Here is a 48,972-nt window from a genome sequence, read left to right as displayed (position 1 = left end):
GTGAAAGGTGAAAGGTGAAAGGTGAAAGGTGAAAAGTGAAAGGTGAAAAGTGTTTTCGATCCCCGAGCTCTGTCGAGGGGTTGCAGGCAAGGAAAAGGTGAAAGGTACTTTCGGGTCCGAGCAAAATCAAGCCGCCAAAGGCGGGTTAAAGGTGAAAGGTTTTTCTCGATCCTCAGCAACGTCGAGGGGCAATCCCAGAGCCTGATGAGGGGTCGCCGATCGATTCTTGTCATTCCGAGCGGATGCGAGGAATCTTCCGCTTATTTTCCTATAAGGTAAATCCCTCGTCGCTGACGCTCCGTCGGGATGACGTAAATCACCTTTCACCACGTCTGCGGTCCGCAGCCAGCGGCGGGCGTAAGATGCCCGTTTTGCGAGCGGCAGATGGTTCGGATACTTTCGAGCCGGTTCCGCGCTCCCCGGACCTGAGAGGTCCCTTTTATGGGCGGCAGGCGGTTCGGCGGTTCGGGCGGTTCGGGCGGTTCGACGCTCCCTGTTTTGCAGACGACAGGCGGTTCTGTCGTTTTGTACCGTTCCGCGCTCCCCGGAGGTTAGTCTGCGGAAGATTCCTCGCATTCGCTCGGAATGACATTTCACCTTTCACCTTTCACTTTTCACCTTGTTTGCACTCCTCCGCCCGGGGTGGCTGCGGACTGCCGTTTCCGGCCGTTGGCCGGAAACGAATCCCAACACGAACGCCGCCGCCAGAGGGGTGAAAACAACTACCGATCCCCGAACAGCGTCGAGGGGTCGCAAGCCAAAACAAACAGCGGAAGATTCCTCGCATCCGTTCGGAATGACAGGAATCGATCGGCGACCCCTCGACAGAACTCGGGGATCGAATTACGCTCCGCTCCTCCCCACAACGAAAAAGCCGGAACGCGTTTGAAACGCGTTCCGGCTTTACTATGCGAATGCGATAAGTTACTCGCCCAGCGCAAAGCGCTTGTAGGCGATCACCGTGGCGTCCTTGTCGGCCTTGCGGATATACTCGGCGATGGTCTCTTTCTCGCCTACCACCGGCTGGTTGAGAAGCGTGTTCTCCTCGAAGAACTTGCGCATCTTGCCCTCGGCGATCTTTTCGAGGATGGCTTCGGGTTTGTTGGCGTTCTTTGGGTCCTGCTTCATGGCCTCGACGGCGATCTTGCGCTCGTGCTCGATCACCTCGGCGGGGCAGTCGGCCTCCGAGATCGAGACGGGAGCCATGGCCGTCGCCTGCATGGCAACGGTGTGGGCCACCTCGGCGGGAACCTCGCGGTTGAAGCCCAGGATCACGCCCAGCTTCTTGTTGAAATGCACATAGGCTGCGCAGTAGGGAGCTTCGATGCGGGCGTAGTAAGCCAGCTCGATCTTCTCGCCCGTCTGGCCCGATTTCTCGGTCACCATCTCCTCGACGGTGCGGCCCTCGGCGTTCTTCACGGCCAGGAGGGCATCGCGGTCGGCGGCGTCGGCCCGAACGGCAATGTCGAGCATGGCCTGGACCGAAGCGGCGTACTCCGCATTCTGAGCCACGAAATCGGTCTCGCAGGCCAGGCAGAGAATGTAAGCCTTCTGACCGACGATGCGGGTCATGACCACACCCTCGGTAGCCGTACGATCGGCACGCTTGGCCACGACCAGCTTGCCTTTCTCGCGGATAATGTCCTGAGCCCGGTCGTAATCGCCTTCGGCCTCGATGAGGGCTTTCTTGCAGTCCATCATGCCGGCACCGGTCATCTTGCGGAGCTTCATTACATCAGCAGCTTTGATTTCCATATTCTTTCTGTTTTTTGTCGTTATTATTCTGGAAGAGGTGTTGTGCAATTACTCTGCCTGGGCAGCAGCGGCGGGAGCGGTCTCGTCGACCACGACCTCGGCCACAACCTCCGAAGCCGGCTCCTCGAACGGAGTTTCGACAGCGGCGACGACCTCTTTCACGGCAGCCTCCTCGGCATCGACCGAAGCCCTCACGGCTTTCTTGATGCGGGGTTTGCCCTCCTTGCGGGGAGCGGCGTCGGCCGAAGCCTCGCCCTCCTGGGCCTCTTTCTCCTTTTCGAGCTTGCGCTCCTCGGTGCCCTCGGCGACGGCGGCGCACATGGCGTCCAGGACGACGGCGATCGACTTGGTGGCATCGTCATTTGCAGGGATAACGTAATCAATGTCGGTCGGATCACAACAAGTGTCTACCATTGCAAATACGGGGATGCTCAGTCGTTTGGCCTCGCGGACGGCGTTGGCCTCTTTCTGCACGTCGACGACGAACAGGGCGGCCGGCAGGCGCGTCAGGTCGGCGATCGAGCCGAGGTTCTTCTCCAGTTTGGCGCGCTGACGCGAAATCTGGAGTTTCTCGCGCTTGGAGAAATTGTCGAACGTGCCGTCGGTGGTCATCTTGTCGATGGTGGCCATTTTCTTGACGGCTTTACGTATGGTGGGGAAGTTTGTCAGCATACCGCCGGCCCAACGTTCGGTGACGTAAGGCATTCCGACGGCTGCCACCTTTTCGGCAACGATCTCCTTGGCTTGTTTCTTGGTGGCTACGAACAGCACGCGGCGACCGCTCTTGGCGATCTGCTTGATGGCTGCGGCGGCCTCATCGATCTTCATCACGGTCTTGTGCAGGTCGATGATGTGGATGCCGTTCTTCTCCATGAAGATGTAGGGAGCCATTTTGGGGTTCCACTTACGCTTCAGGTGCCCGAAATGGGCGCCGGCCTCCAGTAATGTATTAAAATCGGTACGTGACATTTTAATTCAATGTGTTTAAATTTCAATCCTCTTTTCTTCAACTTTCCGGGTAGCGGATCGTCCGGTCCCGAAAAGTTTTCCGCGGCGCGGCAACTCGGTGGTAGAACCACAATTAAAAATTAAGAATTATAAAATGAAAAATTCCCAATATAATATAAGGTAAATCCTCCGGGTTTGAAAACCGACGCCGTGCTTGCCGAAAATCCGGTCGCGGGCGAATTAACGCTTGCTGAACTGGAACTTGCGACGTGCTCCGGGCTGTCCGGGCTTCTTACGCTCAACCTCGCGGGGATCGCGCGTGAGGAATCCGGCCTTTTTGAGGGCGGGACGCATCTCGGCGTCGATCTCGCACAGTGCGCGTGCGATTCCCAGACGAGCGGCCGAAGCCTGTCCCGTGATACCGCCGCCATCGAGGTTGATGGCGATGTCGTAGTTCTCCACGGTGTTGGTAGCCAGCAGGGGCTGCTTGACCTGATACTGGAGAATTTCGAGCGGGAAATAGACTTCGAGTGCCTTGCGGTTGATTGTAATCTGACCCTTACCCGGCTTCACGTATACGCGAGCCACAGCTGCCTTGCGGCGACCTACGGTGTTTACAACTTCCATAACTCTTACTTAATCTCGTTTAATTTGACGGTCTTGGGGTTCTGTCCGGCGTGCGGATGCTCCGCGCCGGCATACACCTTGAGGTTGGCGAGCAGCCGGTCGCCCAGACGGGTCTTGGGCAGCATGCCCTTGACGGCTTTTTCGATGATGAACGTCGGCTTTTTGGCCAGGTAGTCGGCCGGGGTAGCGAAGCGCTGACCGCCGGGATAACCCGTGTGCCGCGTGTAGACCTTGTCGGTCATTTTGTTGCCCGTGAGCTTCACCTTTTCCGCGTTGATGACGATGACATAGTCACCGCAATCGACGTGGGGCGTGTAGCTGGGCTTGTTCTTGCCGCGCAGGATTTTGGCCACCTGCGATGCAAGACGTCCCAATACCTCGTTCGTCGCGTCGATCACCACCCACTCCTTGGTGACGGTCGCAGCGTTGGCCGAGATAGTCTTGTAGCTTAATGAATCCACTGTTTTACGTTTAATTTAACTTGTTTGTAATCCGTTCCCCGCACTTTACGGGTGCGCAAAGGTACGAAAAGTTTTCCACAACCAAAAACAAATGAAACGAAAAGTGCAAAAAACACCCCCGGAAAGCAAGGCTTATCCTTTGCGGCCTTGGTCAGGCCCGGGGGACCGCCTCTCGACTGTCGCTCGGGGATCGAAAACGTTTCCTGCAACAGATTCGCACCCGCCCCTCCCCCGAGCAGCGTCGAGGGGTCGCAGGCCCATTCGGAAATATGCTCGAACTGTTGCGGCCGGTCGGTCCTCAGAAACGGCGGACCGGGGATTTCCGTCCGTAGGCATCGACGCCCGTCGAACGCGCGGGGCGGGAGCGGGCAGCACGAAAATCGACCGGCAGGGTGTATTTCACGCGCACGATGCGACCATACTGACTCCCGGGCGTCCACGCCGGGGAGCTCCCCAGCGCGCGGATGACCTCCTGCGTGAAAGCGGCATGCGGCGACCGCAAAACCTCGATATGCGAAACAGTCCCGTCTTTTTCCACGATGAAAGAGACGACGACCCGCCCCGAAGCTCCGGCCCGGAGCGCTTCGGCGGGGTATTTCACCTCCCGATGGACCCACTGACGGAACGTATCGAGGTCGCCGCCCTGGAACGAGGGCATCTGCTCGACAAGCAGATAAGGTCCCTGCTGCGCTGACTCAGCCCGCGCCTCGGGGCCGAACGGCACCTCGAGCTGAACCCGGAACCGCACCGCCTCGCCCAACGCAACCGCAGGCGACCAGGCGGGCATATCCCGCAGCGCTTCCTTGATCGATTTATCGAGGCGGTCCTCTTCTCCGCCCATGATTTTCGTTTCGCTCACCGAACCGTCTTTCTCCACCACGAGCCGCACCACACGGCACTGCAACGCGTCGTCCGCCGCGGGATCGGCCGCCAGCACGCGCGCACGCACCCACTCCACCATATCCCCGGCGACGCATGCCGGCAGCGTGTCGGCACGGGTATAGATCGACACATCCTCGGCCCGCAGCAGCGGATCGGCCCCCGCGGCCGCCACGTTGTGCAGGCGCATGTCGAAACTCAGACGCATCTCGGCATCCGCGGCTTTGCCCCCGCGAACGGCGGGCTTCCAGTCGGGCGAACGTCCGATCAGTTTCATCACCTGCCGCCCCACCGCGTCGTGGCTCGTGCGGATCAGCCCCGCCTCGCTGATTTTGCCCTTGCGCGAGACACGCATCGAGACCTGCACCATCACCGGATCGCCCGGATCGAACTCCGAGACCGGGAACGTCAGCCGCCCGAGCACCCAGCGGCGGAAACCGGCCAGGCCGCCGTCGGGGAATTGCGGCTGCAAGCGGGCGGAATCGCATTCGTCGCTGACGAACCATTCGGCCCTTGCGGGCTGCGCGGCCATGAACCAGACCAGGCAGCAGAGAAAAGAGATGCGAAACATAAGCAAGCATTTAGGTAGTGCAATATAGCAAAATAAAACCATTTCTGCCATATTCGGGACAAAATAAAGGACCCGGGCGAAAACCCGGGTCCGAGAGAGGATTGAAGAGGCGCCGTAACTTTGCGACCCCTCGACTGCGCTCGGGGATCGTGGACGGATGATCTGCCCTGGTCATCGAGCATAGTCGAGATGCCGCATGGCAGGCGCCGTTGCGACTTTGCGGCTCCTACCCCAGGAACGAGAGCAGGATACCCGCGGCGACGGCCGAGCCGACCACGCCGGCCACGTTGGGACCCATGGCGTGCATCAAGAGGTAGTTCGACGGATCGGCCTTGACACCCTCGGTCTGCGACACGCGAGCGGCCATCGGGACGGCCGAGACGCCTGCCGAGCCGATCAGCGGGTTGATCCGGTTCTCCTCCTTGACGAAGAGGTTCATCAGCTTGGCCAGCAGCAAACCGCCCGCCGTACCCATCGCAAAGGCGACGACGCCCAGCACGAGGATACCCAGCGTGCGGAAATTGAGGAACGCCTCGGCCGTGGCCGTGGCACCCACCGTGAGACCCAGGAAGATCACCACGATGTTCATCAATTCGTTCTGCACGGTCTTCGACAGGCGGTCCACCACCCCGCACTCTTTCATCAGGTTGCCCAGCATCAGGCAGCCGATCAGCGGCGCTGCGCTCGGCAGCAGCAGCGAGATGATGACGGCGATGATGATCGGGAAGAGGATGCGTTCGAGTTTCGAGACCGGGCGCAGCGTCCGCATCTTGATGGCGCGCTCCTTTTTGGTGGTCAGCGCCCGCATGATGGGGGGCTGGATCACCGGCACGAGCGCCATGTAGGAGTAGGCGGCCACGGCGATCGGACCCAGCAGTTCGGGGGCCAGGAACGAGGTGAGGTAGATGGCCGTCGGGCCGTCGGCCCCGCCGATGATGCCGATCGAACCGGCCTGCGCGGGCTCGAATCCCAGGGCGTAGGCCCCGAGGAACGTGGCGAAAATGCCGATCTGGGCGGCGGCGCCCAACAGGAAACTCTTGGGGTTGGCGATCAGCGGTCCGAAATCGGTCATGGCGCCCACGCCGATGAAGATCAGACACGGATAGATACCCAGCTTGACACCCAGGTAGAGGTAGTCCAACAGGCCGCCCCGGGCCACGAAGATGTCCCAGTGGACATGCCCCCCGGCGAACAGCTCGGTGTGAAAGAGGTTCGCCCCCGGGAGGTTCGTAAGCAGCATGCCGAACGCGATGGTGAAGAGCAGCAGCGGTTCGAACTTGTGCCGGATAGCCAGGTAGAGCAGGAAAAACGCCACGCAGATCATCACCACGCTCCCCCAGCCCATCGCGGAGAAGAATCCCGCGATGCCCGTGGAGTCGATGAATTTCAGCAGGCTGTCTCCCACGAAATCGGAAGATGAGGTCAGCAGTTTCGACATGGGTCCTATTCGATGATTACGAGGTTATCGCCCTCCATGACCGTGGCGCCCTGCTGCACGAAGATCTCCTTGACGACACCCGAGCGGTCGGCGTCGATGTTGTTCTCCATCTTCATGGCTTCGAGCACCAGGAGCGTCTGACCCGTGGAGACCTTGTCGCCCACGGCCACTTTCACGCCCAGCACCGTGCCCGGCAGCGGGCACTTGACGGCGTAGCCCGACGTGGGAGCCGCCGGAGCGATCCGGGGCGAGGGAGCCGCCGTGACGGGGGTGATCTTGGCGCTGTCGGCCTCGCGGGGTGCGGGGGCCACCTGCGGCTTGGAGGCGGCGACGCCCTTGTCGCCCGCGATCTCCACCTCGTAGGGCGTGCCGTTGACCGTAACGTGCGCGACGGTCGAGTTTTCATTCACGTCGTCGATCCGCACGTCGTAATTCTGTCCGTTGATTTTCAGTGAGTAATCTTTCATTGTATGCAAATGCTTATTTTCTGTCGGGCAACTGGGTTAGGCCGTGGATCTTGGAGTTCCACGGCGAATAGGCGCGCTTGATGCTCATGATCGTCAGCACCTCCGATTCGCGGTCGTGCATCTCCCCGCGGTAGAGCCTGAGGGCCGTGGCGATGGCGGCGATCTCCTCCTCGTGGAGCTGCGCGGGAACGATGGTGCCGGGCTTGTCGGCGACCGGCTGGCGGCGCGTGAAGACGTAGCCGAAGAGCTTCATCACGAAAACCAGCAGCACCAGCACGAAGAACACCAGGCAGATGCTGATGAGCGCCACCCACAGCATCTCGGACCAGCTCCAATCGATTACCGATAATAGTCTCATAGCTTAGGGGTTAGAGAGGAATATTGGAGTGTTTCTTGGCCGGATTCTGCAAACGCTTGGTCGAGAGCGATTGCAGGGCGCGGATGATGCGGAAGCGCGTGTTGCGCGGCTCGATCACATCGTCGATGTAGCCGTAGCGGGCGGCGTTGTAGGGGTTGGAGAACTTGTCGTTGTACTCTTTCTCCTTTTCGGCGATGAATGCGGCGCGCTCGGCGGGCTTCTCGGCCAGCTCCTTGAGCTCCTTGCCGTAGAGCACCTCGACGGCGCCGCTGGCGCCCATCACGGCGATCTCGGCCGTGGGCCATGCGTAGTTGATGTCGCCGCGGATGTGCTTCGACGACATGACGATGTAGGCGCCGCCGTAGGCCTTGCGCAGCGTGACGGTCACTTTCGGAACCGTGGCCTCGCAGTAGGCGAACAGCAGCTTGGCGCCGTGGGTGATGACCCCGCCGTACTCCTGCGTGGTGCCCGGCAGGAAGCCCGGCACGTCGACGAGCGTCACGATCGGCAGGTTGAACGCATCGCAGAAGCGCACGAAGCGCGCGGCCTTGCGGCTGGCGTTGATGTCCAGGACGCCGGCCATGAACTTGGGCTGGTTGGCGATGATGCCCACCGACTGGCCGTTGAAGCGGGCGAAGCAGGTGATGATGTTCTTGGCGTAGCCGGCGGCCGATTCGAGGTAGTCGCCGTTGTCGACGATGGCGCGGATGACCTCGGCCATGTCGTAGGGCTTGTTGGCGCTGTCGGGGATGATGTCGTTCAGCGAGTCCTCCAGGCGGGTGATGCTGTCGGTGCAGACAGCCAGCGGAGCATCCTCCATGTTGTTCTGGGGCATGAACGAGATGAGCTTCCGGATCAGGGCGATACCCTCCTCCTCGGTGTCGACGGCGAACTGCGCCACGCCCGACTTGGTGGTGTGCATCACGGCGCCGCCCAGCTGCTCCTGCGTCACGTCTTCGCCGGTGACGGTCTTGACGACCTTGGGACCCGTGAGGAACATGTTGGAGGTCTCCTTTTTCATGATGATGAAATCGGTCAGCGCGGGCGAGTAGACCGCACCGCCGGCGCAGGGGCCGAAGATGGCCGAAATCTGCGGAATGACGCCCGACGACATGACGTTGCGCTGGAAGATGTTGGCATAGCCGGCCAGGGCGTTGACGCCCTCCTGGATGCGGGCGCCGCCCGAGTCGTTCATGCCGATGCACGGAGCGCCGTTGCGCAGGGCCATGTCCATGACCTTGCAGATCTTGTCCGACATGGAGAGCGACAGGGAGCCCGCCGTGACGGTGAAATCCTGTGCGAAGACGTAGACCAGCCGGCCGCCGATGGTGCCGTAGCCCGTGACCACGCCGTCGCCGAACGCATGGCTGCGGTCCATGCCGAAATCGTAGCAGCGGTGCGTGACGAACATGTCGAACTCCTCGAAGCTGCCCTCGTCCAGCAGCATCTGGATGCGTTCGCGGGCCGTGTATTTCCCTTTGGCGTGCTGTGCGTCGATGCGCTTCTGCCCGCCGCCCAGACGCGCGGTTTCGCGGTTGTCGATCAGTTTGTTGATCTTCTCCTGAATTTGGCTCATAATCTCGTTTTTGGAAGCGAACCGCTCCGCTGCGGCTTCGGGCCGCACGGGCGTTCGCGTTTTGCTATTTATTCTTGTTCTCGCACAGTTCGGTGAGGATGCCCTGCGTGGATTTGGGGTGGAGGAAAGCGATGGTCATGCCCTCGGCGCCCTTGCGCGGGGTCTTGTCTATGAGGCGGATGCCCTGCGCCTCGGCGTCGGTAAGCTGCTCCTCGATATTTTCGCACGCCAGGGCCATGTGGTGGATGCCCACGCCGCGGTTCTCGATGTACTTGGCGATGGTCGACTCCTCGCTGGTCGGCTCCAGCAGTTCGATCTTGGTCTGACCGAGCATGAAGAACGCCGTGCGGACTTTCTGATCGGCCACCTCCTCGATGGCGTAACATTTCAGCCCCAGCACGTTTTCCCAGTAGGGGATGGCTTCATCCAGGCTCTTCACTGCGACGCCGAGATGCTCGATATGAGATACTTTCATGACAAAAAATGAGTTTAAGTTAGATGAATATTTCGATTCGTTTATTCCGCTGTTATTTTGCGAACACAAAGATAGGCCATTCTTCGGGAATAGCAAAATTCGGCGGACATTTTTTTGAGGCGAAAGGGCAAAGGGGAAAAGTTAAAGGTGAAAAGTTAAAGGTGAAAGGTGAAAAGTGGGTAGACCCCTCGTCGCTGACGCTCCGTCGGGATGACGTAAATCACCTTTTACCTCGTCTGCGGTTCGCAGCCAGCGGCGGGCGTAAAACGCCCGTTTTGCGGGCGGCAGCTGGTCCGAGGCGCTTTCGAGCCGTTTCCGCGCTTCCCGCAGGTTCGGCAGGTATGTCGGGAGCGGTTCGCAGCCAGCGGCGGGCATAAGACGCCCGTTTTGAGGGCGGCAGCTGGTCCGAGGCGCTTTCGAGCCGTTTCCGCGCTTCCTGCAGGTTCGGCAGGTATGTCGGGAGCGGTTCGCAGCCAGCGGAGGTCTGCTCGAAGCCGAAGAGCTGAGTGCAGTCCTCCGCCCGGGGTGGCTGCGGACTGCCGCCGCCAGAGGCGGCGAGGAACAAGGCAATAAGCGCAATACGCTCCTTTGTTGGACTGCCGCCGGGCAGGGGCGAGGACAAGTTAATGCGTGCTCAGTTGCGGACTGCCGCCGCCGAGGGCAGAGAATTCTTTGCTCAGCCCGGCAACCACTCGACAAACTCAGGGATCGAAAAAACCTTTCACCTTTCACTTTTCACCTTGTTTACGGCGGCTTGACTTTGCTCACGCTCGGCATAGCCCGCTCTGCGGTCTCTGCCCTCGCTTACCCGCAAAGTTCACTTTTCACTTTTCACCTTTCACCTTTCACCTTTCACCTTTGCCTGCAACCCGCCATTCCGGGGGGGGGCAAAAAACAACCCCCGCTTTTTGGCGGGGGTTGTCGAACGATCCGTGCGCCGCCCGGGCGGGGCGCGTGTCGCGGGGAGTTCCCGAACAAGCGGTAAGCCCTTTCCGGCCGCGAGAGAAACGTCCCATGGAGCGGCGGGCACGGATGCTTGGCAGAGAGTCGGCAGGTAGAGAGACCGCGCCCTGTTACCGACCGTCCGGCCGCTGCACGACCTCTTTTCCTGGCTGTTGCAACGACCTCTTTCCCTGGCAGATGCACAATCTCTTTTCCAGGCCTTTGCAACGACCTATTTACCAGGCAGTTGCACTACCTCTTTTCCAGGCCTTTGCAACGACCTATTTACCAGGCAGTTGCACTACCTCTTTCCCTGGCTGTTGCACAACCTCTTTCCCTGGCCGCTGCACTACCTCTTTTCCCGGTCGCTGCGGGCGAGGTCGTCGAGCGCTGCCTTGCGGGAGCTGCGGCGGGTGGCCGGTTCGTCGATCCGGTCGGCCATTGCCCTGTCTGCCGAAGCCGAAGCCGAAGCCGTGGAGCCCGTCATCGGGACATCGAGCGCCGTGCCGACCGTGGCGTTGCGTGCGCGGGTGGAGCGGCGGCCCGTGGTGGCGCTGCCCTTGCCCGCCTCGAGGTCGTGCTGCCCCTGGCGGGCGGCGGCCTGCGTATTGGCCGAGGTGGGGCTGTTGCGGGTGCTGTCGTGGCCGGTGTGGGTGAAGACCTTGCCCGTCTGGTGCTCGTTGCGTTCGAACTGGACGCGCGACTGGGTGGGGTATTCGAGCTTCTCGAACTCCGCGACCGCGTTGGCGATGTCGCTCATCAGCATGTCAGCCATGTCGCGCGACATGCCCTGGCGCACCACGATGCGCATGACCACGACGTCCTCGATGTTCTTGGGCATGGTGTAGGCAGGAACCATCCAGCCGCTCTGCTGCAACTTGGCCTGCAGGTCGAAGAGCGTCCATTTGGCCGTCTTGTCGTACTCGGGGTCCATCATCCAGATGAAGAGCGGGTTGACGACCTCCTTGGAGTAGTTGCGGAAGCAGTGCATCTTGCCGATCTGCTCGTGGCAGTACATGGCCACGTCCATCGAGTTCTGCTGCACCTCGCGGTAGCCCTCGTAGCCCAGGCGGATGAAATTGTAGTACTGGCCCAGAATCTGCGCCGCGGGGCGCGAGAAATTCAGCCCCACCTGCGTGATGTTGGCGCCCAGGTAGTTGACCGAGAAGGACATCTCTTCCGGGAGGTACTGCTTGTCCTTCCACACGACCCAGCCCAGACCCGGGTAGACCAGTCCGTACTTGTGGCCCGAGGTGTTGATCGAGAGCACCCACTTGAGTCGGAAATCCCACTTTTTCTCCGGCCGGAGGAACGGCAGGATGAAGCCGCCCGAAGCGGCGTCGACATGGATCGGAATGTCGTAGCCGGTTTTGCGGTTGTAGCGGTCGAGCGCCTTGTCGAGCCCCTCGATGTCGTCGTCCAGACCGGTCCACGTCACGCCCGCGATGGGCACGATGCAGATGGTGTTCTCGTCGCACAGGTCGAGCGCCTGCTGGGGGTCGAGCGTGATGTGGTCGAGCGTGAGGGGCACGGTGCGCATTTCGATCTGCCACAACTGGCAGAATTTCTCCCACACGACCTGGAACCCGGCGCTCATCACCAGGTTGGGCTTGTCGAACGGCTTGCCGGCGGCCTGCCGGCGGTGGCGCCACCTCAGCCATGCGGCCACGCCGCCCAGCATGCAGGCCTCCGAAGAGCCGATTCCGAGCGCTCCGGTCTTCCACTCGGCCTCTTCGGGGGTGTTCCACAGGTTGGCGACGATGTTGATGCAGCGGCCGCACATGACGGCCACGCGCGGATACTCGGTCTCGTCGATGTAGTTCACGTCGATGGCTTCGTTCATCAGGCGCGTGGCGTAGTCGTCCATGTAGGTCGTCACGAACGTGGCCAGGTTCAGCCGCGGCTGGGTCTGGGGATAGGTTTCGTCCTTGACCAGCTGGTAGGCGATTTCGGGCGCGGTCTTGCCCTGGGGGATGACCTGCGTCGGCGCCGGACAGCGCATCGTCTGCGATCCGAACACGTCGGTCAGCGCGTCGCCGGTGTTGTGGTTGTGCTGTTTCATACGGAGTGAAATTGTTTTGGTTTTACTCCTCCGGGTCTTGCACATACCATGCCGGAGCCATTGCATCGCTACGGGCATGCGATCCCCCTAACGATGCAACGGAGATGATCAGCGCAGCCGCTCTAAGAGCAGTTCCACGGCTGCGCAGGTGCTGACCCGGATGCCGTCAGGCCAGCTCTCTTCCGAGTAGGGTCGCACCTGCCGCATCCGCGAGGGGCAGTAGCCCTCTTTTTCGGCCCAAGCGTCGTACTCAGCGTGGCGCATTCCCTCCAGAAAGAAGCGGCCCCAGCGGTCGGTGCGGGTGCGCAGCGTGTCGCCGCCGTGGACGAAAAAGACCGTCGCACCCTCGATGCCGCTCGGTGCAAAGCCCTCGAAAAAGGTCGATACGCCGCTGTCGTGCACCGTTCCGGCCATTGCCCACCGTCGGGGCATGAACTGCCGCAGTTTCGGCTGCGACGGACGGGCCCATATACGCCTGGGCGGAAGCTGCCGGCTCGTCGTATCGTCTGGCATGATTCCGCGGTCGTAGAATTTCAGATTGTAGACCACCGGACGGGGATTTTTCGACCAGTTCGCTATTGCTGGTTCCGGGGGTGTACATCGCGGATGGTGTCCGTCGACAAGCCAGTTGCGGCGCGGCACACGCTCGAAGCAAAAACGCCCCGCCGAGTCGACCTGCTGCCGGAGCGTATCGCGCCCCGCGATGAGCCACACCTCGGCCTGCCGCAACGTGGTTGCTTCAAACTCGGGCGAAGCGACATAGGTATACCCCCTGAGGATACGCGGTCCGACGCAGGCGGTGCTCGGGAGTACGGCGAGCATGAGCAAATATTTTCTAATAACCATAGGATCAGAAATCAATAATGTACATCTCAACACCCGGATCGATCGGAACGGTCCGTTTTACACCGCATAGTTCCGCAACGATTAAATCGGCTCCGGGAGAAAGGAATAGAAATCTATGTCCGTTATTATCGACGGGTCCCGGTTCCGGAAAATCAAGCGGAAATCTTGTAGATGACAAACCGACATTCGCATAGACGGCCGGAACACCTCCGCAATAAACATAGACGCTGATTACGTTTTCATACCGCCTGACGGTAACACTTTCTGCCGAAGATTTTACGGGCAGAACGTAAGGAACTGCAAACAAAAGCATCCATACGAGCAAGAAAACTTTTTTCATAACTGCTTAGTTTTAGTTAGACGCTTTTAATTTACAACATTATTTTAATATATCCGATATTTTTTAATTTTAATTACTTCATAAAACATTATTCCTACGTGCAGGGTTGTCAGAACAGGGGAGACGGTTGTCAAACGTGATGCAATATATTTTCAATCCCCGAGCACTAACAGAGGGTCGCAACGGGAACGAAAGTTGCAATTTTGCCGGGAATTCCGTACTTTTCGGGCGTCGAAACAACTGTTGACATGAAGAAAATCGTGGTTTTTACGGGTGCCGGCGTGAGCGCCGACAGCGGCTTGCAGACGTTCCGCGACGCGGACGGACTGTGGGCGTCGCACCGCATCGAAGAGGTCTGCACCCCCGAAGCGCTCCTGCGCGACCGGGCCAAGGTCGTGCGATTCTACAACGAGCGGCGGCGCGAGATGCGCGCCGCCGAGCCCAATGCCGCACACCGGGCCATCGCCAAGCTGGAGCGGGTCGCCGAGGTGACGGTCCTCACGCAGAATGTCGACGACCTGCACGAGCGGGCCGGATCGAGCCGGGTGGTCCACCTGCACGGGGAGCTCATCAAACTGCGCTCGGAGCGCGATCCGGAGCTGGTGGTCCCGATCGCGGGGTGGGAGCAGCCGCTCGACGCCCGGGCCCCGGACGGGGCGCTGCTGCGTCCGCACATCGTCTTCTTCGGCGAGGCGGTCCCGGCATTCGACCGGGCCGCGCGGATCGCCGCCGGGGCCGACATTTTCGTGGTCGTGGGCACCTCCCTGGCGGTCTATCCCGCCGCCTCGCTGGTGCGCTACGTGCGGCCCGAGGTGCCGGTCTGGGTGGTCGATCCGGGCCATCCCGACACGACGCTGATCCGCAATCCGCTGACCGTCATCCCCAAACGCGCCGCCGAGGGCGTGCCCGAGCTGGCCAGCATCCTGACGGAAATTAAAAATTGAGAATTAAAAATTAAAAATTATTTCGGTGCCCGACTGCTGCGGTTCGACTTTGCTCCAGCTCGGCATAGCCCGCGAGGTGCTCTCGGCACTCGCTCAACCATAAAGTTCACTTTTCACCTTTCACTTTTCACCTTGTTTTGCGGCGGCTCGACTTTGCTCCCGCTCGGCAAAACCCGCAAGCGGTCTTTGCCCTCGCTTACTCGCAAAGTTCACCTTGCCTGCGACCTCTCGACATTGCTCGGGGATCGAGAAAACTTTTCACCTTTTACCTTTCACCTTATAAAATGACTTTGTTCACCTTTATCGAAATCCTGGGCACGCTGGCATTCGCCATCAGCGGCATCCGCCTGGCTTCGGCCAAACGCTTCGACTGGTTCGGGGCCTACGTCGTGGGCTTCACCACGGCCATCGGCGGCGGGACGCTGCGCGACGTGATGCTGGGGCTGACCCCTTTCTGGATGATGGACGCCACCTACCTCGTGGTCACGGCCGTGGCGCTGGGGACCGTCGTGGGGCTGGGTCGCTACCTGATCCGGTTGCAGAACACCTTTTTCATCTTCGACGCCATCGGGCTGGGCTTGTTCACGGTGGTGGGGGTCGAGAAGACCCTCGACGCCGGGTTCCCGCTCTGGGTGGCCGTCATCATGGGCACGATCACCGGAGCCGCGGGGGGCGTGCTGCGCGACATGCTCATCAACGAGGTGCCGCTGATCTTCCGCAAGGAGATTTACGCCCTGGCCTGCGTCTTCGGCGGGCTGGTCTTCGGGGCGTGCCGGTGGGCGGGACTTGCGCCCGGTACGACGGAGGTCGTCACGGCCCTCGGGGTCATCGCCGTGCGCATCGTGGCCGTGCGCTTCCGGCTGCGGCTCCCCATCCTGCGCTGAGTGCCTCAGAGCGAGGTATATATGTCGATCAGCCGCTGTACCACTGCATATTCGGAGAAGAGCTCGGCCCGGCGGCGTTCGCGCTCCTGCATCGTGCGGCGCAGCGGTCCCTCGCCGGCGAGCTGCTCCAGCCGCTGCGCGATCCGTTCGATCTGCTCGGGATAGACGTAGAGCGCCGCCTCGGCGGCCGCTTCGCGGTTGAGGGGCGTGTCGCTCAGCAGCACCGGCAGTCCGGCTCGCATGGCCTCGACCACCGGCACGATCGACGCTTCGGCCTCGGCGTCGGGCAGGTAGGCGAAGACCCGCGCCAGCCGGAAGAGCGCCGGGAGGTCCTCGGGCGAAAGTTCGTAGATGAAATCCACGCGCCCGGCCAGGTGGCGGGCCCGGGCGTAACCCAGCAGAAAATCCGAATAGACCGTCCGGCGGCCGCAGACCACCACCCCCAGCCCGGCCTCCGACTGAGCCAGCGCTTCGAAGACCGCCTCGTGGTTGTGGCGCGGTTCGACGGTCCCCAACATCAGCACGAACCGCTTGGGCAGCATGTATTTACGCCGCACGGCCTCCAGTTCCGCATCAGGCGGTGCCTCCTGCGGCGCGCGGGCCGCCAGGGGCATCACGACCTCGATCTTGCGCGGGTCGATCGCCAGTTTGCGCGACAGCTCCTCGCGGGCGCCCCGGTTGAGGGTGATCAGCCGCCCGGCCGTTCGCAGCGCCCGGCGGTAGGCACTCAGGAGCACGAGCCGTTCGGGCAGCGTGTAGAGGTGGGGATAGCGCAGAAAATGGAGGTCCGGAACCGTCACCACCGTCTTCGTGCGCCCCGTGCGCAGCAGCAGCGGCAAGGCGGTCCGGTACCCGTGGCAATGGTAGAGGTCGATGCCGCTACCGATTTTCTCGTCAACGACATACTCGTGCTGCGGAGCGTATTTGGTGAGGACCTCCCTGAGCTGCCGCGTGTAGCCTGCGGCGGGTGTGGCGGGAACTTTGCTGAATCCGATTTTCATAACTGCAACTAAAATTTTTTCGTCTATGTGCCGAATATTTGTTATCTTCGCTGAAAATAACCCCATGAAACGAGCACTCCTCTTTTTGCTTCTCGCGCTGACCGCTCCCTTTGCCGGAGCCGGCGCGCAGACCGTCGCTCTCGGGGAAAAAGTACCCGAACTGCGTGTGAGCGAATGGATCGGCGGCCAGCAGCCAAAGCCTGCACAGCTTACCTGGATCGAATTTTTCCATGCGCAGAACCCCTCGTCGGTCACCTCGCTCGAAAGGCTGAAAGCACTCTCCAGCAAATTGGGCACCAAACTCCGCATAATCGTCCTCTCGCGCGAAAAAGGCGAGGAGACGCTCCGCGTGCTGACCCCCTACGTCTCGCCCCGCATCGGCGTCGGGATCGACCCCTCGGGCCGCACGTTCGCGGCGTTCGGGGTCCAATACGTGCCGTTCGGCGTGCTGACCGACGCCCGCAACCGGGCGCTGTGGCTGGGCAATTCGCTCCAACTCAAGGAAGAAACCATCCGGGACAACCTGCACTGATATGTCGTTCACCAAGATAAACCACTACGAAAAAGAGTATGCCGACACGCATCACGACACGGCGCTCAACGTCACGCAAGGCGTTGACCAACAGCCGATCGTGAACCCTTATTTCACGCGCCGCAAGAAGCGTGCACTCTCCACCGAAGCGTTCGTCGAGGGCATCCTCGCCGGCAACATCACCATCCTCTCGCAGGCCATCACGCTCGTCGAATCGTCCAACCCGGCGCACTACGCCCAGGCGCAGGAGATCATCGAGCGCTGCCTGCCCCACGCGGGCCGCTCGGTGCGCATCGGCATCACGGGCGTTCCGGGAGCCGGGAAATCGACCTTTATCGAGGCCATCGGCAACCGGGTCACGGGTTTAAGGCACAAGCTGGCGGTGCTGGCGATCGACCCCTCGTCGGAGCGCAGCGGCGGTTCGATCCTGGGCGACAAGACCCGCATGGAGAGCATCTGCCACAACCCCGACGTCTTCATCCGCCCCTCGCCCTCGGCCGGGTCGCTGGGCGGCGTGGCCCGCAAGACGCGCGAGACCGTCGTGCTGTGCGAAGCCGCCGGGTTCGACGTGATCTTCATCGAAACGGTGGGCGTCGGCCAGTCCGAGACGGCCGTGCACTCGATGGTCGACCTGTTCATGCTCTTGCAGATCGCGGGCGCGGGCGACGAGTTGCAGGGCATCAAGCGGGGGATCATGGAGATGGCCGACCTGATGGTCATCACCAAGGCCGACGGCGAAAACGTCCACCGCGCCGAACTGGCCCGCACGCAGTTCCAGGGTGCGCTGCGTCTCTTTCCGCTGCCCGAGTCGGGCTGGCGGCCCCGGGTCTACACCTCCTCGGCCCTGACCGGCGAGGGGCTCGAAGCGGTCTGGCAAGGGGTCGAGGAGTACCTCGAACACATCGAAAAGAACGGCTATTTCCGCCACAACCGCAACCGGCAGAACAAGTACTGGATGTACGAAACGATCGACGAGGTGCTGCGCAATTCGTTCTACCACGACCCGGCCGTCGAGGCCCGCGTCGCCGACTACGAGGCGCGGGTGCTGGGGGATCGGATCTCGTCGTTCATCGCCGCCAAGGAGCTGCTGGACATCTATTTCAAGGATGTCAGCAGGCAAGGTGAAAAGTGAAAAGTGAAAAGTGAAAAGTGAAAAGTGAAAGGTGAAAGGTGAAAGGTGGGTAGACACCTCGTCGCTGACGCTCCGTCGGGATGACGTAAATCACCTTTCACCTCGTCTGCGGTTCGCAGCCAGCGGCGGGCGTAAAACGCCCGTTTTATGGGCGGCAGCTGGTCCGAGGCGCTTTCGAGTCGGATGTGCGCTTCTAAAAGGTTCGGCGGTTTATGTCTTGCGGTTCGCAGCCAGCGGCGGGCGTAAGATGCCCGTTTTGAGGGCGGCGGATGGTTTGGATACTTTCGAGCCGGTTCCGCGCTCCCCGGAGGTTCGGCAGGTATGTCGGGAGCGGTTCGCAGCCAGCGGGCGGGCGTAAAACGCCCGTTTTGAGGGCAGCAGCTGGTCCGAGCGCTTTCGAGCCGGATGTGCGCTTCTAAAAGGTTCGTCGATTTAGGTTTTGCGGTTCGCAGCCAGCGGAGGTCTGCTCGGAGCCTATGCGGAGTGCAGTCCTCCGCCCGGGGTGGCTGCGGACTGCCGCCGCCAGAGGCAGCGAGTTCTTTGCGATGCCCAGCGACCCCTCGACAAACTCGGGGATCGAGAAAACCTTTCACCTTTCACCTTTCACCTTTCACTTTGCCTGCGCACTCCGACCATCCGGCCAACACCGATCCCGAACCGGACTTGCCCCGAAGCGAAAAAATCGCTATCTTTCCGACGTTTTTCGTGAACGGCAGCGACAGCGATGATCCAGACATTCCATATCTTCCTCCTTGTCATGGCCCTCGTGGGCCTGGGGGTCTTCGTGGCCCTGCATTTTTTCGAAGCGGGCTACGGCTATCTCTTCGACCGCCGCTACGGTCCTCCCGTCCCCAACCGCATCGGGTGGATCGTGATGGAGGCTCCGGTGTTCATCCTCATGGCGGTGCTGTGGGCCGCATCGGAGCGCATGTGGCAGGCGGGGCCGCTGGCGCTCTTCGTGCTCTTCGAGGCCCACTACCTCCAGCGGGCGTTCATCTTTCCGCTGCTCATGCGCGGCCGCTCGCAGATGCCGCTGGGGATCGTCGTGATGGGCATGGCGTTCAACACGCTGAACGCCCTGATGCAGGGCGGCTGGATTTTTTACGTCGCCCCCGCGGGCTACTACGACCACTGGTTCGCCCAGCCCCAAATCTACCTCGGAGGCGCGATTTTCCTGGCCGGCATGGCCATAAACCTCCACTCCGACCGCATTATCCGCAACCTCCGCCGTCCGGGCGACACGCGCCACTACATCCCCCGCGGCGGGATGTTCCGCTACGTTACGTCGGCCAACTATTTCGGCGAACTGCTGGAATGGGTGGGCTTCGCCGTGGCCTCGTGGTCGTGGGCCGGGGCGGTCTTCGCCTGGTGGACGTTCGCCAACCTCGCGCCCCGCGCCGCCTCGCTCCGCCGCCGCTACGAGCGGGAGTTCGGCGAGGAGTTCACCCGGCTCAAACGCAAACGCATCATCCCGTTTATCTACTGACCCCGATGAGTTCCCTCCTCTTCACACCGTATAAATTAGGCCCCGTCACGCTGCGCAACCGCACGGTGCGCTCGGCGGCGTTCGAGTCGATGGGCCGGCATTTCGGCCCCACCGAACAGCTCAAGGCCTACCACACGGCCGTAGCGCGCGGCGGCGTGGGCATGACCACGCTCGCCTATGCGGCCGTCTCGCGCAGCGGCCTGTCGTTCGACAAGCAGCTCTGGCTGCGGGCCGCCATCGTGCCCGGGCTGCGCGAGATCACCGACGCCGTACACCGCGAGGGCGCCGCCGCGTCGATCCAGATCGGCCACTGCGGCAACATGACCCACCGGTCCACGGCCGGGCAACTGCCTGTCGGCGCTTCGACGGGTTTCAACCTCTACGCCTACACCCCCGTGCGGGGGCTGCGACCGGGTGAAATCGGGCAGATCGCCCGCGATTTCGGACACGCCGTCCGCACGGCTCACGACGCGGGGTTCGACGCCGTGGAGGTCCACGCCGGTCACGGTTACCTCATCTCGCAGTTCCTCTCGCCCTACACCAACCGCCGGCGGGACGCATTCGGCGGATCGCTCGAAAACCGGATGCGCTTCCTCAGGATGTGCCTGGAGGAGGTGATGGAGGCCGCCGCGCAGACGGGGCTGGCGGTGCTCGTCAAACACAACATGTACGACGGTTTCCGGGGCGGCATCGAGATACCCGAGAGCATCGGGATCGCCCGCGAGATCGAACGCTTCGGCGTGCACGCGATCGTCCTCTCGGGCGGCTTCGTGTCGAAAGCCCCGATGGCCGTCATGCGGGGGCTGATCCCCCTCTACACGATGAGTTACTACTCCCCGTGGTGGCTGCGGCCCCTGATCCGCTGGTGCGGGCCGTGGATGATCCGCCAGTTCCCGTTCGAGGAGTGCTACTTTCTGGAGGACGCCCGGCGCTTCCGCGCCGAACTGAAAGGGCCGCTGGTCTACGTCGGGGGTCTTGTCAGCCGCGAGGGGATCGACCGGGCGCTGGACGCGGGGTTCGACCTGGTGCAGATGGGCCGGGCGCTGGTCAACGATCCGGCGTTCGTCGAGAAGCTCCGCGCGGGCGACGAGGCGACGCGCAGCGGGTGCGACCACCGCAACTACTGCATCGCCCGGATGTACTCCGTGGACATGAAATGCTGCAAACACTGCGACGACCTGCCGCGCAAAATCCGGCAGGAACTCGAACGCCTGCCCTGAGATGGAACGCAACGAAAACATACGCAGCGCGGCGACCGCGGAACCGCATGCAACCGCCCGCAAGCGGGGCGCCGTTCCGCAGGGCTCCGCCTGGGCGCTGGTGACGGGCGCCGGGTCGGGGATCGGACGCTGCTACGCCCTGCGGCTGGCCGCCCTGGGCTACAACCTCGCAATCGCCGGCGACCGCGCGGAACCGCTCGACGGGGTGCGCGAAGAACTTGCGGCGGCAGGCTGTCCGCGGGTGCAGGTCGTGGTCACGGACCTGGCGCGCATCGAGGCGGCGCAGGAGCTCTACGACGGGTTGTGCGGCGCGGGAATCGCCCCCGACGTGGTGGTCAACAACGCGGGTATCTTCTCGTTTTGCGACGTGCTCTCGACGCCGTCCGAACGCATCGAGCGGATCGTCCTGCTGCACGACATGACCACCACGCAGCTCTGCCGGCTCTACGCCGCGCAGATGATCGCCCGCGGGGTCCGGGGCCACATCCTCAACATGTCCTCCTATTCGCAGTGGATGCCCTTTCCGGGGCTGGCGCTCTACGGCGCGTCGAAAGCCTACCTGAGAACGTTCTCGGTGGCATTCGCCAAGGAGGTCGCCGACCGGGGCATTCGCGTCACGGCCAGCTGCCCGGCGGGCGTGGCCACCGACCTCTACGGGCTGACACCCCGCTGGCAGCGGATCGGACAGCGGCTGGGGGTGCTCATCTCGGCCGACTCGTGCGCCCGGCGCGGACTGCATGCCCTGTGGCGCGGGCGCCGCTCGGTGGTGCCCGACTGGTGGAACCGCGCGTGGATTCCCCTCTGCAAGCTGCTCCCGCTCCGGGCGATCCGTCCGTTGAGACGCTTCACCATGCGGTTTCAGAAATAACCGTTACATCCGTTACACCCCTGTAACGGTGTAACGGTGTAACGGTGTAATGCAACAAATGACAAAAAAATGGAAAATACGATCCGAAACATCGTCTTCGACCTCGGCGGGGTTCTCGTGGACCTCGACATCGACCGCTGCCGCGCGGCGTTCCTCTCGCTGGGCATGCCCCGCGTGGCCGAGCTGATCGACCCCTGCTACCCCGCCGAGATGATCGGCCGGCTCGAACGGGGCGACCTCACGTTCCACGAGGCGTGCGAGCAGATGCGGCGGCTGGACGACCGCCCGGAGGTCACCGACTCGCAGATCGCATGGGCCTACGGCGAATTTCTGCAAGGCATCCGGCCCTGGAAACTGCACGCGCTGGACGAGCTGCGCCGCCGGGGCATCCGCACCTGCGTCCTCTCGAACAACAACCCCTCGTCGATGGAGGTCATCCGCCGCCGGTTCACCGCCTGCGGGAAAACAATGGACGACTATTTCGACCGCATCTACCTCTCCTACGAGCTGCACGAACTGAAGCCTTCGCCCGCGATCTTCCACAAGATGCTCGCCGACAGCGGGATGGACCCCGACGAAACGCTCTTCATCGACGACGGCGAGCGGAACGTCGCCACGGCCCGCGAGCTGGGCTTTCAGGTCTACATGCCCTCCGAGGGCGAAGATTTCAGCCACCTGTTCGAATAACCCCCTGCAAAATGAAGAAAACCGCCCGCATCCTGCTCATCACGGCTGCCGTCCTGGTCGTCCTGCTCGTCGCCGCAGCCATCGCCCTGCCGCCCCTGGCCAGACGCTACATCGAGAAGCACGACCGCGAACTGCTGGGCCGCTCGATCCGCATCGAACGGCTGCGTTTCAACCTCTTCACGGGCCGCCTCCGCATCCACGACCTGCGGATCGGCGAGGCCGGCGACACGGCCGGGTTCTTCCGGCTCGACTCGTTCGACATGCGGCTGAGGCTGTGGCCGCTCCTCGGCCGCCGCGTTCACATCGCGCGGCTGCACCTCGCGGCCCCCGACCTGAAAATCTACCAGCGGGGCGCGTCGTTCAATTTCGACGACCTCCTCGCGCGGTTCGCCCCGGACACCACGGCGGTCCAGGCACCCGAAAAGCCGTCCGATCCGTGGGAGATCGGCATCTACGACATCGCCATCCGGCGCGGGCACATCTTCTACCGCGACCAGGCGCTCGGGGCCACCTGGGGGCTCAACGACCTGGGGCTGGCCATTCCGGGCGTCTATTTCTCGGGCGAAAAGACCGACGTGGGCGCCGTGCTGAACTTTGCCGAGGGCGGTTCGCTCGAGACGCGCGTGGCCTACGACATCGCCTCCTCGGAGTTCGACATCGGGCTGCGGCTGCGCGAACTGACGCTGGCGGGCATGCTCCCCTACGTCCGGCAGTCGCTCGACATCGCGGGCGTCGAGGGGCGGCTGTGGGCCGACCTGCACCTGCGCGGCGACCTGGAGCACCTCCTTTCGCTGCGCGCCGAGGGCACGGCCTCGCTGGCCGGGTTCGCCCTGCGCGACCGCCAGCAGCAGACCGTCGCGGGCATCGACACGCTGGGCGTGCAACTGGCCGAGGCGGACCTGGGCGCCCGGCGCTTTCGCTTCGACCGCATCTACGCCTCCGGGCTCTCGGCCCGCTACGAAATGACGCCCGAGGGCGACAACCTCTCGGCGCTGCTGCGCTCCCCTGCTGCCGCCGACACGCCTCCGACTCCTGCCGCCGCCGACTCGCCCGTCGGACCCGCTCCACAGCCTGCCGACGCCCCCGCCAGGCCCGCTCCGACGCTCCGGATCGCCGACCTGGAGATCGCCTCGGGAACCGTCGAGCTGCGGGATCGCACGCTCCACAAACCGTTCGAATACCGCATCTCGGACATCCGCATGCGCAGCCGCGATTTCGACCCCGCCGGCCACAACCGCCTGCGCATCGACGCCCGGATGCAGCAGACCGGCTCGGCACGGCTCAGCTGGGAGGGGTCGCTCGACGACATCTCGAACCAGAACATCACGCTCTGGCTCACCAACCTCGACCTGCGGGATTTCACCCCCTACTGCGAGCATTTCACGGCCTACCCCGTTGCGGGCGGCAACCTCACGTTCCGCTCGCAGAACGTCATCCGCAACCGCTACCTCGACGGCACCAACCACCTCGACGTCTTCGAGCCGAAAGTGGACCGCAAACTGCGCGACCTGAAACCCGAAATGCACATCCCGCTCAAACTGGGGCTCTACGTGCTGCGGGACAAGAAAGGCCACGTGAAGATGGACCTGCCTGTGAAAGGGAGCCTCGACACGCCGGAATTCTCCTACCGGAAGATCGTTTTGAAAGCAATCGGCAACGTGCTGCTGAAAGTGGTCACTGCGCCGTTCTCGTTCCTCTCGGGGCACGGCGGCGACCTGCGTTACATCGCCCTCGATCCCGCGCAATACGTCTTCACCTCGGAGCAGTACGCATCGTTCGACCGGATCGCCTCCATGTTGCGCGACAAGCCCGAGATGCACCTCGTCCTGCGCCAGCGCATCGACCTCGGGCGCGCCCTGCCCGCACAGACCGCCTCGGCCCTGCGCATGGCCTACGCCGCCCACCTGCGGGCCGCCGACTCGACCGCCGTGGCCGCGTCCGGAGCGCCCCGCATGACGATGCTCGAATACGAGAAGATGCAGCAGACCGACATCCGCACGCCCGCGGTCATGGCCTTTGCCGATTCGCTGCTCACGGCCCGCGGCCGCTCGCCTCAGGGCCTCTCGGCGGCCGACAAGGCGATGGCGCTCTACCGCGAGGAGGCCCTCGGCCAGCTGACCCGGCTGATGGAGGCCCGCGACCGGGTGCTTCGGGAGTACATGCGCACGACCCATCAGCTGACAGAACCCGCTTTCGTCGTCGAACGCCCCGACTCGGCGGCCCGGCTCGCCTACACGGGCCGCAACCGCTACACCCTCGCCCTCGAAATGGACGGCGAGACCGTAGAGATCGCCGACGATGGGCAGCAGGCGGAAGAGGGGTTGCAGAACCCGCAGCCGAACGATGGGCAGCAACCTGTACCGACAGCTGACGGGGCTCGAAACCCCCAGCCGGACAGCGGAGGCCAATCGCTCCCGAGCGAAAGGGCCGCAACGCAGGCTGCGGTCGCACTGCAAACCGGAACGCCCGAACCGGCCCCCGCAGAGGGATCGCTGCCGGCTGCCGCCTCGGCCGCAGAATAGTTCCGCCCCGGACCTTTTAGGCGCAAAAGTTTGGGGGAACGGAAAAAAGCGGTTATCTTTGCACCCCGGAACCGGCAGCGGTTCCCCCGGCCCGAGCGATCCGCCGATGACTATCAGGTCCGAATGGCGGCTCCCGGGGCCGGGAACGACGGGGTGTAGCGCAGTCCGGTAGCGCACTTGGTTTGGGACCAAGGGGTCGCAGGTTCGAATCCTGTCTCCCCGACACGGCAGAGCTGACAGCAGAACAAATGTTCTGCTGTTTTTGTTGCGTCTCTCTTGCGGGAGCTCACTCCCACCGAGGTCCGCAACAAAAACCACCGCTTCGCGCCGCCCGCTCTCCTCCCCCACCCGCAACCGGATTCAAAGAAAAGCAGGTTGCGGGGCGAGAAATTTTTAATTTTTCAGCGGTCGCCCCGCGAGCCCTTACGGGCTTCGAATCCTGTCTCCCCGACAAAAGGGAGAACATCTGAAATGTTCTCCCTTTTGTCGGGATAAACCGACTATACAGACAATCCCTCCAAACCTCCCTTTGATAAGGGAGGCTTCAACCCGAACCGTCCGCACAACCTTTTGGCAAATTCCCGATCCCCGAGCGAAAGTCGAGGGGGGGGGCAAAATCTATTACTCTGCAACGTGCGGAGGGACAAGGGGAAAACAAAAGAAAGGCCCGCACACCTACCTTTAAAAGTCGATGCGCGGGCCCGGAGTGGAAACTACTCACTCTTTAGTGAACTCACATCGCTGGTCGGTTTATTCGGTGTACTTGGGAAGGTAAGCACCTGCCATCTCTTTGGTAATCGTATAACCATCGGGATCGGTCGTCCAGTTGCGCGTGTAATCCGTTCCGTCATAGGTAACCGTGCTGTTGAATGCTCCCTCGGCAATCTTCTTGAATACGGGCAGCGGATTGACATCCGATGCACGGCGCATATTGAAGCACATGATACCGCCGTAACCGCCGCTGGCAGCTTGAGCCGAACGGTTTTTAATTTGATTCAGAGCAATCGCATTGTAAGAATTACCAAGCTGGATAGCCTGCGGCATTTTGGCCGAAGTCGGGACACCTGGGATGTCGGTCGGATACCAAGAATTGGCTCCGAAAATACCCTGATCCACAAAATCAATCATGGCACCCGCCGTAGCGTCGATCTGATTGGTATAGCCCCAGTCGAAGACCGTGATGAGCTTGCGGTCGGCACCGGTGCCGAATTTCTGATCGAGCTTGGCGCGCAGCGCCTTGATAACGCGGGAGTAGGAACCGGAAACGGTGCTGTCGTAGTTCGCATATTCATCATCGAATCCGATGCCGTCGAGGTTGTAGTGATCGACGACATAGGTCAGAATATCGGCGAAGCGGTCGGCCTGGTCGACATTGAGATTGGCAACACCGATTTTCTGCCAATCGCCCAATACCGTAAGGCAAACTTTCATTCCGGCATCCTGCAACGGCTTCACATAGGTGTTCACCGCCTCGAACATCGGGGCCATTTTGTCGTTGAAATACAACGTCGGATAGCCTGTGCCGTCCTTGTGAATATTCGATGCGAATAATTGAAGAATGTCGATGAAAACCGGACCATCAACAGCAGTACCGAGATGGTAGGACGTAGCGATACGAGGATCGTTGTCGTTGATCTCGATATAAACCTGTACTTTTGGCGTCTTATCACCGTAAGTGCGGGTTTCCTGCGGCTGCGTGCCGTCCATCTGAGGTTCTTCCATGTCATTTGCACAAGAAGCAAACAACATTGCGCTTGCAGTTGCAAGCATCGTAACGATTGAAATTAAATACCTTTTCATAATTGGTAGGAATTAGGTTGAAAAATTAAAAAAATTTAAGTTTGGCTTTTAAACGATGTGAGTTCGAGTTCGTAATTACCAATCCTTTTTCATATAATCGTATCGTCCGAATAAGCGTCCCTGTGAATCCTGATCTCGTAAAAATATCTGATTATAGGAATACGAATCCATACCTCCATCACCGAAAACTGGCCATACCACTCCTGGAACCGCATTCCATGTCCCTTCATATTCACTCTGCTCGTTAGCAATCAAGTCGGCCCAGACAATCATCTTATTAGGAGCCAGTTCCATCATTTTCCAAATAGCCACGTTCATCAACCCTTGCATTGTCAACAAGTAGTCGCTGGCAGCAGGATACCAGGGTACTGCAAAATGGCCGAACCGCTCCGCCGTAAGTCCGACAATTGGTTTGCGTTCGTAAATCGAGGTGGGAAGCACACCGCCCATATCGGCCATATCGCTGGGCGAAAGGTCTTTCATCGTCCCGAACGGATCGAGCAATTGCACATCCTCCTGCTCGCTCATATAGCCCGACCAGGCATAGTCGATCCACTCGCCTACCTTAATGCCGCCCGTGGCTTCGGTGTCCCAGAAATAGGCGGTCGGATCGCCGTAGTCGGCCACCGTAACCAGTTTCCCGGTGCCGAGCGCTTCGCGCATGGCTTTGATAAGTTTGGGATAAGAGGTCTTGTTCGTCTCGGGCATCCCCTCGGTACCCTCCATGCCGTACCCGGCATTGCGGTCGAAGAAATTCACACCGTCCAGCGCGTACGCCTCCACGCAAGCCTTGACCTGCGCCGTAAAGTCGGCGATCTGCTCGTCCGAAAGGTTGCAGAATCCCAGCCCGGTGGAGCCGCCCTCCAGGCACAGGCACACCTTGCGGCCCTTGTCCTGCAACGGACGGATATACTTGTCGGCGTGTTCGAGTACATAGCGCATATCCGAATTCAGGACCAGCATCGCCCGGCCCGTAGCGGGCTCGTAACCGATCTGCACAACGCGCAGATTGACGATATTGCCGTAGGTCCGCTGCCACTCGGTTTCAAAGGGAGGAACAGCCTGTACTTTCTCGATAATCCATTTGTCAGCCAACAACGGCTGGTATTTCGTTGTATTGAGGTAAAAAACATTTAGGTATTCGGTATCGAGTTCGTACTCGCCCAAGTCGATGTCGCGCACTTTGACACCATAATAGATCACCCGGTTCTCATCGGTGAACTCCATATCGGGAGACGAAATCGCAATCGGCAGCAAATAGGTACCCGGCGCCAGGCCGTCGGCCTTGAACGAAACCTTGATCTTGTCGGTCACCCGTTCGCCCTCCGCCACCGAGATTCGACCTCCGCCCTCGATATTCACGTTGGCGACGGGAAGCGGAAGCAACTCGGTACCGTATTTCTCGTTGCATGCGTCGACCAGCGATTCGTCGGGAACGGCGGTGACGGTCAGCGCCTTTTCGGCCGGTCGGTTCAGCCGGCAATAGATGCGGTCGAAAGTCGTGCTCGTTCCTTCGCTCAGACTCACCACGGCAAATTCCGTCGAAGACTTGGCGCTCCGGATTTTCACATAGGTATTCTCCAGCGGCTCCTTGTCGGGCAGCGCGCCGCGCCCGGTTTCGACGGGGTCGGCCTCGCAGGCCCAAAGGCCCGCGAGCGCCCCCGCACTAAGAAGCGTCACTACCGCTCTTTTCATCTTTATCATCGTTTTCATAGTTATTCCTCTGTTTCGTTAATTTTCGGGATTTCGATGCCGTCGGGCCATACCAGATCGTACTTGGCCTTTCCGTCGTTGCCGTACTGCGACCAGTCCTTGACGACGTTGCCCTCGCCCTCGTTGAATTTCCAGTAACCCAGCAGCGTGGGATCGGTCTCGGGATCGGCGATCTCGTACATGTTCTCCCATATCTGCTCGGGCGTACGGGCTACGGACCAGACGCGCGCCTCGGCGATCTTGCCGTTCAGGGGGCGGTAATCGTCGTAGGAGTAGCCGATGAAGAACTGGCGGGCGTCGGCCCAGGTGCCGTATTTCTTCTGGTTCTCCTCGGTCTGATTCTTCAGGTACATATCGTAGAGCGCGCGCATGGCCAGGTTGATGCCGTTGTCGTCGGTCGGCCCGGTAACGCCCATCTCCTTGCCCTCGCTCTGGATCTTGCCGTTGACATAGACCCGGGCGGTGCGGGTGGTCTGGTCGTAGGAGCAGGCCACGTGGTACCACTGTCCCTTTTCGAGGTTCTTGGTGGCGTCCTGCGAGGGGAACTTGCCGAACGAGGTGCCCGTGCCCGAACCGTCGAACTGCAACTGGCGGCGCTCGAAATTCGTGTCGCCGATGCGCAGCAGCTGGCTTCCCTCGACACCCATCACCGAAGAGATGTTGACGGCGATGGTCTGCGGCGGATCGTCGTTGGTCTGGGTCGTGTTGGCGAACTCGTCGATGAAGATCAGCGCTTCGTAGGTGAAAGCCCGCAGGTTGTTCCACGCCATGCTCGTCGGCTCGTACTTGTCCAGGGTCGGGAATTCGATCCAGTTCTTCGTAAGCTGCGCGGCGGTGGTGATGTTCGACGAGCGCTTCACCAGGTAGTAGACCGTCGAGGAGGCGTCGAGAGCCGGAATCGACGAATGGGAGATGGTCAGCGGCAGCAGGTAGGTCTCGTCGAGCGGCAGGGCGCCCGTCTCCTCGGGTCCCTCGCCCAGCAGATCGCGGAACTGGAGCCTGAGCGTCTCCGATACGGTTTTGCCCGCACGGATGACCACCTCCTGTTCGGAGAGTTCGTAGTACTTGGCGTCGAGCGCCGTCCAGGCGGTGCCGAAGCGGGCGTTGTAGGCTGCCACCAGCGCGGGATCGACGGCCACGGAGACCGTCACGTCCTCCGACGCGGGATAGGCCAGCGTGGCCGCGAACGGGCGGTAGGTTTCGTCGAGTGTCTTCTTGATGATGGCCGACTGCACGTCGGTCATCTTGGCCACGTCGAGGTAGACCTTGTTCCCGAACTTGCGGTCGTCGGCATCGTAGGAGGTGCAGGCGCTCAGCGCGCACAGACCCGCGAGGGCGAATGATAGGTATTTGTTTGCTGTTTTCATATGGGTCGCTATTTGGAGGGATTCAACGTCTGGATCGCACCGCGGACGAGCGGATAGTTCATCTTCGCATCGTAGTAGTCTTCACCGATGTTGTAGACTCCCAGTCCGGCCAGCGGTCCGAACGAGACCACGCGGGCGGTCATTTCGGTGATGGCGGCCATCTCGGTCCGGTCCTCGGTGAAGAGCGGCGAACCGGCCGCTGCGGCCAGCAGCAGCTTCTCCTGCGGCACGGCGGCATAGCCCGTAGCGCCGAGGACCTGCATCCGCAGATCGGTCACGTTGTCGGTGGTTTCGGTGTCGAGGACGAAATAGTCGACTTTCGCACGGTCCGCCGCCGCCACGAAGAGCGGATTGCCCTCGAAGACGATGAGCTGCCCCTCCTCTTTGGCGCCGGCCAGTTTCTCGACGATCAGCGCGGCGGCCGCAGCCGTCGCAGCATCGCCCGAGCGGGGAGTGCCCGTGAATGAATAGCCGTCGAGGCGGTTGCCTTTCACGGCCGCGATCACGCTGTCGAGGTAGGCCCCGAGCGCCGCAGGATCGGCCAGTTCGGCCGCACGGGCGGCATAGTCGACCTGGTAGAGGACCCGCGTGCCTTTTTCGCGCATCACGAAGAGGTCCTCGAGGTCGAAAGTCGAAAAGCGGTCGGCATTGGTGAGCGACACGATGTCGAGCGAGTCGGGCAGGCAGCGCATGAAATCCTTTTCGCTGGAGGCCGCCTCGGGCGAATTGTGCAGCCGGGCGTAGGTCAGGAAATGGTCGCTCTTCTTGTATTCACGAAGCGCTGCGGTGTACTGCGCCCAAAGTGCGGGGTCCTGCTCCGAGGGACGCGAGACGTTCTTGCCGATGCCCTCGGTTTCGGTCCAGTCGTCGCACGAGACCGAGCCGAAAGCGAGCGCCAAGAGCGCGAAGCACAACAGGTTGATGCTGTTTTTACGTTTCATAATCATGCTAATTAAGGTTTTTTCGATCCCACCATACGCGGGTACCCATGTTGTCGCCGGTGCCGTGGACCGACTCGGCGTTCAGATCCGAAATAGCCGCCTGGAGGTTGGTCGGGTTCTCGGTATACTCCTCGACGGGATAGGCCAGACGCCGCGCGCCGCAGGTCGCATCGACCGTGCCGCCGCTGTTGTTCTCGACGGCCGGAAGCAGCCGCGGATAGCCCGTGCGGCGGTACTCGGCCCAGGCTTCGGTGCCCAAGGGGAACATGGCGATCCATTTCTGGGTGATGATCTGTTCGAGGTGTTCCTCCTGGGTGGTATAGGCGCTCCAGGCGATCTTGATCGTGCTCTGGGGCGCGGCCACGGAGAATTTGTTGAGCGGGTCCTTGTAGGCGTCGGGCGTGCTCGAAGCATCGGCGAGGTAGTTGTCCGCGCCGCTGGCGCCGCGCTCCTCGAACGAGAGTTTGACGCCCTGCTCGTACAACGATTTGGCCGCATCGGACGACCCGAAGCGCAGCTCCCACTCGGCCCTGAGGAACGTCACCTCGGCGGCGTTCATCCACAGGTAGGGCGTCGTCGACTCGACTTTCATGTTCGAATAGGAAGCCACGGCCTGCGACTTGCTCGTGGGCGTGATGCCGATGCGCAGACCGACATAACCCGGCACCTCCTCGCCGTTCTCGACCAGCGTGACCGTGGTGAACATCTTCTCCAGACGCGGGTCGTCGTAGCCGTTCATGTAGTTGAGGATGTCGGCCCCGACGCGGTGGTCGCCCCAGTCGTTGTAGATCAGCGTCATGCGGTTGTCGTTCGTATGCAGCACGGCGTTGTCGGCATTGACCTCGATCACGCCGGCGGCGATCGCTTCGGCGCCCTTGGTGCGGGCCGTTTCGCGCTCGACCTCGGTCAGGCGCATGGCCATGCGGAGCTTGAGCGAGTTGGCGAATTTAAGCCACTGCCCGACGTTGCCGTAGTAGACCGCATCGTAACGGCTGAACGCATCCGAGGGCAGGGAGATGTTCTCCTCGAGCGAGGCGATCACGGCGTCCAGTTCGGTGAACATTTGGGTGTAGACCTCCTTCTGCGTATCGTAAGCCACTTCGAGCGACTCGGTCGTGTTTTCCATCACTTTGGTGTAGGGAATCGGGCCGTAGCTGTCGCATACGCGGTGCATGATCGCTATACGGAACAGCTGAGCCAGGGCGTGTGCCACCTCGTCGTCCGTGCCGTTGATTACCTCGCGGTAGGGTTCGTAGGTGTCGGAAATCATGTCCACGAAGGGAACGCTGCGCCAGACGGACGACGGGTTGAAGGTCTCGAACTTGGTCGTCCAGGTATCCATCGTCGCGGAGATATACCCGCCGAACGGACCTCCGACCATGCTCTCGATGAACTGGTAACGGTGCTCCTGCGTCGGGACGACCAGTCCCTGCAAGGTTTTGATGTTGGTGCCCGTCTTGTAATTGTTTGCTTGCATCTGTTCGTCAGTCACCTCGTTGGGGTTGCGGTTGATGTCCGCGAAATCACCCGTGCAGGCCGACAATGTGAGCAGCACTACCGATAGCAGCAAAAGCTGCCTGTATGAATTGATCTTTTTCATGCTGTTCGAACTTTAAAAATCGAATTTAACGTTGAAGCCCAGGCTGCGCATCGACGGCATCATGAAATAGTCGATGCCCTGATAGTTCATCCCCGTCGAGGCCACGGCTTCGGGGTCGAACGGCGCCTTGCAGTAGATCATCCACAGGTTGCGGCCCACGAACGAAACGGTGAGCCCCATCTTGTTGCGGAACCATTTGCGCGGAAGCGTGTAACCCAGCGAAAGCTCCTGAAGGCGTACGTTGGTGGCCGAATAGGTGTAGTACTGCGGCAGACCCGACTGCGAACCGATTGCCTGAAACCATTTCTGGGAGTCGATCACGTCGCGCCCGTTAATCATCACCCCGCCGGCATCGCGGGCGGCGGCCGAAGCCTCCGACACGCCGTACAGGTCGAGGTTGGCCTGCGTGGCCGAGTAGCAGATGCCGCCCACGCGGGCCGTGACGAGCACACCCAGATTCAGCCCCTTGTAGCTGAAATCATTGCGCCAGGCAAGGTTGTATTTCGGGAATACCGAACCCAGGAAGATATCGTCCTGGTAGTCGTCCTTGATGAGCACGTTGCCGCTCTTGTCCACCTCGATGAACCCGTTGTCGTTGTAGACCAGGTCGGAGTTGGTGTAGAGGTCACCCAGCGTACCGCCCGGCTTGAGGATGTACTTGGCCTTGCCCAGGCCCTTGATTTCGAGACGCTCCTTGGTGATGGGCTGACCCGTCTCGGGATGCACGTAGTTATGGACCAGTTCGACAATCTCGTTCTTGTTCCACGAGAAGGTGACGTTCGACGACCAGCCGAAATCGCGCCACCGGTTGTTGTAGCCCAGCGTGGCCTCGACACCCGTATTGCGGACATGGCCCGTTTGCAGGTAGATGGTCGAATAACCCGACGAGACCGAAATCTGCGGGTCGAACGTCTGGTTGTAGGTGTCGGCCCAGTACCACGAAGCGCTCAGGTTGAAATGCTTCCACAGGCGGGCGTCCAGACCCAGCTCATAGGTGCGCGTGCGCTCGGGATGCAGGTCGCCGATCGGATAGTGCGTCTTGGCTTTCCAGACCTTGTTCGTCGCGTCGTACTCGTAGGTGGGAATGGTCAGGTGGCGCGGGAAGGGCATACCGACCGAAGCGATCGAACCGCGAATCTTCAGGTAGCTCAGCGCCGAGCCCAGGTCCCAGAGCGAGGTGGGAACCCACGAAAGGCCCACCGAGGGGTAGAAGAACGATGCCTCGGGGGATTCGGCCAGCTGCGAAGCCCAGTCGTTACGTCCCGTGACGGTCAGGTAGAGCATCTGCTTCCACCCTACCTCGACCGAGGCGAAAATGGACTGCGTCTGCTCCTGCCAGCCGGTTTTCTCGGCGCGCTTCTTGGCATCGTCCAGGTCGAAGACGTTGAAGACGTTCGGCAGACCGTTCTCCTGGATCGGACCGCGATAGGACATTTCGTCGGTCTTGATGTTGTTGATCGAGGCACCGATGTTGGCCGTCAGCGACCAGTCCGAACCGAAGGTCTTGTTGATGTTCAGCATCACGTCGGCGTAGGTCTGCGTGTCGTAGGCGCGTGCCTCGGTGTAATGGCCGTTCTTACCGCCGTCCGTAATGGTCGTATTCGAGGTGGCGTAGAGCTTCTGCGTGTAGAGCGAATTGGAGTTGTCCAGACGCACGCGCCCCGCCACACTCATCCACGGCAGGATGTCGTAACTGGCCGAGAACGAAAGCATGTAACGCTTCTTGTCCGTATTGCGCAGGTTTCGGTAGGCGATCCAGTAGGGGTTCTGCATCCTCAGGTCGCCCGCAAGGTCATCCGGCCAGAACTGTTCCATCAGTTTGCTGGCCGGATTGTAACGCTCGAAAATCCGGTAAGGCTCGAAATCCGTTCCGCGCGGGAAGAGGTAAGCCGGAACCAGCGGGTTGGAGTAGACACCCTGGTTGGTCATGTTCTGGTCCTGCTGGTAGATGTAGCTGGCACTCGCATCCAGCTTGAGCTTGTCCTTGAGAAAATAGGAGGTGTTGCGGAACGTAAAGTTGTAACGGTCGTACTGGTTGTTGGGAATGATCCCGTCCGAATTGACCGCGGCGGCCGAAAAATAGGTCTGGTTCTTGTCCGTACCGCCCGAAACGGTCACGGCGTTGGTGTAGACATGTCCCGTATCGAAAAAGTCGGAGGGCGTATAACCGTAGCGGGCAGCCGGAAGGAGCTTCTCGCCCCAGCTGTATCCGTTCGATCCGCTTCGCTTGCCGTCGCTGCCCGTACCGTAGCGGTTCTGAAAATCGGGCTGCGTAAAGGGGTCCAGGAACTCGGTGTTGCTCGAAAGGGTGACTTTCAAGGCACCCGACTCTCCCTTTTTGGTGGTGATCATGATGGCACCGTTGGCCGCCTCCGAGCCGTAAAGTGCCGCAGCCGCGGCACCCGTCAGCACCGACATGGATTCGATGTCCTCGGGGTTGATGTCGGCTATGGCTTCGGTAGCGCCGCGCGAGTCGAACTCCGTGCCGCCACCGCCGCCGAAGTTGTACATGGGAATACCGTCGATCACGTAGAGCACGTTCGACGACTGGGCGATTGACTTGTTACCGCGCAGCACGACCTTCGAAGCGCCGCCCACACCCGACGACGAGGCGTTGATCGTCACGCCGGCGACCTTGCCCGTCAGCGAGTTGATGAAGTTGGCGTCCTTGACCGTGGTGAGGTCCTCGGAGTTGACCTGCTGTACGTTGTAGCTCAGGGCTTTCTGTTCGCGCTTAATACCAAGAGCAGTGACCACGACCGATTCGATCTCGGACGCGGCCTCGCGGAGCGTAACAGCAAAATCAGTCCGATTGCCCACGGCAATCGTCGCGGGTTCGTACCCGAGGTAGTTGATTTCGAGGTAGGCCGCCGAGGCGGGGGGGGGAATCTGAAGCGCGAACGAACCGTCGGCACCGGTGCTGGTTCCGAGCGTCGTGCCCCGCACGATTACGGTGGCTCCGATGACGGGATTCCCGCTGGCGTCGAGCACCTTGCCGCGCACCTGCACGGGTTTTTCGGAGATCGGTTTTTTGTCGAGGATGATGTTGACCCCGTCGACCTTGTAACCGATTTCGGTGCCCTCGAAGAGTTGGGCCAAAACTTGTTCGATCGGTTGATTTCGGACGTCGATGCTGACAGGTTTGTTTACGTCGACGTTGCGGGCCACAAAGAGATAGGAGGTCTGTTTTTCGATCTCGCTGATCGCCTGCTCGAGCCGGACATTCTCCAGGTGGAGATCGATCCGGGCGCTCTGGCCTTTGGCAGTTAGGACGCCGAAGCACAGAGAAAGGGTCATAGCGAGTCCAAACAGTGTCCTAATTTTGCAGAATACTGTTTTATTCATACTTTTGTAAAGTTAAGTAATGGGTACTTGAGTACTGAAATTCAGGCTGTCTGTTACTTTCCTGCGGATGGTGGGCATCCGCAGGTTTTTTTATACCGGCAGCACTGTTGAGATGGGTTGCTTGGGTTCTATATCATAGGCAGTCGCATTTAGGGATTATCGATAGTTTTTTCCATCATCGGATGGTGATGGTATTGTTCATTTCGTCCTTTTCATAGGTGAAATCGATCGAATGTTGCAGGACGCGCAGCGCATGGTCGATCCCGTCCGCAACCCGCACCTTGCCGCGCGAGTAACCGGTCTTGGGAAGATCGGCGCGCTCGATGATTATCTTCACGCCGAAAGCCTTTTCGAAGCGCGACATGAGCGCATCGAACGCCAGGCCGCCGAAGCTGACCTGTCCGTCCAGCCAGCACAGCGCCGCCGGGTCCTGCCGGTTGTCCAGCGTGAGCCGTCCGTCCACGAGGTTGACCACCTCGTCGGGGTTCATGATGATGACATCCCGCTCGTCGGAGCGGTTGGTCACCTTGACCCGCCCCTGCAAGAGCATGGTCGAGAAGAGGTTGCTGCCGGCGTCGGCCAGCACGTTGAAGCGCGTGCCCAGCACCTCGACCTCCGAAGCGAACGTCTCGACGATGAACGGGCTGCGGCTGTCGTGGACGACCTCGAACAACGCTTCGCCCGCCAGCTTCACGCGGCGTTCGCCCTTGGCGAAGACGGCCGGATACTCCATGCGGGTATCGGCATTGAGCCACACCTGCGTGCCGTCGGGCAGCACCATCCGGGCCCGCTGCCCGGCGGGGGTCTCCAACACGGCCAGCTGTCCGCTGAGCGACTCGAATGTCTGCTGGCGGATGAAATAGCCGGTGCCGAGCATCAGCACGACGGCGGCAGCCACGGCGGCGGCATAACGGCCGATCCGGCGCCAGGCAAGCATCCCCGAGAGCAGATGCGGACGCCCATAGAGCACGCTGCCCTCGAAGATGAAACGGGCGGTTTTATACTGTTTGGCGTTCTCCACCGGGTCATCCTCCAGCCACTGCCCGATCCGCTGCTCCTCCTCGGGCGTCGTCTCGCCCCGAAAGTACTTGAATAATAAGTCGATCATATTTTTCATTTTCTGTTGCTGTATATATATGTTGCACACCGAGGGGCGGGTTGACCCCCTCCGTGTGCAATTAAATTTATTTAATAATCGAACCGGCCTCATACGCACCCGGACGATGGAAAAAACCGATCATTTCGATGTCATAAAAGGTCATATACGTGCATTCCTATCGGGAATTGCAAAATAATGGTTATCTTTGATCGACGCAACCAGCATACGATGTATCCGCAAGGCCATATTACCTCCGACCTCTTCGACCGCCTCTATTCCGATTACAAGCGGAAATTCACGGTCATAGCAAGGTCTTACGTTCACGACGACCACATCGCGGAGGACCTCGTGACGGACAGTTTCGTCTACTACTGGGAGAACCGCGAGCGGTTGCAGCTGGAAAACAGCCCGCAGGCCTACATTCTGGGCATCGTCAAGAAAAAGTGCCTGATGTATCTGCGCGATCAGCGAATCCACCAGAAAGCACAGCAGACGATCTACAAGTTCGCCCAGTGGGAGTTGCAGCAGGACATGGCCGTGCTGGAGGATTGCGAACTGACCAAGCGGCTGTTCACCAGCGAGGTGGCGGCCATATTCCGGTCACGGCTGGTCTCGCTGCCGGAGATCACCCGCAAAGTCTACCTTTCCCACCGCGACGACAACCTCACCTACCAGGAGATCGCCCGCAAATACAACCTCTCGCAGCGGCAGGTACACCGCGAAATGCAGCGGGCGCTCGGTTCGCTGCGCATCGCGCTCAAGGATTATCTTCCGCTCATTCTGATCGCCGCCGTCGTGCTGCGCGACCGGCCCTGACCCACTTCACAAGAAAAGGGCGGAGCCGCACGCCCCGCCCTTTCGGCAAAAAAAAGAAGCGAAAGCCGCACGCCTCGCTCCTTACGGTAAAAAAAGAAGCACCTTTCGATGCTTCCGCATTTCGGATTCAACTCATCGGATAGTACTGCCCGCGCCGCATCGAGAGCAGCTGGCGGCGCTGGCGGCCGTCGCGGTTGCGGAAACCCACGTGCATCCAGCGCGGCAGGCCGTCGGCCCCCTCGTCCTCGGAGATCAGCTGGTCGAAAGGGTGCGTGGCGAACCACTCGCGGCAGAAGCGCTTGAACTCCCGCATGCGGCCGTTCGACGGAACCAGGTCGAAAGCATACCCCACGCAGTGGGCCGAGGTCGTGCTGCCGCCGACGGCGGCGTTGAGCCGGAACCCGCGGTAGCCCGACGAGATGACGATCCCGGCCTTTCCCAGCAGATTGCGCTCGCAGAAACGCTCCCACTCCCCGCGCAGCGGATCCAGACAGAGGATGATCGACTCCTCGATATGACGGCGGTGTTCGTCGGTCGGCGTATTGTCGATGCCGAGTTTAAGGGCCGTTGCCGAACGCAAGGCTTCGTCCATAGTGAAATAACGCATGGGACAATAAGTTTAGGTCAGGGACAATATACGAAATTCAAGTCCGAAATGCAAGAAAAAAGCGAAAAAGGTTTCGGCGCGAGTAGCTATTTTTTGCGAAAATTATTTTGTCGTTTCGGTTTTTCGACGTATCTTTGTGCGCTCTTGAAATCCTAAGAGCTTTGTTCGGGGTGTAGCGCAGTCCGGTTAGCGCGCCAGCTTCGGGAGTTGGAGGTCGCTGGTTCGAATCCAGTCTCCCCGACCAATAAAAAAAGAGTGCATGATCGATGCACTCTTTTTTTATTGGTCGGGATAAACCCGACTTATATCGACAATCCCTCCAAACCTCCCTTTGATAAGGGAGGCTTTCATTACTACATATTCGTCTAACGCATCGGGCTGCAAGCGATTTCGCCGCAAACGGTTTGTCCCGAAATGGGCTCACGGGGCCGGGAATCGGTCGCAAATGTTGAAATGTGTCCGTTCTTCGGGCGGCAGCCGCTATTTTTGATCCCGTGAACAGATGCAAATCAGGCTTCCCTTATCAACAAATCAAATTAAAAAAAGCAACCATGAAACGAATTTTCTCATTTCTCCTTTTCGCAGCCCTCGTCCTGCCCGCAGGCTGCTCGAAAGACAACGGCGGCGAAAACCCGCCCCCTCCGACCGCAGCGACCTGGGACGGCATCTCGGTCACCGAGCCGGAGGACCTCGATGAAACGGCCAAAACCGCTACGATCATGCGGGCCTCGGACCTGGCCTGGCTCTCGCAGCAGAGCAACGCGAGCGTCGAAAACACGTTCGACGGCTGGGTCTTCACGCTCGGCAAGGACCTCGACCTGGGCGGCAAACCGTGGAAGCCGATCGCGCAATGGTTTACGACCAACCCGGTGGTATTCAAGGGGACGTTCGACGGGACCAACCACACCATCAAGGGGCTCAACGTGGACACGCCCGATCAGATGAACAGCGCCCTGTTCGGTCTGGTGCAGCGCAGCACGATCCGCAACGTGCGCGTCGAGGGGTCGGTGCGCGGCAAAAAACAAGTGGCCGGCATCTGCGCCAATGCGCAGGAGGGGTCGCTGATCCGGCACTGCCTGTTCGAGGGCGTAATCCAGGGCACAACCGAAGCGGAAGCCAATCTGGGCGGAATCTGCGGATGGGTCGAGAACGGGACGACAGTCATCAACTGCCACAGCAAGGCGACCATCGAGTACGGCGGAAACGCAAACTGCTTTGTCGGAGGCATCGCAGGGTTCGTCCGCGCAGGAGCGCTGGGAGAAAGCTATATCCACGACTGCTCGTTCGCGGGCAAGTTCGAAGAGAGCGTGGCGATCAGCAGCCAGAAATACTGTTTCGGCGGTATCGTCGGCTCAATATCCGGAAGCACGGTCACCGGATGCAAGAATACCGCCGACATTTCGATCGGGGCCGCGAATTCGACCGTTCATATCGGCGGCATCATCGGCGTGATTACCTCGCCGCCCATGCAGGTCTACGGTTGCTACAACACCGGGGCGATCACGAACAACAGCAAGAGCGGTTATACCGGCGGCATAACCGGCGAGGCGCAGCGGGGCAATAATGACAGCGAATACAGCCTGTTTTTGTCCTGCTACAATACCGGCGTAGTCTCCCCTGCACCCGACGAGATCTTCGAGGCACAGGCTCAGGGCAAAGATGACGGGAATTTCGAGATCGTCTTCTGGAGTCTTCTCACGCACCGGTCGGATTGCTATTATACGGCAGCGGACAAACCGCTACTGACGGGCACGCAACGTTTCTCGGCTACCGAGTGGCCGCAAGCGGACGATCCGGGATGGAAGATCGGAAACGATCCGGGCGAGGGGAAATTCTGGAAGAGCCTCGGAACCCCAGGCACTACCAACTACCCGGTGCTCCACTGGGAATAGGTCCCGCTAACTTATTCAGCCTTTCGCGGGCCTTGAACCCCTGTACATGCGAATGTGCAGGGGTTTTCCGGCAGGCGTGCCGAAACGGACCGGCCACCCTTTCAGAGCCGCTTGTAGTGGCAGTAGAGCAACTCCCCGTCGTCGCCCCGGAGGTGCATTCCGCCGCCCAGGCAGTAGCGGAACATGCGGCAGTCGGCACACGCTCCGCGGCGCGCCCAGTCGCGGTTGCGGAACGGCTCGAAGCGGTTTTGCCACACCTCCCAGAAATCGTCGCGGTAGATGTTTCCCTGGTGGTAGTCGGCCCGGATCGAGGTGCAGCCCGAGATGGCGCCGTCCGCACGGATCGAAGCGATCGAAACCCCGGCGGCACACTGGTAGAACCGATCGCGGACCTCGGCCTCGTAGCCGCCCAGAAAGCCCTCGCAGGCGTAGCTGGCGTCGATGCGCCCCTCCAGTCGGGTGCGGCGGATGAAATCGAGCAGCCGACGGAACTCGCCATCGGTCATTCGGAGCGTCGGATCGTCCTTGGCCCGCCCCATCGGGAAGATCGAGAAGAGCCGCCACGCACGCACCCCCTCGGCGATCAGCATGTCGCGGAACGCCTCCAGCTGCGGCACCAGCGCTCCGGTCACGCACGTCACCACATCGTAAGTCAGCCCCGGCTCGCGGACCACGCGGCGCACGGCTTCGAGCGCCCGGTCGTAACTTGCGGGGTTGCAGCGGATGCAGTTGTGCTCGCGCTCGAAGCCGTCGAGGCTGATCGAGATGCTGGCCAGCCCCGCATCCACGAGGCTTTGCAGCCGTGCGTCCGTGAGCGCCATGCCGTTGGTCACCATGCCCCACGCATACCCGCGGCGCGTGACCTCCGCACCGGCCCGTTCCAGGTCGTCGCGCAAGAGCACCTCGCCGCCCGAGAAGATGAGGAGCACCTCCGACGGGTCGACATGGGGCGTAATCTGTTCGTCCAAAACTTTCAGGAAATCGGCCAGGGGCATGTCCGCGACGGCGGGATCGACCCGGCAGTCGCTCCCGCAGTGGCGGCACGCGAGGTTGCACCGCAGCGTACACTCCCAGAAGAGCGTATCCAGGCGGTGCTCCCTTACGGTCGCACGGTAGAGATCGGAGAAAATATCGAGGGCCAGTCTTTTGCGCAGCCCCAGCCGGCGACCGGGCATGGATCAGCGGTCGGCGGGTTTGGTCCCCACCGCCTCCGAAAGCGAATCGGGCTCGGGACGCTCGGCTACGGGGTCCACCTCCGAGAAGCGGCTGCGTCGGAGCGAGTCCGCACGGGGCGTCCGCACGCCGTACATCGCCACGATGCGGGGCCGGTCGCCCGTGCCCCAGGCCGGTGCCGTCGCCGTGTCGGATTGCGGCCGGGGATCGGTCTGGCCTTTCGAGGGCGCATTCTTCACCGTGGAGCAGGCCGCGGAAAAGCCCAGCAGGGCCGCCAGTGCAAGTTTCAGTTTTTTCGTCATCATACCACGCATGTTAGGTCCCGAACGATGAGACAAATATAACAATTTTTCGCAGAAGACGAAAAAACATGCCAAAAAGTTTTGAGAACCAAGGTTTTTTACCTTACTTTGCCGAACACAATTAACACTTTAATTCTTTTTTTATGAAAGGTCAAGTAAAATGGTTCGATAGCAAGAAAGGCTACGGATTCATTACGGGAGAGAACGGCAAAGAGATTTTCGTTCATTTCTCGGGTATCGTAACGGATGGTTTCAAGTCGCTCAACGAGGGTCAGGCGGTCGAATTCGAGGTCGGCAACGGCGCGAAAGGCGAGCAGGCCGTGAACGTAACTGTAGTTGAGTAAACTATAATTACCACGTTTCCAGCCAAGGGAGGTCCTCACGACCTCCCTTTCTCTTGCCCGTTTGAAAAAATTGTCGTACTTTTGGCCATCCGAAATTGGAATTACCAAGGTTCAAACACAATAAACCCCAATCGAAACCATGAAAGAAGCTATTGCAATTCTGACCGGCGGCGGACCGGCACCCGGCATGAACACCGTGGTGGGCAGTGTCGCCAAGACTTTCCTGAGGAAAGGTTACCGCGTAATCGGCCTGCACGAGGGCTACACCGGCCTGTTCAACCCCTCGCCCCGCACCGTGGACATCGACTACCCCATGGCCGACGGCATCTTCAACCAGGGCGGATCGTTCCTCCAGATGAGCCGGTTCAAACCCAAGGACAGCGATTTCGAAAATAATTTCAACCTCAAGTTCTTCACCGACAACAACGTCAAGCTGCTCGTCACGGTCGGCGGCGACGACACGGCTTCGACGGCCAACCGCATCGCCAAGTTCCTCGAGGCGAAGAGATACCCCATCGCCAACATCCACGTGCCGAAGACCATCGACAACGACCTGCCGCTTCCCAAGGGCACGCCGACGTTCGGTTACGAGTCGGCCAAGGACAAGGGCGCCGTCATCGCCCGCGCCGTCTACGTCGACGCCCGCACGAGCGGCAACTGGTTCGTGCTGGCCGCCATGGGCCGCTCGGCCGGGCACTTGGCGTTCGGCATCGGCGAGGCGTGCCACTACCCGATGATCGTCATCCCCGAAATGTTCGACCAGACCGAGATCACGGTCGAAAAAATCGTCAACCTCGTAATCTCGTCCATCATCAAGCGCAAGCTCATGGGCATGGACTACGGCGCAGCGGTCATCTCCGAGGGCGTGTTCCACTCGCTATCGGACGAGGAGATCCGCAAGAGCGGCGTCCATTTCACCTACGACGACCACGGACACCCCGAGTTGGGCAAGGTCTCCAAGGCGCACATCTTCAACGAGCTGATCGAAAAGAGGGTCAAGGAGCTGGGCCTCAAGGTCAAGAGCCGTCCGGTGGAACTGGGCTACGAAATCCGTTGCCAGACGCCGATCGCCTACGACCTGACGTACTGTTCGGAACTGGGTCTGGGCGTACACCAGCTCTTCGCCGAGGGCAAGACCGGCTGCATGGTCTACGTCGACTCGGAGGGCAACGTCAACCCGCTCTACCTCAAGGACCTGCAAGACCCCACGACGGGCAAGATTCCGCCCCGTCTGGTCGACATCCGTTCGGACAAGTTCACGGCCGTCGTCGAGAACATCCTCAACGCCATCACGCCCGAGGATTATGAAGCGGCCAAAAAGTACGTCCCCAACCCCGAGGAGTACGATTTCCACAAGATTCTCTGCTGGAAATAGACCGCATCCGATCGACAAAGCCCCGTCCGCGAAAGGCGGGGCTTTTTCATTCCCTGCCATGAAAGAGACAGAAAAATTCGCTCCCCCGACCGAAACCGCCGCCGACTCGACGCCCATCGCCATCGCAAACGAACTGGCCGAAGCCCGCAAAAACCTGCTGGCCGGAGCGGCGTGGTGCCTGGGCGGCCTGGCGTTCTCGTTCGGTTCCTACTATTTCACCCAGGCCGGAGGCCGCTATTTCGTCGCCACGGGCGCCGTGATCTGGGGCGCCGTTCAGGCCGGAAAAGGGCTTTTGTCCTGGATGCAGATTCAACGCCGCAACGGCCGCTTCGCCGCCCTGACGGGCATGGCGGCAGCGGCGGCCTGCGGCCTTGCGGCCGTGGTCTGCCTGCTGCTGCTCTCCTCGCAGCTCGGGAGCGGCAGCCAGGCGGAGCGGCTCGACGAACCGCAGCGCTACACCCTTTCGGAAGCGGGCCTGCGCATTGTCATTCCCGCAGGTTTCACGGCTTTCGAGGTCGATCGAATCGCCGAAACCGACTCGACCTGTGCGCAACATTTCCTGTATACGCAGGACGATCTGTGGGAGATGAACGTGACAATCGTCGAGGGGATGCTGGATGGCGCAGAGCGGATCGAGGACATCCTCGGTTTCGTCCGGCAGCGCGATTCGCTCTTCTACACGGGCGGCGGCGTCACGCCCGCCCATCCGACCACCTGTTGCGGACGCGAGATGCTGTGCAGCGAGGGGCGTCACAAGGAGCATCCCGCCCGTCTCTTTACGCGCCATCATATTCGCATCGGGCAGTCGCTCGTCACGGCCACGCTGGTCTATCCGATGGAACTGCGAGGAACGGCCGAAGCGCTCCGGCGTACCGGGGAGCTGCTTGCCGGCATCGAATCGACCTCCTCCGGCGGCGCATCCTGAATTTCGAGCGATCGCAAGTAAAAAGACGGCTTCCGGCCGTCTTTTCTCTTTCAGAAGAGTTCGCCCTGCACGGGCTGCACGCTCAGGCGAACGGCTGGATAGAGGTTCAGGACCGTACGTCCCCGCCGGAGCGCACGCCGCACGGTATCGCGCGTGCCCCCCGCGGAACCGTCGTACCACGCCACTACGAGCGACGCCTCGCGCACCAGGTAGTCGTTGCGCACGGCATAGCACCCGCGGTGAAAGGCCGGAGCGAGGACCAGCCGCTCGTCGGCAGCCTCCAGCACGCGCTCGAAACGCTCCCGGTCGGCAGGCGTAAAGCGTGCCTGCTGCCCCTCGAACGGCACTACGGCAATCAGTTGCAACCCCTCGAGGCGCTCGCGGCACCCCAGGACCGCTTCGGCCGCCGCCAGGTCGAATCCGGCGGCCATGCCGCTCAGAAAGCGCCTGCGTCCGGCGGCGTACAACTCTTCGACCAGACGCGTCAGTTCCTCGCGTATCTGGTCGGCATAGGTCCGGTGTCCGGTGAACGAAACGGTTATTTCGGGATTGCTGCGCACGGCGGCAAAGATAGCACTTTTTGGCGCGGACTTTGCACTTGCACTACCGAATTTTAAATCTTCAACTGTTATGAAACATTCTGCAAGCTGTTTTACTACTTTTCTCGGCGGCGCACTGGTAGGTGCCGCACTGGCCATGCTCTTCACGCCCAAAAGCGGCCCCGAGGTACGCGAAGACCTCCGCAATCTGGCCGACAAAGGAACGCGCAGGCTTAAAAATGAAATTGACAAGATTCATTGCGAGTGCGACGGTCTTGACTGCGATTGCGACAAGGACGCTTAAAACGCAGAAGCCGATGAAAGAGAACCGGAAATCGGGCGGCAGCTTCGTCATCCCGCTGCTCCTGTTCATCTTCTCCGCCATCATTGCGACGCTGCTGATTATCTATGCGTTCGTCATGTGGCTCGCGGAGCTGACGGGATCGGTGGCCGTAGCCGGGCTTATCACGGGAGGTTTCTTCATCGTGCTCTCCGCACTGATCTATTTCCTCTCCGTACGCCGCGAGCTGGAGGAGATTCTCGACCGGCTCGACACGGTTTACGAGGTGGCTTCGCGCATCAAGGAGGCCTACGCCTGGCTCTCGGAATTCTCCTTCTTCTCGCTCTTCCGCCGACACAAGTAGTCCCGCAACCGAAAAAAGCCGCTGTCCCGTACAGCGGCTTTTTCATCGAACCGCCCCTGCCGCTCGATGTGCGGCAGGGGCGGTTCGCGCTTGCGGCTTCGCGGCTATTTGCCGAAGAAACGCTTGTAGAGCCCCTCGAAGCCCTTGCCGTGACGGGCCTCGTCCTTGGCCATCTCGTGTACGGTGTCGTGCACGGCATCGAGGTTCTGCTCCTTGGCCATGCGGGCCAGACGCATCTTGTCCTCGCAGGCACCGCACTCGGCGTTCATGCGCTTTTCGAGGTTGGTCTTGGTGTCCCAGACCACCTCGCCGATCAGTTCGGCGAACTTGGCGGCATGCTCGGCCTCCTCCCACGCATAGCGCTTGTAGGCCTCGGCGATCTCGGGATAGCCCTCGCGGTCGGCCTGGCGGCTCATGGCCAGGTACATGCCCACCTCGGTGCACTCGCCCATGAAGTGGTTCTGGAGGCCCTCCCACAACTCGGGGCTGGAGCCTTTGCCGTCGCCGATCATGTGGACCGTGACGAAATCGAGGTCCCCCTCCTGCTCGACCAGTTCGACGAATTTCTCCTTGCCGACCTTGCACATCGGGCACTGCTCGGGTGCCTCCGCTCCTTCGTGAATGTACCCGCACACGGTACAACGCCATTTCTTTGCCATAATCTTGTCTGTTTAGTTAGATAGTGAATGTTCTGTTTGTGGTACAAAGATAGCAAATCGGGATCAATTCGGTATAGATTGCTTATTGTCTTTTCTGATGGTTCGATAGGTAGAACCTATATCGTGCAGGCCTCAACCGCGGCGGTCGATCACCTCTTCGATATACCCTACGTCGGTGGAGTCTTTCACCAGCACGCGCTTCTCGCTGTCCAACAGGTAGAGGGCCGGAATGGCCGAGAGGTCGTACGAGTTCGTCTCGCGCACGACGCACCCCTTGTCGTAGCCGTTGATCCAGCTCGCCGGAATCTTCTCGCGGTAGGCCCTCCATTCGGTCAGGTCCTCATCGGGATAGAGCGCCACCACTTTCAGCCGCCCGCGCTCGATCATCTCGGTGAGCATCGGCGAGGAGACGATCTGCTCGCGGATCTCCTTGCAGAGGGCGCAGCCGGGGTTGTTGATGAAAACGAGCACATATTCGGCCCTGACGCCGTAGAGCGTCCCCGTAGCGCCCGACGCCAGCGTGTAGCGGAAATCGTTGGCCCGCTCTCCCAGGCGGTTCTGCATCGCCGTCTGCAACTCGTATTCGGGGCCGAGGCGCTCCCACTCGTCGTACCACGGACTGGCGAGCTGGGCCCGGAGGACCGGTATGTAGAATTCGTCGTTGCGCAGCGGGGAGTTGGGGTCGTGGAGCACCGTCGCGCTCAGGAAAGCGAAATAGTCGAGCATCGGACGCGATGCGGCGGCCCGGCGCATGAGCGAGTCCATCGGCGCGCCGTCCGTCGGACGCGAGGCCAGAATCGCCGCGTAACGGGCGAACGCCTCGGCCATCATCAGCGTGTCGGCCTCGCGGATGAAGAGCGTGTCCGCGAAATCGAAGCGGTCCCAGTAGTGCCAGCGCAGGTAGTCGATCTTCTCCTCGTCGGAAAGGGCCGAGGGGGCGATGGCCGGCAGGAATACCCGCGCCGGTGCGGCCGGCTCCGCGGCGGGACGGGACGAGGGCGTGCGGCGGCCGCACGCGACGAGCGCAGCGGCAGCGCACAGGATGAGCAACAGACGAGACATAGGCATCGAGTTTACGCCCCGCGGATCGAACGGCCCGCAACCGTGCAGGGCGTTCATCCGGGGATGGGTTTATCCGGGAGCAAATATACGCTTTTTCGTCAACATTCGCGCCGTGAGGGGGTTAAAAGAGCGTTCAGCAGCTGATTTGCACGGTAGTTGCACCGCTCGCAGGCGTTAAAAAAACCAAATTCACACATTATGGATGTAAAGAAAACTACCACAAGCACCGGGTTCAAGCTGAGTGTGATGACACTCGCCATCATGAACGTGACGGCCGTCGTGAGTCTTCGGGGACTGCCCGCCGAGGCCGTCTACGGGCTCTCGTCGGCATTCTACTACCTCTTCGCCGCCATCGTGTTCCTCATCCCGACGGCCATGGTGGCCGCCGAACTGGCCGCCATGTTCTCCGACAAACAGGGCGGAGTATTCCGCTGGGTCGGCGAAGCGTACGGGGCCCGCACGGGCTTCCTGGCCATCTGGCTGCAATGGATCGAATCGACGATCTGGTACCCCACGGTACTGACGTTCGGCGCCGTGTCGATCGCTTTCATCGGCATGAACGACGCCCACGACGCCACGCTGGCCTCGAACAAGGTCTTCACGCTCATCATGGTGCTGGCCATCTACTGGGTGGCCACGTTCATCGCCCTCAAGGGCCTGGGCTGGGTCGGCAAGATCAGCAAATGGGGCGGCATGATCGGCACGATCATCCCCGCCGCGCTGCTCATCATCCTGGGTATCATTTACATATCGACCGGAGGTCACAACAACATGGACATGTCGCAGGGCTTCTTCCCCGACCTGTCGAAATTCAACAACCTGGTGCTGGCCAGCAGCATCTTCCTCTTCTACGCCGGTATGGAGATGATGGGTATCCACGTGATGGACGTCAAGAACCCGTCGCGCAACTACCCCAAGGCCATCATCATCGGTTCGCTCGTCACGGTGCTGATCTTCATCCTGGGCACGTTCTCGCTGGGCCTGATCATTCCGGCCAAGGACATCAGCCTCACGCAGTCGCTGCTGGTGGGCTTCGACAACTACTTCAAGTACCTGCACATCTCCTGGGCCGGGCCGATCATCGCCATCGCCCTGATGTTCGGCGTACTGGCCGGCGTACTGACGTGGGTGGCCGGTCCTTCGAAAGGTATCTTTGCCGTGGGCAAGGCCGGCTACCTGCCTCCGTTCTTCCAAAAAACCAACCGCAACGGCGTGCAGCGCAACATCCTGCTGATCCAGGGCTGCGTCGTCACGCTGCTGGCGCTGCTGTTCGTGGTCATGCCGTCGGTGCAGTCGTTCTACCAGATTCTCTCGCAGCTCACCGTGCTGTTGTACCTGATCATGTACATGCTCATGTTCTCGGCCGCCATCGTGCTGCGCTACAAGATGAAAAACACGGCCCGTCCGTTCCGACTGGGCAGGGGCAACGGCCTGATGTGGTTCCTGGGCTGTCTGGGTTTCCTGGGCGCGCTGCTGGCTTTCGTGCTGAGCTTCGTGCCGCCCAGCCAGATCGCTACGGGCAGCAACACCGTCTGGTTCTCGGTGCTCATCATCGGCTGCGTGGTGGTGGTCGGCGCACCGTTCGTGATCTACGCCATGCGCAAACCCTCGTGGAAAGACCCCGAGGCCGCCGCACAGTTCGCTCCGTTCCACTGGGAGCATCGGCCCGTAACCGCCGCCACGGCCGCCGCCACGGCCGCAACCGCTACGACCGTCAAGGCCGACCCGCAGCCGGGCGCCAAACCCTC

General features: G+C 60.9%; 44 protein-coding genes, 2 tRNA genes and 1 pseudogene (1 of these 47 cut by a window edge). 20 read left to right on the top strand and 27 right to left on the bottom strand.

The genetic code is table 11. The features are described from left to right. Window positions 1-924 precede the first annotated feature (924 nt). The 10 genes from tsf to mce form a co-directional block, all read right to left on the bottom strand. Complete coding sequence (gene tsf / locus ACMQ11_RS08640) at window positions 925-1,755, bottom strand: translation elongation factor Ts (protein WP_418992362.1); 831 nt, start codon at window positions 1,753-1,755, stop codon at window positions 925-927. Between the two features lie 48 nt (window positions 1,756-1,803). Next, complete coding sequence (gene rpsB, locus ACMQ11_RS08635) at window positions 1,804-2,724, bottom strand: 30S ribosomal protein S2 (protein WP_418992361.1); 921 nt, start codon at window positions 2,722-2,724, stop codon at window positions 1,804-1,806. Between the two features lie 219 nt (window positions 2,725-2,943). Continuing rightward, window positions 2,944-3,330, bottom strand: a complete 387-nt coding sequence (gene rpsI, locus ACMQ11_RS08630; protein ID WP_302580652.1) for a 30S ribosomal protein S9 — start codon at window positions 3,328-3,330, stop codon at window positions 2,944-2,946. 5 nt (window positions 3,331-3,335) lie between these two features. Then, entirely contained in the window at window positions 3,336-3,791 is a 456-nt protein-coding gene (gene rplM / locus ACMQ11_RS08625) for a 50S ribosomal protein L13 (protein WP_418992360.1), read from the bottom strand. A 298-nt stretch (window positions 3,792-4,089) separates the two neighbouring features. Further along, window positions 4,090-5,241: an energy transducer TonB gene (locus ACMQ11_RS08620; RefSeq protein ID WP_418992359.1), complete on the bottom strand. Its 1,152-nt coding sequence runs from the start codon at window positions 5,239-5,241 to the stop codon at window positions 4,090-4,092. 226 nt (window positions 5,242-5,467) lie between these two features. After that, entirely contained in the window at window positions 5,468-6,679 is a 1,212-nt protein-coding gene (locus ACMQ11_RS08615; RefSeq protein WP_418992358.1) for a sodium ion-translocating decarboxylase subunit beta, read from the bottom strand. Window positions 6,680-6,684: 5 nt separating this feature from the next. Next, the gene (locus ACMQ11_RS08610; RefSeq protein ID WP_418992357.1) at window positions 6,685-7,146 is read right to left on the bottom strand and encodes a biotin/lipoyl-containing protein; all 462 of its coding nucleotides are present in this window, start codon (window positions 7,144-7,146) and stop codon (window positions 6,685-6,687) included. Window positions 7,147-7,159: 13 nt separating this feature from the next. Next, window positions 7,160-7,504, bottom strand: a complete 345-nt coding sequence (locus tag ACMQ11_RS08605; protein WP_418992356.1) for an OadG family transporter subunit — start codon at window positions 7,502-7,504, stop codon at window positions 7,160-7,162. Window positions 7,505-7,514: 10 nt separating this feature from the next. Then, window positions 7,515-9,080, bottom strand: coding sequence for an acyl-CoA carboxylase subunit beta (locus ACMQ11_RS08600; protein ID WP_418992355.1), 1,566 nt, complete (start codon window positions 9,078-9,080; stop codon window positions 7,515-7,517). A gap of 64 nt (window positions 9,081-9,144) precedes the next feature. Beyond that, window positions 9,145-9,555: a methylmalonyl-CoA epimerase gene (gene mce, locus ACMQ11_RS08595; RefSeq protein ID WP_418992354.1), complete on the bottom strand. Its 411-nt coding sequence runs from the start codon at window positions 9,553-9,555 to the stop codon at window positions 9,145-9,147. 23 nt (window positions 9,556-9,578) lie between these two features. On the opposite strand from mce, the gene ACMQ11_RS08590 reads away from it, so the two are divergent. Then, a complete protein-coding gene (locus ACMQ11_RS08590; protein ID WP_418992353.1) occupies window positions 9,579-9,932 on the top strand; it encodes a hypothetical protein in 354 nt (117 codons plus the stop codon). Between the two features lie 1,214 nt (window positions 9,933-11,146). On the opposite strand, the pseudogene ACMQ11_RS08585 reads toward ACMQ11_RS08590, so the two are convergent. From ACMQ11_RS08585 to ACMQ11_RS08575, 3 genes and pseudogenes are all read right to left on the bottom strand, one after another. Beyond that, window positions 11,147-12,559 (bottom strand): annotated as a pseudogene (locus tag ACMQ11_RS08585) (glutamate decarboxylase); the annotation flags it as partial. A 108-nt stretch (window positions 12,560-12,667) separates the two neighbouring features. Next, window positions 12,668-13,381 carry a hypothetical protein gene (locus ACMQ11_RS08580; RefSeq protein ID WP_418992352.1) on the bottom strand — a complete coding sequence of 238 codons (714 nt, stop codon included), beginning with the start codon at window positions 13,379-13,381 and terminating at the stop codon, window positions 12,668-12,670. 28 nt (window positions 13,382-13,409) lie between these two features. After that, the gene (locus ACMQ11_RS08575; protein ID WP_418992351.1) at window positions 13,410-13,745 is read right to left on the bottom strand and encodes a hypothetical protein; all 336 of its coding nucleotides are present in this window, start codon (window positions 13,743-13,745) and stop codon (window positions 13,410-13,412) included. Between the two features lie 248 nt (window positions 13,746-13,993). Here ACMQ11_RS08575 and ACMQ11_RS08570 point away from each other — a divergent pair, with 248 nt between their 5' ends. After that, on the top strand, window positions 13,994-14,689 hold the full coding sequence (locus ACMQ11_RS08570; RefSeq protein ID WP_418992350.1) for an SIR2 family NAD-dependent protein deacylase: 696 nt from the start codon (window positions 13,994-13,996) through the stop codon (window positions 14,687-14,689). A 284-nt stretch (window positions 14,690-14,973) separates the two neighbouring features. Further along, window positions 14,974-15,573, top strand: coding sequence for a trimeric intracellular cation channel family protein (locus tag ACMQ11_RS08565; RefSeq protein WP_418992349.1), 600 nt, complete (start codon window positions 14,974-14,976; stop codon window positions 15,571-15,573). Between the two features lie 5 nt (window positions 15,574-15,578). On the opposite strand, the gene ACMQ11_RS08560 is transcribed toward ACMQ11_RS08565, so the two are convergent. Continuing rightward, window positions 15,579-16,574, bottom strand: a complete 996-nt coding sequence (locus ACMQ11_RS08560; protein ID WP_418992348.1) for a glycosyltransferase family 4 protein — start codon at window positions 16,572-16,574, stop codon at window positions 15,579-15,581. A 64-nt stretch (window positions 16,575-16,638) separates the two neighbouring features. Between ACMQ11_RS08560 and ACMQ11_RS08555 the strand changes: the two genes are divergently transcribed. From ACMQ11_RS08555 to ACMQ11_RS08520, 8 genes are all read left to right on the top strand, one after another. Further along, on the top strand, window positions 16,639-17,106 hold the full coding sequence (locus ACMQ11_RS08555) for a hypothetical protein (RefSeq protein WP_418992347.1): 468 nt from the start codon (window positions 16,639-16,641) through the stop codon (window positions 17,104-17,106). Between the two features lies 1 nt (window position 17,107). Further along, window positions 17,108-18,238 carry a methylmalonyl Co-A mutase-associated GTPase MeaB gene (gene meaB, locus ACMQ11_RS08550; protein WP_418992346.1) on the top strand — a complete coding sequence of 377 codons (1,131 nt, stop codon included), beginning with the start codon at window positions 17,108-17,110 and terminating at the stop codon, window positions 18,236-18,238. Between the two features lie 724 nt (window positions 18,239-18,962). Next, complete coding sequence (locus ACMQ11_RS08545) at window positions 18,963-19,724, top strand: DUF1295 domain-containing protein (RefSeq protein ID WP_418992345.1); 762 nt, start codon at window positions 18,963-18,965, stop codon at window positions 19,722-19,724. Window positions 19,725-19,729: 5 nt separating this feature from the next. Further along, window positions 19,730-20,944: an NADH:flavin oxidoreductase gene (locus ACMQ11_RS08540; protein ID WP_418992344.1), complete on the top strand. Its 1,215-nt coding sequence runs from the start codon at window positions 19,730-19,732 to the stop codon at window positions 20,942-20,944. A gap of 1 nt (window position 20,945) precedes the next feature. Further along, window positions 20,946-21,812: an SDR family NAD(P)-dependent oxidoreductase gene (locus ACMQ11_RS08535; RefSeq protein WP_418992343.1), complete on the top strand. Its 867-nt coding sequence runs from the start codon at window positions 20,946-20,948 to the stop codon at window positions 21,810-21,812. Between the two features lie 69 nt (window positions 21,813-21,881). Next, on the top strand, window positions 21,882-22,499 hold the full coding sequence (locus ACMQ11_RS08530) for an HAD family hydrolase (RefSeq protein WP_418992342.1): 618 nt from the start codon (window positions 21,882-21,884) through the stop codon (window positions 22,497-22,499). An 11-nt stretch (window positions 22,500-22,510) separates the two neighbouring features. After that, window positions 22,511-25,021, top strand: coding sequence for a DUF748 domain-containing protein (locus tag ACMQ11_RS08525; protein ID WP_418992341.1), 2,511 nt, complete (start codon window positions 22,511-22,513; stop codon window positions 25,019-25,021). A gap of 149 nt (window positions 25,022-25,170) precedes the next feature. Beyond that, window positions 25,171-25,244 (top strand) — tRNA-Pro (locus tag ACMQ11_RS08520). A 527-nt stretch (window positions 25,245-25,771) separates the two neighbouring features. Here ACMQ11_RS08520 and ACMQ11_RS08515 read toward each other — a convergent pair. The 7 genes from ACMQ11_RS08515 to ACMQ11_RS08485 form a co-directional block, all read right to left on the bottom strand. Beyond that, on the bottom strand, window positions 25,772-26,821 hold the full coding sequence (locus ACMQ11_RS08515; protein WP_418992340.1) for a glycosyl hydrolase family 18: 1,050 nt from the start codon (window positions 26,819-26,821) through the stop codon (window positions 25,772-25,774). Window positions 26,822-26,896: 75 nt separating this feature from the next. Beyond that, window positions 26,897-28,534: a BT_3987 domain-containing protein gene (locus tag ACMQ11_RS08510; RefSeq protein ID WP_418992339.1), complete on the bottom strand. Its 1,638-nt coding sequence runs from the start codon at window positions 28,532-28,534 to the stop codon at window positions 26,897-26,899. Between the two features lie 2 nt (window positions 28,535-28,536). After that, window positions 28,537-29,901 (bottom strand): DUF1735 and LamG domain-containing protein, encoded by a 1,365-nt coding sequence (locus ACMQ11_RS08505; RefSeq protein ID WP_418992338.1) that lies wholly within the window; start codon window positions 29,899-29,901, stop codon window positions 28,537-28,539. A gap of 8 nt (window positions 29,902-29,909) precedes the next feature. Further along, window positions 29,910-30,842 carry a glycoside hydrolase family 18 gene (locus ACMQ11_RS08500; protein ID WP_418992337.1) on the bottom strand — a complete coding sequence of 311 codons (933 nt, stop codon included), beginning with the start codon at window positions 30,840-30,842 and terminating at the stop codon, window positions 29,910-29,912. 7 nt (window positions 30,843-30,849) lie between these two features. Beyond that, a complete protein-coding gene (locus ACMQ11_RS08495; RefSeq protein ID WP_418992336.1) occupies window positions 30,850-32,442 on the bottom strand; it encodes a SusD/RagB family nutrient-binding outer membrane lipoprotein in 1,593 nt (530 codons plus the stop codon). Window positions 32,443-32,454: 12 nt separating this feature from the next. Next, entirely contained in the window at window positions 32,455-35,739 is a 3,285-nt protein-coding gene (locus ACMQ11_RS08490) for a TonB-dependent receptor (protein WP_418992335.1), read from the bottom strand. 223 nt (window positions 35,740-35,962) lie between these two features. Further along, window positions 35,963-36,895: a FecR family protein gene (locus tag ACMQ11_RS08485; protein ID WP_418992334.1), complete on the bottom strand. Its 933-nt coding sequence runs from the start codon at window positions 36,893-36,895 to the stop codon at window positions 35,963-35,965. Between the two features lie 186 nt (window positions 36,896-37,081). Here ACMQ11_RS08485 and ACMQ11_RS08480 point away from each other — a divergent pair, with 186 nt between their 5' ends. Further along, window positions 37,082-37,702, top strand: a complete 621-nt coding sequence (locus ACMQ11_RS08480) for an RNA polymerase sigma-70 factor (protein ID WP_418992333.1) — start codon at window positions 37,082-37,084, stop codon at window positions 37,700-37,702. Window positions 37,703-37,829: 127 nt separating this feature from the next. Here ACMQ11_RS08480 and ACMQ11_RS08475 read toward each other — a convergent pair whose 3' ends face one another. Then, window positions 37,830-38,309, bottom strand: a complete 480-nt coding sequence (locus ACMQ11_RS08475; RefSeq protein ID WP_418992332.1) for a D-Ala-D-Ala carboxypeptidase family metallohydrolase — start codon at window positions 38,307-38,309, stop codon at window positions 37,830-37,832. Between the two features lie 166 nt (window positions 38,310-38,475). Between ACMQ11_RS08475 and ACMQ11_RS08470 the strand changes: the two genes are divergently transcribed. Continuing rightward, window positions 38,476-38,553: transfer RNA gene (locus ACMQ11_RS08470), tRNA-Pro, on the top strand. Between the two features lie 307 nt (window positions 38,554-38,860). Beyond that, window positions 38,861-40,201 (top strand): GLUG motif-containing protein, encoded by a 1,341-nt coding sequence (locus tag ACMQ11_RS08465; protein WP_418992331.1) that lies wholly within the window; start codon window positions 38,861-38,863, stop codon window positions 40,199-40,201. Between the two features lie 101 nt (window positions 40,202-40,302). Here the strand turns inward: ACMQ11_RS08465 and ACMQ11_RS08460 are convergent, their stop codons facing one another. Further along, window positions 40,303-41,376 (bottom strand): TIGR04133 family radical SAM/SPASM protein, encoded by a 1,074-nt coding sequence (locus ACMQ11_RS08460; RefSeq protein ID WP_418992330.1) that lies wholly within the window; start codon window positions 41,374-41,376, stop codon window positions 40,303-40,305. Between the two features lie 3 nt (window positions 41,377-41,379). Beyond that, window positions 41,380-41,679, bottom strand: a complete 300-nt coding sequence (locus ACMQ11_RS08455; RefSeq protein WP_418992329.1) for a hypothetical protein — start codon at window positions 41,677-41,679, stop codon at window positions 41,380-41,382. A gap of 140 nt (window positions 41,680-41,819) precedes the next feature. Between ACMQ11_RS08455 and ACMQ11_RS08450 the strand changes: the two genes are divergently transcribed. From ACMQ11_RS08450 to ACMQ11_RS08440, 3 genes are all read left to right on the top strand, one after another. After that, complete coding sequence (locus tag ACMQ11_RS08450) at window positions 41,820-42,020, top strand: cold-shock protein (protein ID WP_418992328.1); 201 nt, start codon at window positions 41,820-41,822, stop codon at window positions 42,018-42,020. 139 nt (window positions 42,021-42,159) lie between these two features. Beyond that, window positions 42,160-43,395, top strand: coding sequence for a 6-phosphofructokinase (locus tag ACMQ11_RS08445; protein ID WP_418992327.1), 1,236 nt, complete (start codon window positions 42,160-42,162; stop codon window positions 43,393-43,395). 58 nt (window positions 43,396-43,453) lie between these two features. Beyond that, window positions 43,454-44,320 (top strand): hypothetical protein, encoded by an 867-nt coding sequence (locus ACMQ11_RS08440; protein ID WP_418992326.1) that lies wholly within the window; start codon window positions 43,454-43,456, stop codon window positions 44,318-44,320. 50 nt (window positions 44,321-44,370) lie between these two features. Here the strand turns inward: ACMQ11_RS08440 and ACMQ11_RS08435 are convergent, their stop codons facing one another. After that, complete coding sequence (locus tag ACMQ11_RS08435) at window positions 44,371-44,880, bottom strand: SLOG family protein (RefSeq protein ID WP_418992325.1); 510 nt, start codon at window positions 44,878-44,880, stop codon at window positions 44,371-44,373. Between the two features lie 70 nt (window positions 44,881-44,950). On the opposite strand from ACMQ11_RS08435, the gene ACMQ11_RS08430 reads away from it, so the two are divergent. Beyond that, window positions 44,951-45,163: a YtxH domain-containing protein gene (locus ACMQ11_RS08430; protein ID WP_418992324.1), complete on the top strand. Its 213-nt coding sequence runs from the start codon at window positions 44,951-44,953 to the stop codon at window positions 45,161-45,163. 13 nt (window positions 45,164-45,176) lie between these two features. Next, window positions 45,177-45,503 (top strand): hypothetical protein, encoded by a 327-nt coding sequence (locus ACMQ11_RS08425; protein ID WP_418992323.1) that lies wholly within the window; start codon window positions 45,177-45,179, stop codon window positions 45,501-45,503. Window positions 45,504-45,607: 104 nt separating this feature from the next. On the opposite strand, the gene ACMQ11_RS08420 is transcribed toward ACMQ11_RS08425, so the two are convergent. Together ACMQ11_RS08420 and ACMQ11_RS08415 are read right to left on the bottom strand one after the other, a co-directional pair. Beyond that, the gene (locus ACMQ11_RS08420) at window positions 45,608-46,162 is read right to left on the bottom strand and encodes an NADH peroxidase (RefSeq protein WP_418992322.1); all 555 of its coding nucleotides are present in this window, start codon (window positions 46,160-46,162) and stop codon (window positions 45,608-45,610) included. A 132-nt stretch (window positions 46,163-46,294) separates the two neighbouring features. Then, on the bottom strand, window positions 46,295-47,224 hold the full coding sequence (locus ACMQ11_RS08415; protein ID WP_418992321.1) for a DUF5106 domain-containing protein: 930 nt from the start codon (window positions 47,222-47,224) through the stop codon (window positions 46,295-46,297). A 198-nt stretch (window positions 47,225-47,422) separates the two neighbouring features. Here ACMQ11_RS08415 and gadC point away from each other — a divergent pair, with 198 nt between their 5' ends. After that, window positions 47,423-48,972 carry the 5' portion of a putative glutamine/gamma-aminobutyrate antiporter GadC gene (gene gadC / locus ACMQ11_RS08410; protein ID WP_418992320.1) on the top strand. Its footprint extends 25 nt past the window's final position, so only the first 1,550 of its 1,575 coding nucleotides appear in the window; the start codon lies at window positions 47,423-47,425; its stop codon lies beyond the right edge, outside the window.

Source organism: Alistipes sp., from assembly GCF_048465575.1.
Taxonomy (GTDB): Bacteria; Bacteroidota; Bacteroidia; order Bacteroidales; family Rikenellaceae; genus Alistipes.
Note: the sequence above shows the minus strand (reverse complement) of the source record. Positions and strands in the feature narration are given on the sequence as shown.

Bases quoted from the DNA above. Each gene is read 5' to 3' on its own strand.
- tsf (WP_418992362.1), bottom strand. From the start codon at position 1,755: ATGGAAATCAAAGCTGCTGATGTAATGAAGCTCCGCAAGATGACCGGT.
- rpsB (WP_418992361.1), bottom strand. From the start codon at position 2,724: ATGTCACGTACCGATTTTAATACATTACTGGAGGCCGGCGCCCATTTC.
- rpsI (WP_302580652.1), bottom strand. From the start codon at position 3,330: ATGGAAGTTGTAAACACCGTAGGTCGCCGCAAGGCAGCTGTGGCTCGC.
- ACMQ11_RS08620 (WP_418992359.1), bottom strand. From the start codon at position 5,241: ATGTTTCGCATCTCTTTTCTCTGCTGCCTGGTCTGGTTCATGGCCGCG.
- ACMQ11_RS08615 (WP_418992358.1), bottom strand. From the start codon at position 6,679: ATGTCGAAACTGCTGACCTCATCTTCCGATTTCGTGGGAGACAGCCTG.
- ACMQ11_RS08610 (WP_418992357.1), bottom strand. From the start codon at position 7,146: ATGAAAGATTACTCACTGAAAATCAACGGACAGAATTACGACGTGCGG.
- ACMQ11_RS08605 (WP_418992356.1), bottom strand. From the start codon at position 7,504: ATGAGACTATTATCGGTAATCGATTGGAGCTGGTCCGAGATGCTGTGG.
- ACMQ11_RS08600 (WP_418992355.1), bottom strand. From the start codon at position 9,080: ATGAGCCAAATTCAGGAGAAGATCAACAAACTGATCGACAACCGCGAA.
- mce (WP_418992354.1), bottom strand. From the start codon at position 9,555: ATGAAAGTATCTCATATCGAGCATCTCGGCGTCGCAGTGAAGAGCCTG.
- ACMQ11_RS08590 (WP_418992353.1), top strand. From the start codon at position 9,579: ATGAATATTTCGATTCGTTTATTCCGCTGTTATTTTGCGAACACAAAG.
- ACMQ11_RS08580 (WP_418992352.1), bottom strand. From the start codon at position 13,381: ATGCTCGCCGTACTCCCGAGCACCGCCTGCGTCGGACCGCGTATCCTC.
- ACMQ11_RS08575 (WP_418992351.1), bottom strand. From the start codon at position 13,745: ATGAAAAAAGTTTTCTTGCTCGTATGGATGCTTTTGTTTGCAGTTCCT.
- ACMQ11_RS08570 (WP_418992350.1), top strand. From the start codon at position 13,994: ATGAAGAAAATCGTGGTTTTTACGGGTGCCGGCGTGAGCGCCGACAGC.
- ACMQ11_RS08565 (WP_418992349.1), top strand. From the start codon at position 14,974: ATGACTTTGTTCACCTTTATCGAAATCCTGGGCACGCTGGCATTCGCC.
- ACMQ11_RS08560 (WP_418992348.1), bottom strand. From the start codon at position 16,574: ATGAAAATCGGATTCAGCAAAGTTCCCGCCACACCCGCCGCAGGCTAC.
- ACMQ11_RS08555 (WP_418992347.1), top strand. From the start codon at position 16,639: ATGAAACGAGCACTCCTCTTTTTGCTTCTCGCGCTGACCGCTCCCTTT.
- meaB (WP_418992346.1), top strand. From the start codon at position 17,108: ATGTCGTTCACCAAGATAAACCACTACGAAAAAGAGTATGCCGACACG.
- ACMQ11_RS08545 (WP_418992345.1), top strand. From the start codon at position 18,963: ATGATCCAGACATTCCATATCTTCCTCCTTGTCATGGCCCTCGTGGGC.
- ACMQ11_RS08540 (WP_418992344.1), top strand. From the start codon at position 19,730: ATGAGTTCCCTCCTCTTCACACCGTATAAATTAGGCCCCGTCACGCTG.
- ACMQ11_RS08535 (WP_418992343.1), top strand. From the start codon at position 20,946: ATGGAACGCAACGAAAACATACGCAGCGCGGCGACCGCGGAACCGCAT.
- ACMQ11_RS08530 (WP_418992342.1), top strand. From the start codon at position 21,882: ATGGAAAATACGATCCGAAACATCGTCTTCGACCTCGGCGGGGTTCTC.
- ACMQ11_RS08525 (WP_418992341.1), top strand. From the start codon at position 22,511: ATGAAGAAAACCGCCCGCATCCTGCTCATCACGGCTGCCGTCCTGGTC.
- ACMQ11_RS08515 (WP_418992340.1), bottom strand. From the start codon at position 26,821: ATGAAAAGGTATTTAATTTCAATCGTTACGATGCTTGCAACTGCAAGC.
- ACMQ11_RS08510 (WP_418992339.1), bottom strand. From the start codon at position 28,534: ATGAAAACGATGATAAAGATGAAAAGAGCGGTAGTGACGCTTCTTAGT.
- ACMQ11_RS08505 (WP_418992338.1), bottom strand. From the start codon at position 29,901: ATGAAAACAGCAAACAAATACCTATCATTCGCCCTCGCGGGTCTGTGC.
- ACMQ11_RS08500 (WP_418992337.1), bottom strand. From the start codon at position 30,842: ATGAAACGTAAAAACAGCATCAACCTGTTGTGCTTCGCGCTCTTGGCG.
- ACMQ11_RS08495 (WP_418992336.1), bottom strand. From the start codon at position 32,442: ATGAAAAAGATCAATTCATACAGGCAGCTTTTGCTGCTATCGGTAGTG.
- ACMQ11_RS08490 (WP_418992335.1), bottom strand. From the start codon at position 35,739: ATGACCCTTTCTCTGTGCTTCGGCGTCCTAACTGCCAAAGGCCAGAGC.
- ACMQ11_RS08485 (WP_418992334.1), bottom strand. From the start codon at position 36,895: ATGATCGACTTATTATTCAAGTACTTTCGGGGCGAGACGACGCCCGAG.
- ACMQ11_RS08480 (WP_418992333.1), top strand. From the start codon at position 37,082: ATGGTTATCTTTGATCGACGCAACCAGCATACGATGTATCCGCAAGGC.
- ACMQ11_RS08475 (WP_418992332.1), bottom strand. From the start codon at position 38,309: ATGCGTTATTTCACTATGGACGAAGCCTTGCGTTCGGCAACGGCCCTT.
- ACMQ11_RS08465 (WP_418992331.1), top strand. From the start codon at position 38,861: ATGAAACGAATTTTCTCATTTCTCCTTTTCGCAGCCCTCGTCCTGCCC.
- ACMQ11_RS08460 (WP_418992330.1), bottom strand. From the start codon at position 41,376: ATGCCCGGTCGCCGGCTGGGGCTGCGCAAAAGACTGGCCCTCGATATT.
- ACMQ11_RS08455 (WP_418992329.1), bottom strand. From the start codon at position 41,679: ATGATGACGAAAAAACTGAAACTTGCACTGGCGGCCCTGCTGGGCTTT.
- ACMQ11_RS08450 (WP_418992328.1), top strand. From the start codon at position 41,820: ATGAAAGGTCAAGTAAAATGGTTCGATAGCAAGAAAGGCTACGGATTC.
- ACMQ11_RS08445 (WP_418992327.1), top strand. From the start codon at position 42,160: ATGAAAGAAGCTATTGCAATTCTGACCGGCGGCGGACCGGCACCCGGC.
- ACMQ11_RS08440 (WP_418992326.1), top strand. From the start codon at position 43,454: ATGAAAGAGACAGAAAAATTCGCTCCCCCGACCGAAACCGCCGCCGAC.
- ACMQ11_RS08430 (WP_418992324.1), top strand. From the start codon at position 44,951: ATGAAACATTCTGCAAGCTGTTTTACTACTTTTCTCGGCGGCGCACTG.
- ACMQ11_RS08425 (WP_418992323.1), top strand. From the start codon at position 45,177: ATGAAAGAGAACCGGAAATCGGGCGGCAGCTTCGTCATCCCGCTGCTC.
- ACMQ11_RS08420 (WP_418992322.1), bottom strand. From the start codon at position 46,162: ATGGCAAAGAAATGGCGTTGTACCGTGTGCGGGTACATTCACGAAGGA.
- ACMQ11_RS08415 (WP_418992321.1), bottom strand. From the start codon at position 47,224: ATGTCTCGTCTGTTGCTCATCCTGTGCGCTGCCGCTGCGCTCGTCGCG.